The sequence below is a fragment of the Xanthomonas boreopolis genome (assembly GCF_046529185.1).
Lineage (GTDB): Bacteria > Pseudomonadota > Gammaproteobacteria > Xanthomonadales > Xanthomonadaceae > Pseudomonas_S > Pseudomonas_S boreopolis.
Window position 1 is genome coordinate 676,288 of sequence record NZ_CP097162.1, and the last position, 56,776, is coordinate 733,063.

Genomic DNA, 56,776 nt, shown 5'->3' on the forward strand with positions numbered 1-56,776 from the left:
AGGACGGGGCCGGCATCGACTATGCCGTCATGCCGCTGGAGGGCTTGTGGTGGTCCGACGACATGTCGGCTTTTGCCGCCGACGACCGCGCCCAGTGGAAGTGGACGATGATGATCATGCAGCCGTCCTTCGTAACGGCGGCCGTGATCGAGAAGGCCATCGCCGGGGTGAAGCGGAAGAAGGCGCTCGCCGCGATCGATGCGCTCAGGCTGGAGGATTTCTCCGAGGGCCTGTGCGCGCAGACGCTGCACGTCGGGCCTTTCAGCGAGGAGGGCCCGACCATCCGGCGGGTCCACGATTTCATCCAGGCGCGCGCGGCGCTCGCCGGCAAGCACCACGAAATCTACCTGAGCGATATCCGCCGCGCCGACCCGCGCCGGTGGAAGACCATCGTTCGCCAGCCCATGCAGTGAAGCGCATGACGCGCGCGGCATGGCACGTGCGGGAGCGCAATCGCTCGCAATGAAGATGCGGCGTGCCGTGTATTTCAGGCCTGAATATTCCAGAAGCATCGGCGATTATCGATTTCGCGCGACCTCCACGTCCTGCTGCTAATTTGGAAGCCGTCGTGCCGGCGGCGGTTGGCCCGGCAAGGGCACGCGGGGATTTCGCCGGGATAATCGTACGTACATCGCGCCGTAGTGCTTGGGGCGGCTACGGGGAACCTGCATGGAATAGGGAGCCATTCGTATGCGAGTGCGCATCATGCTGGTAGGGGGCCCCTTCGATGGCCAGGATGTCATGGCGGACCTGCCGGAGATCGGCCGGGGTACGTACTGTCATTCCGGCACGGTCTACCGGGCGTTGGACAAGACCACGAGCGATGGCTTGCGCTTGTTCCAGGCCGTGGAGCGCGAGGACGACGGCACGCCGGCGGCTGCACCGACGCAGGTACCGGTGCCTGCGCGTCCCGAAACGTAACGGGCGAATCCGGGCAAGCGACCGGCGCGGAAAACCTTCGCGCCGATCAGGGAGTCACTTGCCGGTCTTTCCAGCGCGCTGCCGATGTTGCGCCTTTCCGTACGGCGCTCTCGAGGTGGCCTGGTCGCCCAGCGCCGCATGGGTTTCGGCGAGGCGATCCCCGGTGTTCGCCGAATACGGGAAGGGCGCGGATCGCATGCGATGCTGGATTCGCGCGCGCCTTCCGGCGTCGCCCCCGCCATCCCGCTAGCGTTGCGGCGCGGGCAGCGGCGCGTCCGGCGCCAGCACCAGCGGGATGTCGAGCGCGCCCGCGGGATTGTGGCTGCGCAGGTGCAGCGTCGCGGCGTCGAGTTCGACGATCTCGGTGTCGTAGGGCACGCCTTCCTCGACCATCGTCAGCCTGCCGTCCTCCAGGCGCCACTGGCCGGTCATCGGCGTGCCGTGCGGGGACTCGATCACCAAGGTGCCGTCGCCGAGGAACGCGTAGGTGGTGCCCGGTTCGACCGTGGAGGCGTCGTCCTTGGCGCGCCATACGCGGTCGACGAGGCGCGGGCGGATCGCATCGGCCGAGGCGGGAGGCGGCGCGGATTCCGGCTTCGCGGCCGGCGCCGGGGCGCTGTTTGCCGGGCGGGTCGCGGCCTGGTCGCCGGGCGGCGAGGGTGCCTGGCACGCGGCCAGCGCCAGGGCGGCCAGGATCGGGGCTGCTGCACGGGGCATGAGGGTCATCTCGGGTGATCCGCGTTGGGACGTGGAGAGAGGTTATCGCCATCGGGCGGGCGCCGTGCAACGGTTTCGCGCGGGGACGGGCACGCGATGCGGGCGCGAAAGCGTTTTCGTAGTTCTTGTATGGGATGGGTTCCGGGGCGGACGCACCATGCGCGGCGTCGGCGATGTCGACGGTCCTGCCGGCGCAATGCGGCAGGAGGAATCTCCGCCCGATGGCGGATCCGTTTCAGAACCCAAGGAAACCTTTCAATGAAGAACTTCAAACTCGCTTCCGCCATCGCGCTGGTCATGAGCGCCGCCGCGATCGGCAACGCCAGCGCCGTGGACAGCGGCACCATCACCTTCACCGGTTCGGTCTCCGATGCCACCTGCACCATCAGCGGCGGCGCCGGCACCGACGGCGGCACCGGCAACTTCACCGTGGCGCTGGACCAGGCCGCGCTGGGCGACCTGGCCAACGCCGGCGACATCGCCAAGACCAAGCCGTTCCAGGTGGTCATCGGCCTGCCGGGCGAGGCCAGCTGCGCCGCGGGCACCGTCGCCCACATGCGCTTCGTGCCGTCGAGCCCGCAGGTGGACGCCGACACCGGCGCGCTGCGCAACGCGATCCTGCCGGTCGCCGGCGGCGCCGGCAACACCCAGGTCCAGGTGACGGACAACGCCGGTGCGGCGATCAACCTGGCCGACGCGGCCAACAACACCGACGTCACGATCGGCGACAACAACACCGCGACGCTGAACTACCGCGCCCAGTACCTGGCCGTCGGTGGCGCCGCGACCTCCGGTCGCGTCAGCACCAGCGTGGTCTACGAGGTCAGCTACAACTAAGTAGCGCCGCTTGGTCCAGCGAGCCGGCGGCTATCCGGTAGCCGCCGGCTCGTTCCGTGCACGCTTGCATCGGTGCACGCCCGCATTCGAGGTGACGCATGAACAAGGTCATACGCCATGTCATGGCGGGCCTGCTCCTGGGAGCGAGCCTGCTCGTCGGCCGCAGCGAAGCCAGCGTGATCATCAACGGTACGCGCGTGGTGTATCCGGCCAGCAACAAGGAAGTGACGGTCAAGCTGACCAACAAGGGCGACAAGCCGGTGTTGGTGCAGGTCTGGCTCGACGATGGCGACAACAAGTCGACGCCGGAGAACGCCAAGGCGCCGTTCACGGTATTCCCGCCCGTGTTCCGCATGGAGCCGGGCAAGGGGCAGGCCGTGCGCCTGCTGTACACGCGCGAACCGCTGCCGCAGGACAAGGAAAGCGTGTTCTGGCTGAACATGCTGGAGGTGCCGCCCAGGCTGGAAGGGGCGGAGGACCGCAACCTGATGCAGTTCGCGTTCCGCACCCGGATCAAGGTGTTCTTCCGCCCGGACGGGCTGCGCGGGGACCCGGTCAAGGCCGGCGAGAAGCTGGCCTGGAAACTGGTCGCCGGCGAAGGCGGCAAGGGGCTGGCGCTGCAAGCGACCAATCCCACGCCGTACCACGTGAACTTCTCCCGCATCGGGCTGAAGGCCGGCGACCGCATCGTCGCCGAACGGAGCGGCGGCATGGTGGCGCCTGGCGCGACCGCGACGTTCCCGCTGCAAGGCCTGCAGGGCCGCCCTGCCGGCGAGACGAAGGTGGACTTCACGACGATTTCCGACTTCGGCGGCAGGACGCAGGTGCTCATCCCGCTCTCGCCATAACCCCACGACTTTCCCGCCGGCCAGGCCCGCGCTCCGGAGGCGAACGCCTCCGGGGACGGGCGACGGCCGGCCGCATTCCACCGCACGCAGATACGCAGACCTATGCGCCGAGAAATGGACAAACCGAACAAGCAGCCGCGCACCGCCCGCGCGTGTCGCGCAATGCTGCCGGCCATGATCGCCAGCGTGCTTTCGGCCGCGGCGCATGCCGCGCCGTCGCCGGGCGGCATGTTCGACGCCGACTTCTTCCTGGGCGGCGTCGCGCCGAAGGTCGACCTGTCGCGGTTCGACCGGGCCAACGCCGTGTTGCCGGGCACCTATCGCGGCGACATCCTGTTCAACGAGCGCTGGCGCACGCGCGGCGAGATCGTGTTCGTGGACGACCCCGCGACCGGCGAGGTGGTCCCGTGCTTCGACGCGGCGTCGCTGTCCAACTACGGCGTGGACCTGCAGAAGGTGGCCGCCGGCGACGCGCACCCCGGACGCAAGGCGATCCCCGCCGAGGGCGCGTTCTGCGGCGCGCTCGACGATTACATCCCGGGCGCCACGGTCGACTTCGACGGCGGCGAGCAGGCGCTGTCGATCTCCGTGCCGCAGGTCTATACCCGGCGCGACGCGCGCGGCTACGTCGATCCCGCGCTCTGGGACAGCGGCATCGATGCCGCCGTGTTCGGCTACAACGGCAACGTCTACCGGTCCACCGGACGCGGCGGCGGGCGCCTGCACGGCTATCTCGGCATCAACGCGTCGCTGAGCCTGGGAGGATGGCACGCGTTCCACCTCGGTTCGATGAGCTGGACGCAGCACCAGGGCCGGCGCTACGAGAACAACGCCACCTACCTGCAGCGCGACCTGCCCGGCGCGAAGGCGCAGCTGCTGGTGGGCGATCTCTATACCAGCGGCCAGTTGCTCGACAGCGTGCGCCTGCGCGGCCTGCGCCTGTACTCGGACGAGCGCATGCTGCCGGAGTCGCAGCGCGGCTACGCGCCGGTGGTGCGCGGCATCGCGGAAACCAATGCGCGCGTGCGCATCAAGCAGCGCGGCTACACCATCTACGAATCCACGGTGGCGCCGGGCCCGTTCGTGATCGACGACCTGTACCCGACCGGGTACGGCGGCGACCTGGACGTGGAAGTGCTGGAGGCCGACGGCCGCGTCAGGCAGTTCGCGGTGCCGTTCTCGGCCATTCCGCAGCTGCTGCGCGCCGGCCAGAACCGCTGGGAGGTGGCGATCGGCAAGGTCGCCTCGCCCCGGCTGATCAAGCAGCCGATGGCGCTGCAGGCCACCTTGCAGCGCGGCCTGAGCAACCGCGTCACCGCCTACCAGGGCGTGACCCTGGCCGAAGGCTATCGTTCGCTGCTCCTCGGCGGCGCGCTCAACACCGATCTCGGCGCGCTCTCGCTGGATTTCAGCAACGCGCGCGCCTACCTGCCGGGGCGGGCCGACTCGCAGGGCAACAGCTTCCGCGTCGCCTACAACAAGAACGTCGTCCGAACGGGCACCAACTTCGCGGTGGCCGCGTACCGGTATTCCACCCGCGGCTACCTGGGCCTCAACGAGGCGGTGCACCTGCGCGACGCGTTGCTGCACGGGCAGGCCGACTACGTACCGCAACGCATCCGCAACCGGATGGACGCCAGCATCTACCAGCAGCTGGGCGAACGGGGCGGGCAGGTCTACCTGACCGGTTCCCGCAGCAACTTCTGGGACAAGCGCGGCAGGCAGGTCGATTTCACCGCCGGCTACAGCAACAGCTGGAGGTCGGCCACCTTCAGCCTGTCGGTGCAGCGCACGCGCGAGCGCTTCGACGATGCGTGGCGGCCGGGTACCGGCCCGGTCGACGGCGCTCCCGGATTCCCTGAGCCGCCGTACTTCCCGGCCGAGGGGCGCCGCGACACGCTGGTGCAACTCAATGTCAGCGTGCCGCTCGGCACCGCGCCGCGTCCGCCGATGCTGGGCGGGCGCTTGGGCCGCTCCGACCGCGACGGCACCAGCACGCAGCTCAGCCTCAACGGCACCGCCGGCGAGGAAGGCCGGTTCACCTACGACGGCACCCTCGGCCGCGACGGAGGCAGCACCACGCTCGGCCTGTTCGGGCACTACAACGGCAGCCGGGCCAACCTGCAGGGCGGCTACAGCCGCGGCAACGGCTACCACCAGTTCAGCGCCGGCATGTCCGGCAGCGTGGTGGCCCATGGCGGCGGCCTGACGCTGTCGCTCCCGACCGGCGACACGGTCGGCCTGGTGCATGCGCCGGATGCCGCCGGTGCCCGCGTCGAAGGCGGCCAGGGCGCGGTGGTCGATGCGCGCGGCTATGCGGTCGTGCCGTACCTGACGCCTTACGTGCTCAACACGGTGGGCCTGGATCCCAAGGGCACCGCGCTCAACGTGGAGCTGAAGGAAACCGCGCAGAACGTGGCGCCGCGCGCCGGCTCGGTGGTGCTGCTCAAGTACGAGACCCAGGGCGGCGGCCGCGCGTTGCTGATCGACGCCCGGCTGCCGGACGGACGCCCGATGCCGTTCGGCGCGGAGGTGTTCGACGCGCGGGGCGACCGGGTCGGCATCGTCGGCCAGGCCAGCCAGGTCTTCGTCAACGGCATGCACGAGTCCGGCGTGCTCACCGTGCGCTGGGGCCAAGGCGAGGGCGACCGCTGCGACATGCAAGTGGCGCTGCCACCGCTGGCGGAAGACGCCCCGCCGACAGGCCAGGAACGCATGGAAGCCACCTGCGTGCTCGGCACCGAAGCGCCAGGCACCGGCGCTGCCGCCGGGCCCGCACCGGAAACCGTCCCTGGCCTGCGTGCCGCCGGCGGCAACGACACCGATAACGCCGCTGCGCGGCACCCGACCGTCTCGATAGGAGCAACCCCATGAAGCGCTCGATCCGCATCGCGTGGATGTCCCTGATGATCTGGAGCCTGGTCCAGGCGCATGCCTGGGCGGGAGTGGTCGTCAATCGCACCCGGGTGATCTACCAGGCCGACGAGCCCGAGGTCACCATCAAGCTGTCCAACCAGGACCCGTCGCCCGCCCTGGTGCAGGTATGGCTGGACGACGGCGACCCGAATGCCGCCCCGGAACAGGCCAAGGTGCCGTTCGTGCTGACCCCGCCGGTGGCGCGGATCGAGCCGGGCAAGGCGCAAACCCTGCGCGTGATCGGCACGCCCGCGGGCCTACCCCAGGACCGCGAGTCGATGTACTGGCTCAACGTGCTGGAGCTGCCGAAGAACACCGGCGAGGCCGGCGCCGGGAACGCGCTGAAGCTGGCGTTCCGCACCCGCATCAAGCTGTTCTACCGCCCGGGCCGGCTGGCCGGGGTGGCCGACGAGAGCGCCAAGCAACTGGCCTGGTCCCTGGCCGTGTCCGGTAATGGCGGCAAGGCGCTGCAGGTGCGCAACCCGACGCCTTACCACGTCAGCTTCAACAAGGTCTCGCTGGCCGGCGGCGGCCGTAGCTACGAGGTCGAGGCCGACATGGTCGCGCCGATGGCCTCGGCGAGTTTCCCGATCGCCGGCATGGCCGGGGTGCCGGACGGCCCGCTGCGGGTGGACTACGCCACGATCAACGACTACGGCGCGAGCGCCGAAGGGCAAGCGCCCCTGGTCGTGGCCGCCGGTGGAGAACCCTGACATGAGGCACGTCATTGCTGCCGTCGCGTTGGGTAGCGCAACGATTTTTTCGCACTTTGGCTTGGCGGTGGCCCCGCCCCCTCACGCTGCGACGGTCGCGAGGCCTTGGCGCTTGTTCAATTCCTCCATGCACAGATAGCGCTTGACGCCCCAGTGCGTGCCGGCCAGATAGCGCAGGCGGGCCGCGGCCAGCATCAGGGCGGCATGTCCGTCCGGGAACGCACCGACCACGCGGGTGCGTCGCCGGATCTCGCGCATCATCCGCTCCAGTGGATTGTTGGTCCGGATCCGTCGCCAGTGCGTCTCCGGGAAGGCGTAGTAGGCGAACGTCTCGGCGATGTGGGCCTCGACCTTGTCCGCCGCCGCCCCCAGCTTCATCTGCCGCAACTTGGCCACGACCTGATCGGCCTTGAGCTGCGCCGCCTCGATATCCTCGGCCGCGTGGATCGCCTTGAGCATGGCTGCCACCTCGCGCACCTTGCCGCTGGGCACCACGCTGAACACGTTGCGGTAGAAGTGCACCACGCAGCGCTGCCAGCGGGCCTCGGGGTAGTGTTCGCCCAGGCTCTCCACCAGTCCGGCACAGGCGTCGGAGACGAACAGCGCCGGCGTGGCCAGCCCGCGGCCCTTCAGATAGGCCAGGAAGCCGCTCCAGCCCGACTTGTCCTCCTTGGCTCCCTCGGCCACGCCCAGCACCTTGCGGTAGCCCTCGGCATCCACCCCGATCGCCACCAGCACCGAGACGTTGCGCACCTCGCCCGCCCACGTGCGCTTGAGCACGATCCCATCCAGGTACACGTATGGGTAGTGGCCGCTGATCGGCTCGTTGCGCCAAGCTTCGATCCGTGCGTAGACCTTCTGGTTCAGTCGGCTCACCGCCCCGGCGCTGACCTTCGTGCCCCACAGTGCCTCGGTGATGTCCTCCACCCGCCGCACCGACACCCCGGCCAGATACATCTCCATCAGCGACTCCTCCACCGACGCCTCCCGCCGCCGGTAGCGTTCGATGATCGCCGTCTCCAGCGGCAGCTTGCGCAGCTTCGGCACCTTCAACCGCACTTCCCCGGCCCGGGTGTGCAGCGTCCGCTCGTAGTGACCGGCCCGGGTGTCCCGCCGCTCCTGGCTGCGCTCGTATCGCCCGGCGCCGCACACCCGGTCGGCCTCCGCATCCAGCAGCCCGTTCAACGTCTCCTCGATCGTACTGCGCACGACCTGTCCGAGGTGGTCCTGGATCCGGGCCTCGTCGATCTTGATCACCTTGCCCAGTCCGGGCGTAGACTCGTTCATGGTGGTGGTCCTCGTTGGTGGTTGGAACGTCGCAGTCCCAAACGTCATCGTGGGCCACCGCCTTCGTCAAATGTGCGCAAGAAACGTTACGTCATCGTCGCGTTGTTGCTGGCCTGCGGCGGGGTCACGGTGCCCGCATGGGCGCAGGAGGCGACGGACATCACCATCCGCGGCCGGGTGACGCCGGGCACCTGCTCGCTGTCGGCCGACAGCGTCGACCAGACCGTCGCGCTGGACAATGTCAACGCCGGCGACCTGGCCGCGGCGAACGGGCCGGTCGCCGGGTCGAGGAAACCATTCCGGGTGCTGGCGGAGAACTGCGCGGCCAGCCTGTCGACCGTGTCGTTCTCGTTCCAGGGTGCGACGGTGGGCACGCCGGGCCACGTGTTGGTCAACACCGGCGCGGCCACCAGCGTGGGCATCGAGATGCGCCTGGACGACGGCAGCGACGCCGTGATCGCCCCCAATACCGGCCAGTACGACGTGGCCATCGACTCGCGCCGGGCCGAGTTGCGCGCGACGGCGACCTATTACCGCCTGCCCGGGGAACCTATCCGCGGCGGCAGCGTGCAAGCGCGCGCCACCGTGGTGGCGACGTTCCGCTAGCGCCGCTCGACCACATCTCCCAGGAATCGGACATCATGAAACGCATCAACCCTTTCCCTCGCTGGCTGGCCGCAATCGGCCTGGCGCTGGCCGCGCCGGTGGCCTCGGCTTCGTGCGTACTGGACATCACCGACGGCAATACCCTTCCGCGGTCGATCTACGTCAACTTCGGCAATGTCGTGACCACGTCCGGCACCGGCCGGTTGGCGACCGTGCAGCTGTCGCTGCCCGCCCGAACCTACCTTTGCCAGTCCAACCCCAGTCGCCCGACGTATAACTACGCGGCGGACGTACTGTTCGGCTTGTCGGACCTGATCGGCTCCGGGCAATGGTCGCCCAAGGACTTTCCGACGCTGATCCCCGGCCTGGTGGTGCGGCTGTTCGGCCCCGACGGGCGCCAGCTCAATTATCTGGGACACCGCGTCACCTGCTCGCGCGGCCAACTCTGCACGCTGCCGGCGATGACGGCGCGCGCCGAGCTGTGGAAGGTCACTGCCGGCAACATCGCGGGCGGGCCGATCTTCCCGTCCAACAACACCGTCGCGAATCGGATGGCGGTGATCTATTTCGGCACCTCGGTCGGCGAGAACTTCGGCTCCGGGTCGCAGCTGTTCAATATCATCGGTTCGGGCGGCAACATCGTCCCGGGCACCTGCTCGACGCAGACGACCTCGATCACCCAGACGCTGGCCGACGTGTCGATGAACCTGATGACCGGCGTGGGCTGGGCCCCGGCCCGGTTCGAAGCGATGCCGCAGATCACCTTGAACTGCCCCTACAGCGGCATCGCGGTCCGGGCCTCGCTGACCGACCAGACCACGCCGAGCAACAACGGCAACGTGTTGACGGTGCGTAGCGGGGCCGGCGCGGCGACCGGCGTGGGCCTGCAGATCGCGCGCAGCGCCACCGGGCCCGCGATCGCGATGCAGCAGCCTTGGAGCTTCACCGGCAGTGCGCCGACCACCACCGTGCAGCTGTTCACCCGCTACTACCAGACCGCGGACCGGCCGACCGCCGGCTCGGTGACCGGGCGGGCGACGCTCACCTTGACCTACAACTGAACCCGGCGCTTGGCGGCGCCGGCGCTGCCTGCCGGTGCGCGCCACCCGAACACCAGGAAGACAACCCATGGACATCGTGAAGTACGCGCTCCCCGTGCTGCTGGCGTGCGGTTTGGGCGCCGGCGAGGCCCGCGCGCAGAACGTGGACATCACCATCAATGGCCGGGTCACGCCCGGCTCCTGTTCGGTGCAGACCGGCTCGATCACCAAGACGCTGGCCGACGTGTCGATCAACGACATGACCGGGGTGGGCTGGGCGCCGCCCCGGTACGAGGACATGCCGCCGATCGTGCTGAACTGCCCGATCGACGGCATCCGGGTCACCGCCAGCCTCGCCGACCAGACCACGCCCGGCAATACCAGCGACGTGCTCTCGGTGCAGGGCGGGGCCGACGCGGCCACCGGGGTCGGGCTGCAGGTCGCGCGCGCCGCGGCGGGCCCGGCGCTCGTGCTGCGGCAGCCCTGGACGTTCGACAGCGTCTCGCCGACCACGACCGTGCAGCTGTTCGCCCGCTATTACCAGACGGCCGAGCGGCCGACCGAAGGCTCGGTGACCGGAAGGGCGACGCTGACGCTGACCTACAACTGAGCCGTCGCGCGCGGCACCGCTGCGGAGCCTAGTTGGAAAAGCCGTTCGTGCGCAGGTAGTGGAACAGCTCGGCGTCGTTCTTCAGCCCGAGCTTGCGCATGGCATCGCCCTTCTGCCGGCTGATCGTGGTGATGCTGCGATGCAGCTGGTCGGCGATCTCCCGCACGGTCAGGCCCGAGGCGAGCAGGCGCAGCACTTCCGTCTCGCGCGGGGAAAGCGGGCGAGCCGGCGAGCCGTTCACGTCCTCGGCGCCGATCTCGGCCACGCGTTCCTTCAGGCCGCGGCTGATGTAGGGCGCGCCGCGGTGCACGGTCTGGATGGCGACCGGCAGCTCGTCCATCGACGAGCCCTTGTCCACCAGGCCGAGCACGCCGGCCGAGGCGACCATCCTCAGCAGGCCCAGGTTGTTGGCCATGCTGAGCATCAGCACCGGCAGCCGCGGATGGCGGCGCCGGATCAGTTCCATCAGCGCGATGCCGTCGGCCTGTCGGCCGCCGGGCATGGCGAAATCGGTGACCAGCACGTCGCAGGGATGCGAGGCCAGGCACTCCATCAGTTCGTCGGTGCTGCTGGCCTCGGCCACCACGTCGCCGACGCCGCTGTTCTCGATGACGGCGCGCGCGCCGATGCGCACGACGGGATGGTCGTCGGCGATGATGATGCGCAGCCGCATGGCCTAGTATGGCCTGCCGCCAGGGACGCCGGTCGTTCCCGCGTCCTGCCGCCGTCGCAACTCCGTGAGGTCGTACGACATGACGTCGTTCCTTATCGTCCGTTGGCTCGTGCTGGGTTTGGTGCTGCTGTCGTGGCCTGCGGCGCAGGCCCGGGCGGGCGAGGGTCAGCCCCTGTTGTCGCCGGAACAGCAAGCGTGGGTGGCTGCCCATCCGACGATCGTGCTGGGAGTATACGACAGCGGTTGGCCGCCCTATGAGCGCGTCCGCGGGGGGGCGCCCCGAAGGGCTCGGCCCCGACTACCTGCACGCGCTCGCGCAGCGCCTGGGCCTGCGCTTGCGCGTGCGCACGTACCCCGGCTGGTCGCAGTTGCTGGACGCGGCGTGCCGCGGCGAGATCGACGTGGTGATGAACGTGTCGCTGACCGCCGAGCGCACCCGCTGCATGGTCTTCACCGACGAGTACGCGAAGGCGCCGATCGCGGTGGTCGGGCGGCGGGGCAGCGCCGGCGACGGGCGCGAGACGGGCCTGGCCAACCTGCGCATCGCGACCGAGGCGGGCTTCCTCAGCGGCGAGATGGCGCGCGCGTACTATCCGGGCGCGCGCCACCTGCAGGCGCGCGATACGCTCGATGCGCTGGCGATGGTGGCCGACGGCCGCGCCGACGTGTTCCTGGGCAACGCCTACGTGGCCCAGCAACTGATCGCCGAGCACGGCCTGGAGCGGTTGTCGCTGCTGCGCCCCAGCGCGCTCGCGCCGGAATCGCTGCACTTCGGCGTGCCCAACGCCAAGCAGCCGCTGGCCGAGGCGCTGGATGCGGCGCTCGCCGAGCTGGATGCGGAACAGCGCCGGCGGATCGAGGCGCGCTGGCTCGAGCCGCTGCGCTGGACCGACCGCCGCCAGCTGGCGCTGGCGCCGGCCGAGGCGGCGGTACTGGCCAAGCACCTGCGGCTGGGCTTCGCCACGCAGTGGGCGCCGATCTCCTTCCTGGACGAGGACGGCAAGGCCAGCGGCCTGGCCGCCGAGTACCTGGAACGGCTGCGCGGCATCGGCGCGCGCCTGGAGCGCACCCATGCCGGCAGCTGGCAGGACATCCGCCGGCAGATGCTCGACGGCAAGGTGGACGCGGTGATGGGCGTGCCCACCGACAGCCGGTTCCCGGAGGGCACGTGGGTCTACAGCAAGCCCTTCCTGAGCGTGCCCAACGTCATCGTCACCCGCATGGACGGGCGCGCGGTGCTCAGCCTGGCCGACCTGCAGGGCCGCACGCTGGTGCTGTCGGACCCGGAGCGGATCGGCCGCTACGTGCGCGACAGGGCGCCGGAAGCTCACATCGTGCCCGCGCCCGACGCCCGTACCGCGCTGGAGCTGCTGGCCGAAGGCAAGGCCGACGCCTACGTGGGCAACCTGGCGGCGGCCGACCAGTTGGTGCGACGGCACTACCCCGGCCGCCTGAACATCGCCGCGCCGGCCGGCTTCGACGACCACCTGGCGCTGGCGGTGCGCCGCGAGTACGCGCCGCTGGCCAGCGCGTTCGACCGGTTGCTGGCCTCGATGAGCCCGCGCGAGCGCGAGGCGATCCGCAGCGACTGGCTGGCGGTGGAGTACCGCAACGGCGTGGATTGGCGCCGCATCGCCCGCTGGGCGATCCCGCTGGCGCTGGTGCTGCTCACGGCCGGGGTGGTGCACGGCCTGGGCCACGTCCGGCTGCGCCGCGAAGTGGCGGTCCGGCGCGCGGTCGAACGGCGCCTGGCGGAAGTCACCGACAACCTGCCCGCGGTGGTCTACCAGGCCCGCCGCGAGCCGGACGGCCGCATCTCGTTCCCCTTCATCACCGGCGACATGCGCTCGCTGTTCGGGCTGGCGGCGGAGGAAGCGCTGCAGGAGGAACGGCGCCTGTTCGCCCGGGTCCATCCGGACGACCAGCCGCGCCTGGCCGAGGCCATGGCGCGGGTGGCCGAAACGCTGCGGCCGCTGGACATCGAGTTCCGCGCGCGCTCGCCCGACGGTTGGCGCTGGGTGCGCTCCAGCGCGCAGGCGCATGCCGCCAGCGACGGCGCCCTGCTGCTCAGCGGCTACTGGGTGGACGTCACCGAAGCGCATGCCCAGGCCGAGGCGCTGGCCGCGGCCAAGCAGGAGGCCGAGCGCGCCGCCGCCGCCAAGGCCGACTTCCTGGCCACGATGAGCCACGAGATCCGCACGCCGATGAGCGGCGTGCTGGGCATGCTCGAGGTGCTGGAGCACACCCGCCTGGACGGGGAACAACGCACGATCCTCGGCACGATGCACGACTCGGCGCAGATGCTCCGGCAGATCCTCGACGACATCCTGGATTTCTCGAAGATCGAAGCCGGCGCGCTGGCGCTCGCCGCCGAACCGGTGGACCTGCGGCGCGTGGTCGGCAACGTGCAGCAGATGCTGATGCCGCTCGCGACCGAGAAAGGCCTGCTCCTGCACCATCGCGTGGATGCCGCGGTGGCCGGGCGGCATCTCGCCGACGGCGTGCGCCTGCGCCAGATCCTGTTCAACTTGGTCAGCAACGCGATCAAGTTCACCGACCGGGGCGAGGTGGCGATCGCGCTGGAGGCGCTCGACCCGCAGCCGGGCGCGCAGCGGCTGCGGCTGTCGGTGAGCGACACCGGGATCGGCATCCCGGCCGAGCAGAAGGCGCGGCTGTTCCAGCCGTTCTCGCAGGCGCACATCGCCGCATCGCGGCGCCACGGCGGCAGCGGCCTGGGCCTGAGCATCTGCCGGCGGCTGGTGGACCTGATGGGCGGGGCGCTCCGCCTGGAAAGCGAGCCGGGGCGCGGCACCCGGGTGGAAGTGGAGCTCGCGCTGCCGTACGCGGCGGCCCCGGCCCCGGACGGCGAGGCGCAGGCCGCGGTCCCCGGCAGCAGCGGCGCCGGGTTCGCCGGGCGGCGGGTGCTGGTGGTGGAGGACCATCCCACCAACCGCACCCTGATGCAGTGGCGCATGCGCCAGCTCGGGCTGCACGGATGCGTGGTCGAGGACGCACAGGCGGCGCTGGAACGGCTGGCGACGGAGCGGTTCGACGCGATGATCACCGACTGCCGGATGCCCGGCATGGACGGCTATGCGCTGGCGCGCGAGATCCGCGAGCGCGAACGCCGGGCCGGCGCGGCGCGCCTGCCGATCATCGCGCTGACCGCCAGCGCGCTGGAGGGGGAGGCCGAGCGCTGCCGCGATGCCGGCATGGACGATTTCCTCGCAAAGCCGGTGGCGCTGGAGGCGCTCAGGGCATGCCTGGCGCGCTGGCTCGCTGCCGGCGCCGACGCGCCGGCAGCGCAGGCCGCGGCCTTGCCGGAGCAGCCGGCCGGCGCGCCCGCGCCGGATCGCGCCGGGCTGGTGCGCCGCTACGGCTCGGAGGCGGTGGTGCGGCAGATGATCGACAGCCTCGTCCCGGCCACCCGCGAGGACATCGCGGCGCTCGACGCAGCGCTGGCCGGTGCGGACGCGCAGGCGGTCTGCGACCGCCTGCACCGGATCGCCGGCGGCATCGCACTGGTCGACGGGGAGGAACTGGCCGCCTCCGCCCGGGTGCTGATGAGCTACATCGCCCGCGAAGGCCTCGTCGGCCACGCCCCGGCGGTGCGGCGCTTCCGCAGCGCGCTCGCCGCCTACCTCGACGCCCTGGCAGGCTGAGCGGGATTTTCGGAGTTGTTGCATGGTCCCGGCCGCGCCGGCGGGACACAGTGGCGGCATGAACGCGCTCCACGCCCCGTCCCGCCGCCCCGCCTGCCCCGGCCATGCCGGGGACGGGGGCGATCGTGCGCGCGCGCTGGCCGGCCTGCTGCGGGAAGCGGCGCGGAGCGAGGCGGAGCTGCTGTATCCGCTGTTCGCGGCGCTGCTGGATGCCCACATGGGCGCCGGCCACGCCGATGCCGCCGCCAACGCGCGCATCCGCGACCGGCTGGACGAGATCGAACTGCTGCTGGCGCTGGAGATCGAGCGCGCCGGCCTTTCCCGCGCACTGGCCGGCGGCGCGCGCCGGCGCGATTCGTAGTTGTTGCATTCAACGGCCGGCGCGCCGGCACGAGAATCGGACCCTCGCCGGCGTCGATTCGCCGACCCGCACGTTTCGCCCCTCGAGCGACCCCAGGAGGCCGGACATGAAAACCATGGACCCATTGACCGGATTGCCTAACCGCCTGGCGCTGGAACGCCGCCTGCAATACCCGGATCCGGGCGCGGCGCGGATGGCGCTGCTGGTGGTGGACATGGACGATTTCCATGCGATCAACGGCCGCCATGGCCGCGACGGCGGCGACGCGCTGTTGCGCGAGGCCGCGCGGCGCCTGCAGGCGGCGACGCGGACCGGCGACCTGGTGGTGCGCATGGAGGGCGACGACTTCGCCGTGCTGGCCGAGGTCGCCGAACCGGACCAGGTCAAGGTGATCGCGCGCCGCGTGCTCCGCTGCCTGCAGGCGCCGTTCGAGCTGGGCGGGCGTTCGGTCGACCTGCTGCCCAGCATCGGCATCGCCCTGGACACCGCGGCCGGGTCCCGGCACGCGCGCCTGATCGAGCAGGCCGGCATCGCGTTGCGGCTGGCGAAGGAGCGCGGGCGCAACCGCCACGAACTCTACGATGCGGCGATGAGCCGCAGCGCGACCGAGATCGAGCTGCTGCTGGAAGACATCCGGCAGGCGCTGGAGCGGCGCGAGTTCTTCCTGCTGTACCAGCCCAAGCTGGACATCCAGCGCGGGCGCATCGTCGGCGTGGAAGCGCTGCTGCGCTGGAAGCACCCCAGGCACGGGGTCATCACGCCCGACAACTTCATCCCGCTGGCCGAACAGACCGGCGCGATCGTGGACATCGGCCGCTGGGTGCTGGACGAGGCCTGCCGCCAGATGCGCGCCTGGCGCGACCAGGGCGTGGCCGACTGGAGCGTGGCGATCAACACGTCGGTGTTCGAGATCGGCTCGCCGGCCTTCTTCCGCGACATCTGCGGGACCCTGGAGCGCTACGGGCTGGACCCGCGCGACCTGACCATCGAGGTGACCGAGTCCGGCGCCATGCGCAACCCGGAACTCAGCCTGGCGGTGCTGCGCAGGCTGGCCTCGCTCGGCGTGCGCGTGTCGCTGGACGATTTCGGCGTGGGCTACTCCAGCCTGGCGCACCTCCGGCGGCTGCCCGTCGACGAAGTGAAGCTCGACCGCAGCTTCATCGCGGGACTGACCGAGAACGCCGAGGATCCGGCCATCGTCAGCGCGATCATCACCCTGGCCAAGGCCGTGAGCCTGCGGGTGGTGGCCGAAGGCGTCGAGACGCTCGAACAGCAGGCGACCCTGGCGGAAATGGAGTGCGACGCCATCCAGGGCTACCTGGTGAGCCCGCCGGCCGGGCCGGACGGCATCGCGGCGATCGCCTCCCGCTACCGGGAAGCGCACCGGCATTTCGACGAGGAACTCGCCGCGACCGCTCCGGCGGCGTCCGCCTGCCGCGGCCGCGTGAACGGATCCTGAGCGGTTCCGCGCCGCGGCCGCCGCGCCGCGCACCTTTTCGCCTCGTTCCCTCCTCTTTCCTTGTGTCGAATTTCTGGAGTGACGCTCGTGGGCCGCATGGCGATCGATGAAGCAGACCTGGCCGATGCCCATGCCGGCGACGCCGCCGCGCTGGAGCGGGTGCTGCGTTGCTCGCGCCAGGACCTGCGCCGCTACGCCGAGTTCCATTGCGCGATCAACGACGTGGAGGACGCGGTGCAGGAGAGCCTGATCACCGTGTCGAGGAAGCTGGGCAGCCTGCGCAGCCTGGACGCCTTCGTGTCGTGGCTGTTCCGCATCGTCAAGCGCGAGTGCAACCGCATGAAGCGCCTCCGCCGGATGCTGGCCGGCGATGCGATCACCGAGGAGATCCTGCCGGCGGTGGAAGCCGAACCGGTGGAGTGGCGCCAGGACATCGCCGCGGCGCTGGAATCCTTGCCCGGGCACTACCGCACGATCCTGCTGATGCGCGACCTGGAAGGCCTGTCCATCGCCGACATCGCCGAGCGGCTGCAGATCGGCCGGGAAGCGGCCAAGGCGCGCCTGCACCGCGCGCGCGTGCTGGCCCGGGAGTACCTGAGCCGATAGCGGACATCGAACACGCAGGCGCGGCGGGAGCCGCGTCGCCTTGCGGCCGGAGGGCGGCCGCAAGGCGCCATCGCAGGGGACCGTCCTCGCGATGCCTGCCAAGAACCGGATCCGCGGCGCCCGTCGCGGATCCAGGCCCGCCTGGAACCAGGCTTTTCCAACCAACAGGAGTCAAGCATGTCCCACAACAAGCACAACGGCCCGGTCAAGGGCACCCTGGCGGCCGTCGCCCTCACCGGGGCGCTGGCGCTGTCCGCCAATGCGTTCGCGATGACCGAGCTCGCCGCCGGCTACATGCAGGCCGCGCCCGCGGCGGCGAAGGCGGCCGAGGGCAAGTGCGGCGAGGGCAAGTGCGGTGCCGACAAGAAGCACGCCGAAGGCAAGTGCGGCGGGGAGAAGAAGGCCGGTGCCGAGGGCAAGTGCGGCGAAGGCAAGTGCGGTGCCGGCAAGAAGCACGCCGAAGGCAAGTGCGGCAGCGACAAGAAGGCGGGTGCCGAGGGCAAGTGCGGCAGCGGGAAGAAGACCGGCGCCGAGGGCAGCTGCGGTGGCGCGGCCTGATACCGCCGCTCCGGCGCGCCGGCATGGCACCGCCATCGACGCGATGGCGGTGGGCATCGGCCTGCGGCGTGCCCTGATGGGCACGCTGCTGGAGGCGGACGCGCGCGACTTCGACTTCGTCGAGTGCGCGCCGGAGAACTGGATCGGGGTGGGCGGCCGGTTCGGGGAGATGCTGGACGAACTGGCCGCGCGCAAGCCGCTGGCGTGCCACGGGCTGTCCCTTTCCTTGGGCGGCACCGAGCCGCTCGACCTGCCGTTCCTGAAGAAGGTCGCCGGCTTCATGGACAGGCACCGCGTGGACCTGTACAGCGAGCACCTGAGCTATTGCGGCGACGACGGCCACCTGTACGACCTGCTCCCGTTGCCGTTCACCGAGGAAGCGGTGCGGCACGTGGCCGGGCGCATCCGGCGGGTGCAGGACGCGGTGGGGCGCAGGCTGGCGGTGGAGAACATCTCCTACTACGCGCCGGCCACCGGCGAGATGGACGAGGCGACCTTCGTCAAGGCGATCCTTTCAGAAGCCGATTGCGACCTGCTGCTCGACGTCAACAACGTCTACGTCAACGCCGCCAACCACGGCTACGACGCGGCCGCTTTCCTGGCGGCGATGCCGGCCGGGCGCGTCCGCTACTACCACGTGGCCGGGCACTACGACGAACCGGACGGGCTGAAGATCGATACCCATGGCGCGCCGGTCAAGGACCCGGTCTGGGCGCTGCTGGCCCAGGCCTACCGGAGCATCGGGCCCCGGCCCACGCTGCTGGAGCGCGACGCCAACTTTCCCGACTACGAGGACCTGAGGAACGAGCTGCAGCTCATCCGCCGGCTGGCGGCAGGAACGGGAGCGCCCGCATGAGCCGCATCCAGGCGCCCGCCGCGTTGCGGGACCACCAGTTGCGCATGGGCCGATGCCTGCGCGATCCCGAAGCGGCCGCGATGGCGGGCGTGCCCCCGCGCCGGCTGGCGGTGTACCGGGAGCTGTTGTTCAACAACATGGCCGAGCTGCTGCAAGCCAACTTCCCGGTGATCCGGCAGATCATGGCCGGGCGCTGGGAAGCGCTGGTGCGCGATTTCTTCCGCGACCACCGCTGCACGACGCCGCTGTTCACCGAGATCGGCCAGGAGTTCCATCGCTACCTGTGCCGGCGGGCGGAACGAGCCACGCAGGATCCCTTGCCGGCGTTCCTTCCCGAACTGGCCCACTACGAGTGGGTCGAACTGGCGCTGTCGATCAGCGAGGACGCCTACCCGGGCGCGACCGCGCGGCCTACCGGCGGCATCGACGACCGGCCGCTCGTGCCGAACCCGCTGGCCTGGGCGCTGGCCTACCGCTGGCCGGTCCACCGGATCGGCGGCGGCGAGCTGCCCGGGGCGCCGCCTGCCGAGCCCACGCTGCTGCTCGCGCGAAGGACGCGCGACCACCAGGTCCGTTTCACCGAACTGGGCATCGTCGCCTTCGAACTGCTGCGATCCGTCTCGCAGGCGCGCCAGCGCACCGCGCGGCAGCACCTGGCACGGGTGGCGCGCCGGCTCGGCGTGGCGGGGCCGGCGCTCGCCACGTTCATGGCGCAGGGGCGTTCGACGCTCGAGCGGATGCTGGAACAGGACATCGTGTTCGCCGCGGCATGACGCGATCCACCCCCTTGAACCCAACGAAGGAGAGACGATGACATCGAAACCCGCGCGCATCCTCGCGTGGTGCGCCAGCCTGGAGCGCGGCGGCGATGTGGTGGGCCTGCTGCCCATCCGCGCGCTGCTGTGCTGGGAATACCTCGAAGCGGGCCTGGAGAAATACCGGGGCGAGAACTGGTTCGGCTCGATCGCGTTGCCGGCGCCGTTCTCGCTGTTCCCGGCCGATTTCAACTGGACCTTGTCCATGGCCCTGGAGATCGCCGGCGCGCTCTGCCTGCTGCTCGGCCTGGCGACGCGCTTCTTCGCCGCGGTCCTGCTGTTGCTGACCGTCGTGGCGACCGCGGCGGTGCACTGGCCCGAAGCCTGGAGTTCGTTCGCCGAACTGTGGATGGGCTATGCGATCACCGACCAGGGCTACGGCAACTTCAATCTGCCGTTGCTGTTCGCCGCGATGCTGTGGCCGCTGGTGGTGTTCGGCCCCGGCCGGTTGAGCCTGGACGCGCTGTTCCGCCGCGGGTTCGCACCGGCCGCCGCACGGGGCGCGGTGGACCCGGCGCAGGTCCTGCGCGTCTGGTCGGTGGTGCTGCTGATGGCGGGCATCGCGGTGGCGTGGCTCGTACCGGCCGCCGGCCTGGCGCTCGCGTTGGCGGGCATCGTCCTGCTCGCCCGGCAGGGGAAGGTCCTCGATGCGTAGCCCGCGGCGTACCGGCGCGCTGGGCCATGCCATGGCCCTCGCCGCGTTGCTTTGCCTCCCGGCGCTCGCCTGGGCCGGCGCGAAGCCCGGCCTGGAACTGGTCGTGCTCGGTTCCGGCGGGCCCGAGCTGGCGCATGGGCGCGCATCCACCTCCTACCTGGTCCGCGAGGACGGCAAGGCGAAACTGATGATCGACGCGGGCGCGGGCGCGATGGCGAACTTCGCCAGGAGCGGAGCGCGCATCGAGGACCTGCAGGCGGTGCTGCTGAGCCACCTGCACGTGGACCATTCGGTCGACCTGGCATCGTTGGTGAAGGCCTCGTACTTCGGCGACCGCACCAGGGACCTGCCCATCCTCGGACCCGGCGGCAACGGGCGCGTCCCCTCGACCCGCGAGTTCGTCGATGCGCTCTTCGCATCGCCCGGCGGTGCCTACCGGTATCTCTCGGACTACGTCGATGCGCGCGCGCCGGACCGGTACGCACTGCGCCCGGTCGACATCCGCGCGGACTGGGAACGACCCGGGATCTACCGCACCGAGATCGACGGATTCGCGATCAGCGCCATGCCGGTGTCGCACGGGCCGATCCCGGCACTGGCCTGGCGGATCGAGAAGCACGGGCGCGCCATCGTGTTCGCCGGCGACACCAGCGACCAGGCCGGCCGGCTCGCGGGGTTTGCGAAGGGCGCCGATGTCCTGGTCGTCCACCTGGCGGTGGCGGACGACGGCGACCCCGTCGCCAATGCGCTGCACATGCCGCCCGCGCGGCTGCTGCAGCGGGTGGACGAGGCGAAGCCGGGAAGACTCGTGCTCTCCCACATCATGGGCCGGACCGAATCGTTCGCGCCGGCGTTCGCCGGCCGCCTCGCCGCGCGTCGCGACCCGGTCGACGTGGTGGTCGCGCGCGACCTGGACGTGATCGCGCTGGAATGCGGCGAGGCATCCCGGCACGCCGGCCGCTGAAGGACGACGCCGTCCCCCCGGCCGCGGCGGCGGCTCGTGTGCCCGCCGCGGCGCTCGGGTAGAATCGCGCCATCCGACGACACGCCAGCTCCCCGCCCGCCAGATCGTCGTCACCTGCGCATGCCGATGGCTGCGTTCCAAACCTTTCCTGGGGAGCTGCGTTCCATGTTCCATTCCCGTTGCGGCGCGTTGCGCCTGGGCCTGCTGGCGGCCGGTCTTTCCGTTGCGCTGTCGGCGATGGCGCAGTCGCGATCGGAGGCGCCCGACAATGCCACCACGCTCGATGCGGTCAATGTCCGCGGCACGCTTCCGCGCGCGTATACGGTCGAGCAGAGCACGGCCGCGACGCGCTTGACGCTGACGCCGCAGCAGACCCCGCAGTCGCTGACCGTGGTGACCGAGCAGCGCATCGAGGACCAGGCCATGACCTCGGTGCGCGACGTGCTCGACAACGTCACCGGCGTTTCGTCCAACGCCTACGACACCGAGCGCGTGCTGTTCTACTCGCGCGGCTTCCTGGTCCAGAACATGGCCTACGACGGCGTGCCGGTCGCGCCGGGCCTCAATGCCGAATCCGCCGACGGCAGCCTGGACACCGCGATCTACGAGCGCATCGAGGTGCTGCGCGGGGCCAGCGGCCTGATGACCGGCGCGGGCAACCCCTCGGCGATGATCAACTTCGTGCGCAAGCGCGCCGACAGCCGCGAGTTCCAGGGCGAGGCCTCGCTCAGCGCGGGCTCGTGGGACACGTGGCGCGGCACGGTCGACGTGGCCTCGCCGCTGAGCGGGGATGGCCGCGTGCGTGGCCGCGTGGTGGGGGCCTACGAGCAGGGCGACTCGTACCTGGACCGCTACCACGGCAAGAAGACGGTGCTGTACGGCGTGGTCGATGCCGACCTCGCGCCGGACACCACGCTGAGCGTGGGCTACGACTACCAGAGGACCCGGCCGGAGCGCATCACCTGGGGGTTCTATCCGGTGTTCTACGCCGATGGCGGTTTCCTGGAATGGCCGCGCGGCTTCAACAGCGCGGCCGACTGGACGCACTGGTACAACACCACGCAGACCGCGTTCGCCGACCTGCGGCACCGCTTCGGCAACGGCTGGCAGCTGCGCGCGATGGCCAGCCATCGCGCCACCGAGGGCGACATGGCGCTGTTCTACGTCGAGGGATTCCCGGACCGGCTGACCGGCGAGGGCATGACGCCCTACGCCTACCGGGCGCGCCAGGAAGGGCGCCAGAACATGCTCGATCTATACGCCTCCGGCCCGTTCCGGGCCTGGGGCCGCGAGCACGAACTGGTGGTCGGGCTGAGCGGCTCGCGCTACGACACGGAGACGTTCGAGGCCAGCCATGGCGAGCTGGCCGCGGTCGGCGACTTCCTGGCGTGGGACGGGGACTACCCCTATCCGGACTTCAGCGCCGACAAGCGCAAGTCCGCCGACAACCGCACCGACCAGCAGGGCGCCTATGCCGCCGCCCGGCTGTCGCTGGCCGAGCCGCTCACGCTGATCGCCGGCGCGCGCTACAGCCGCTGGAAGAACGATACCCGCGACAGCAGCGTGTTCCACCACGAGCACAACAAGACCGTGCCGTACGCCGGGCTGGTGTACGCGATCACGCCGGTGTACTCGGCGTTCGTCAGCTACACCCAGGTATTCAACCCGCAGCCGTTCCGCCGGGCCGACGGCAGCTTCCTCGATCCGGTGCTGGGCAGCAGCCGCGAGGCCGGCATCAAGGGCCGCCATCTCGACGGGCGCCTGAACACCTCGCTGGTACTGTTCGACACGCGCCAGGACAACGTGGCGGTGGCCGATCCCGGGCAGTACCTGCCGGACGGCATCACCCAGGCCTACTCCGCGGTGGACGGCACGCGCTCGCGCGGTTTCGAGCTGGAAGCGTCGGGCGAGCTGGCCGAGGGCTGGAACGCGTCGTTCGGCTGGTCGCACTTCACGCTGGAAGGGCCGGGCGGCGAGCAACTGCGCCCGGACCTGCCGCGCACGCTGGTGCGGCTGTTCAGCACCTGGCGCCTGCCCGGCGAGTGGAGCAGGCTGACCGTGGGCGGCGGCGTCAACTGGCAGGCGGCCAGCCATGCCATGGTGAGCGCGCCCGTGCCGGAAGGCCTGCGCCGGGTGGACCAGTCGGCGGTGACGCTGCTGAGCGCGATGGCGCGCTACGCCTTCGGGCCGCGCGCCTCGGTGCAGTTGAACGTCGAGAACCTGACCGCGCGCAAGTACTTCGTCCTGGACCAGTACAGCAACCTGCACTACGCGCCCGGCCGGCGCGCCACGCTGGGCTTCACCTATCGTTTCTGAGCCCGGCCGGCCGGGCACGGCGCGGGCGGGCCGGCGGTAGCCCCGCCCGCGGGCGCGGCGATCGAGGCTGGCGCGGGCGGTGGGCTTCTCCTAAGTTGGCCGCTTGCCTTCGCCACCGCCGTCCGCCCCCATGTCCGATCCGTCCGTCCCCGACCACCTCCAGCGTTCCCTCTCCAACCGCCACCTCCAGCTGATCGCCATCGGCGGGGCGATCGGCACCGGCCTGTTCATGGGCTCGGGCAAGACCATCAGCCTGGCCGGCCCTTCGATCCTGTTCGTGTACATGATCATCGGCGCGATGCTGTTCTTCGTGATGCGCGCGATGGGCGAGCTGCTGCTGTCGAACCTGGAGTACAAGTCGTTCATCGACTTCTCCACCGACCTGCTCGGGCCGTGGGCCGGCTTCTTCTGCGGCTGGACGTACTGGTTCTGCTGGATCATCACCGCCATCGCCGACGTGATCGCGATCGCCAACTACGCGCAGTTCTGGTTCCCGGGGCTGGCGCCGTGGATACCGGCGGCGATGTGCGTGCTGTTGCTGCTCGTGCTCAACCTGGTGACGGTGAAGCTTTTCGGCGAGATGGAGTTCTGGTTCGCGCTGATCAAGATCGTGGCGATCGCCGCGCTGATCGTCACCGGCGCCGGCATGGTCGCCTGGGGCTTCCGCTCCCCGGACGGGCACGTGGCCTCGCTGGCCAACCTGTGGAACGACGGCGGCATGTTCCCGATGGGGGCGACCGGGTTCTTCGCCGGCTTCCAGATCGCGGTGTTCGCCTTCGTCGGCATCGAGCTGGTCGGCACCACCGCGGCCGAGACCGCCAATCCGATGCGCAACCTGCCCAAGGCGATCAACTCGATCCCGGTGCGCATCATCGTGTTCTACGTGCTGGCGCTGGCGGCGATCATGTGCGTGACGCCGTGGCGCGAGGTGGTGCCGGGCAAGAGCCCGTTCGTGGAGCTGTTCGTGCTGGCGGGCGTGCCGGCCGCGGCCAGCCTGGTCAACTTCGTGGTGTCGACCTCGGCCACGTCCTCGGCCAACAGCGGCATCTTCTCCACCAGCCGCATGCTCTACGGCCTGGCCGAGGAAAAGCATGCACCCAAAGGTTTCGCCAGGCTTTCGCGCGCGGCGGTGCCGGCGCGCGGATTGCTGTTCTCCTGCGCCTGCCTGATGGCCGGGGCGCTGCTGATCTACATGGTGCCGAACCTGGTGACCGCGTTCACCCTGGTCACTACGCTGTCGGCGGTGCTGTTCATGTTCGTCTGGTCGCTGATCCTGTGCGCCTACATCGCCTATCGGCGCAAGCGCCCGCAGCTGCATGCCGCGTCCACCTTCAAGATGCCCGGCGGCGTGGCGATGTGCTGCGTGGTGCTGGCGTTCTTCGCGTTCGTGCTGGTGCTGCTGACGCTGCAGCCCGATACGCTGCAGGCGCTGCTGGTGAGCCCGGCGTGGTTCCTGATCCTGGCGGTGGGGTATTGGCTGAAGCGGCGTGCCGCGCGCGGTTGAGCGCGCGGCACGCGGATGAACGCCGTCTGCACCGGCGACGGCGGCACCCCTTTGCCTGGGCCGTGGCATGCCCATGCTGTGCCTGCCGGCACTCGGCCGGCCCTCTCTCCCAGGTAACGGCATGACCCCGCAAGAACAGCAACTACTCGACGACTTCCTCGCCCGCCTGCGCGCCGGCGGCGGCGTGGCCAAGGACCCGCAGGCCGACGCGCTGATCCGCGACCGCCTGGCCGGGCAGCCGGACGCGGCCTACCTGCTGGTGCAGCGCGCACTGCTGCTGGAGCAGGCGCTCGAGCAGGCCAGGGCGCAGATCGCGCATCTGCAGCAGGCCGGCGCGGTCCCGGCCGCCACCAGCTTCCTCGGACAGGGATGGGGCGCCAGCCCGCCGCCGTTGCCGCCGGCCGCGCCCGCCGCCGCGCCGGGCTGGCGCGAACGCCTGCTCGGCGGCGCCACGCCGGAGCCGGCGCCGCAGGCGGCTCCGGCCGCGCGCGGGCCGGGCTTCCTGGGTACCGCGGCCAGCACCGCCGCGGGCGTGGCCGGCGGCATGTTCCTGTTCCAGGGATTGGAAAACCTGTTCGGCGGCCATCACGGCGGCGGCGGTTTCCTCGGCGGCAACGCGGGGCAGGACGTGGTGGTGGAGAACGTCACCACCAACAACTACTACGACGATGCGCGACCGGCGGACGCCGGCGGCGATGGCCTGGCCGACGACGCCGGCTTCGCGGACGATTCCGGCTTCGACGACAGCGACTGGACCTGAGCCCCGCCCGGCCCGGCACGCCATCGGGCAGGCCGGGCCGCATACTGTCGGTCCCGGGCGCGCGTGCGCCCGCCGCACCGGAATCTCGGATGGTCAAGGGCATCCTGCTGGGCTTCGCAAGCTATGCGGCGTACTCGATCAGCGACGCGTTCGTGAAGTTGCTGGAGGGCGGCCTGCCGGCCTACGAGGTGCTGTGCCTGGGCGCGGCGCTGATGCTGGTCGCGGTGCCGTTCCTGAAGGCGCCGGAAGACCGCTGGCGCGAACTGGTGGTGGCGAAGAAGCCGGCATTGTGGCTGCTGCGCGCGCTGGCCGCGGCGATCGGCAACCTGACCTCGGTGATCGCCTTCACCACGCTGCCGATGGCCGAGGCGTTCGCGCTGATCTTCCTGATGCCGATCTTCGTCACGGTGCTGTCGGTGCTGTTCCTGCGCGAGCAGGTGCGCTGGCGGCGCTGGTCGGCGGTGATCGTGGGGTTCGTCGGCGTGCTGGTGGTGCTGCGGCCGGGGTTCCGCCATCTCAGCCATGGCCATGTCGCGGCGATCGTGTGCGGGCTGGTGGGCGCGGTGTCGGTGATCGCGCTGCGCATGGCCGGCACGTCGGAGAAGCGCATCACCCTGTACGGCGCCGGCGTGCTCGGCCCGCTGGTGATGGGGGCGATCCTGATGCTGCCGGCGTTCGTATGGCCCACGCCGGCGCAGTGGGGGCTGCTGGCCGGCTACGGCCTGCTCGCCGGGCTGGCGGCGATCTTCCTGATGTATGCCACGCGCATGGCGCCGGTCAGCGCGGTGGCGCCGACCCAGTACAGCCAGATGCTGTGGGCGATCGGGTTCGGCTACCTGCTGTTCCACGACCACCTCGATTGGCCGATGGCGGTGGGCATCGCGCTGATCCTGGGGGCGGGACTGTTCACGCTGGTGCGCGAGGAAAAGGTCACCCGGTGGTGGAAGCGCACCCGCATCGTCTGATCCGCCCGCGGGCCCGGAAGGCCCTTCGCGCCGGCTTGGCGCAAGGCCCGCAAAGATGCCTCCAACTTCGAGTACGGGACAGGACATGATCTCCATCCATCCGATCACCGGCAGCCGGGCCGCGCCAGGCGTCTGGGTGGACCTATGCCGGCCGGAACCGGAGGAACTGGCGGAAGCGTCCAGGCAGGTGGGCTTCGAGATCCCCGGGCGCGCGGGGATCAGCGAGATCGAGTTCACCAGCCGCGTGCGCAGCATCGGCGATGCGTGGATCCTCAACCTGCCGCGCTTCCAGTCCGAGGACGGCACCGTCTCGCCGCTGGGCTTCGTGCTGTCCCCGGATGCGCTGGTGACCCAGCGCGAGGTGGCGCTGGACTATCTCAAGGACGTGGAGGAGGACATCGCCCAGCGGCCCTGCGCGGGCTCGCTCGATCTGTTCCTGCGCATCCTCGAGCACATCGTCGACAAGCTCGCCGACCGGCTGGAGACGCTGGAGGCGCACGTGACCGAGGCGACCCGCCTGGCGTTCGCGCCGAAGCGGCGCAATCGCGGCCTGGAGCGGATGCTGCGCGAGGTGGGGGCGATGGGGCAGCGCATCGGGGCGATGCACAACACGGTGCACGGGCTGTTGCGGCTGGCGACCTACCTGGACGAGGTGCCGCCGCAGTGGTTCGACGAGGCGGCGCGCCAGCGGGTCAAGTTGATCCGCAAGGACGTGGCGTCGCTGGGCGAGTTCGAGCAGCAGATGAGCGATCGCATCGAGTTCCTGCTGGACAGCGTGCTCGGGTTGATCAACATGGACCAGAACGAGGTGATGAAGGTGATGGCGGTGGCGTCGGTGGTGGGGATCCCGCCGACGGTATTGGTGGGGATCTGGGGGATGAATTTCGCGGTCATGCCGGAGTTGAAGTGGCACGACGCGTATTTCTGGGCGTTGGGGGTGATCGGGTTGAGCATCGTGGCGCCGTTGGTTTGGTTTCGGAGGAGGGGGTGGATTTAGCGTTTCCCCCGTAGGCGTTTTTTCCCTTCTCCCTTCGGGGTGAAGGCGTGTTGCTTGCGAACCATGAGTTCGCACACGCCTGAACGCCTGGCGCGCTGCGCCAGGCCGGGGCGCGAAGCGGGGTGCCCGTTTTTCCCTTCTCCCTGCGGGAGAAGGTGCCCCGAAGGGGCGGATGAGGGTACGGACGAAGTCTCGCGATCTTTATTGCCGTCATTCCCGAAGGCGGGAAGCGCTTTTCAGCAGCCGAACGGCTGATCACTCTGGGATTTTTGCTTTGGTTTCCATCTTCATTGCTTGAAGCAAAAGCTTTCGCCTTCGGCGAGTCACTTTTCTTTGCTTGTGCACGCGCGCTGCAGGAGCAGCGCCGCACGGCGAAGCCGCCCGAAGGGTGCGGCACAGGGATGTGCCGCGTAAAGAAAAGTAACCAAAAGAAAGCACACCCCGCCTGCGCGCCCGCAGCTGCGCTGCGGGTTCGCGGAGCCGGCGGGATTTTTCGACGCGACATCCTGTCGCGGCGAAAAACGACGTGCTCGTCCGCTACGCGGCCGAGTCCGGGGCATTCGCCGCACGGCAAATGCCCGCCCGCCGGGGCGAAGCAGTGCTTCGCCTTTTTCCGGCGAGCCCATGCACGTCGCCCTTCGGGTTTTTCCCGCCGTCTCCGCCGCTTCGGAGGGGCCCCGGCAAGTCAAAGTCAAAGGCGAGAAGCCGGAGCAAAATCACGAGCAACAGCAACAGCAACAGCAACAGCAACAGCAGCAATTGCAGTCGTAACTGCGGACACGACCACTACGCCTGCTGCCATTCTGCCGCGACGTTTCGCGAGGCTTCACCGAGCCGCCGCGTCAGCACCTTCGCCATACAACGCAAGCAGTTTGAGGGTGACGCCATTGGTCCAGCCAAAGCCGTCCTGCAGGGGATATTCGCCACCGCCGCCCTGGCCGGCTTCGGCGTTGTATTTCTCCACCAGCTTGTGGTCGCTCGCGTACACGGCTTGCACGCGGGCGAGGAAGTTGCGGGCGAGCTGGCGGGCGAGATCGTTTTCGTCGTAACGGCGCAGGCCGGCGACTGCGACCCATTGCAAGGGAGCCCAGACGTTGGGTGCGTCCCATTGCTGGCCGGTGTCGAGGGCGGTGGTGACCAGACCGCCGGGGCGCAGCAGTTGCGAGCGCAGGGCGGCGGCGGTGGCGTGCGCGCGCTCGGGGGAGGCGATGCCGACGAACAGGGGGAAGGCGGCCGCCGCGGTCAGTTGCTCGCTCACGCTGCCGCGTTGCCAGTCGTAGTCGGCGTAGTAGCCGGCCGGGTTCCAGAGGTGGCGTTCGATGGCCTGCCTGCGGGTTTCGGCGCGTTGCGCGAACTCGCTGGCGCAGGCCTCGTCCGCGGCTTGCTTGCAGGCCTGGGCGATGGTGCGCTCCAGGTGTTGCATCAGGCTGTTGAGGTCCACCGGCACGATCGCGGTGGTGCGGATGGTGTGCAGCTGGCGGCGGTCGCCCAGCCAGCGCGACGAATAGTCCCAGCCGCTCTCGGCGCCCGCGCGCAGCTCGCGATACACCTCGTCGGCGGGGCGTCCGCTGGCCTGCGCGGCGGTTTGGCGGTCCTGCAGGTAGGATTCCGGGCGCGGGGTATCGGAGGCGTCCCAGTAGCGGTTGAGCACGCTGCCGTCGCGCAGGCGCACGACGTGGCGGGCGGCGCTGCCGGGGGCCAGGCCGTCGGCGCCGTCCATCCAGTAGCGGTACTCGGCGCGCAACTGCGGCAGGTAACGCACGTAGAGCGAGCCGTCGCCGCCGGCGGTGGCTTCCAGTTCCACCATGTGCGAGAAGAACGGCGGCTGCGAGCGGCTCAGGTAGTAGCTGCGCGTGCCGTTGGGGATGTGCCCGTAGCGGTCGACCAGGTAGGCGAAGTCGTCGAGCATGTCGCGCGAGCGCTGCGCCTGCCCGCTCTCGTGCAGGCCGAGCATCGTGAAGTACGAATCCCAGTAGTACAGCTCGCGGAAGCGCCCGCCCGGCACGACGTAGGGCTTGGGCAGCGCCAGCTCGCTGCCATGCGCGGGCACCTGGCGGCTGTCGCGGACCAGCAGCGGCCAGAGCGCGTCGATGTGGGCGCGCAGCGAGGCGCGCGTGGGCAGCGCGGGCGACACGTGCGAGGCCGGCGCATCGAAACGGGCGGAGACGAAGGCGCGCAGGTCGAAGCCCGGTTGCCCGCGGCGGGCGAGGTAGTCGGCCTCGATGCGGGCCGGTTCGCTGCGCGGGACCATGTCGACGAACTGCTTCTGGTCCTCGAACAGCTCGGCCTGTTGCACGGCCTCGAACAGCGCCGGATAGGCCTGCTGCGGCGGCAGCGGCGCAGGTGGCGCGCTGCCGCGCTGCAACGGCGCGCAGGCGGTGGCGACCAGTAGGACGACGACGAGCAGGCGCAGATGCGCGACGCGTGGAATGGACATGGCAATCCTCGTGACGGCGGACCGGCAGGATAGGCCACGCCGGCGCAAGTGGCATCGGCATCGTCTTCACGCCGCCTCGTCGCGGGCAGGACGCGCCAACGTGAACGCCGGCTGTTGGCGGCATGCCGATGCAACGGAATTCATACGCGCCGGGCGGGGCCGGCCGCTAGATTGGCGGGCCGCGACGCCAGCGTGCAACGCCGGACACGCGCCGGCACCCGGCATGTACCCGGGCGCGGCACAATCCCTCATCCGCATCCCGCACTCTCCGTTATCCGTGAAGCAGCCCAGCCGCAGGGAAGACATGCTCACCCACCTGGGAGCCATGGCCGGCACGCTGCTGATCCTGCTGCTGTTCGCGCGCGTGCTGCTGCACGTGCCGGCGCCGGCCTCGCCGCAGGTGGCGCGCCAGGCCTCGGCGATGCGGGTGACCTTCCTGCCGCGCGAGCCGGCATTGCCGCCGACCCAAGAGGCGCCGCCGCCACGCGTACCGGCGGACGCCCGGCCGCCTGCGCCGGCCCGTCCTGCGCAGGCGACGCCCGCCATCGCGCCATCCGCCCCGCCGCCGGTACCGGCCCGTTCCAATGGCACGCAGGCGCAGCTGTACACGCGCGAAGGCAAGGTGCGGATGGGCGAGGTGGTCGATCCGCTCGACCCCGGCTACGCTGCGGTGCCGCCGGGCATGACCGACGAGAGGGCGTTGGACAAGGCGCGCAAGGTGCTGGAGCGGCCCAACCCGGTCGACTACCGCGAGACCCGCTTCGAGAAGGACTGGAAGAGCGACGGCACGCTCGGCGACGTAGCGATGCAGGGCCTCAACCGCGGTATGAAACGCATCAACGGCTTGATCTGGGGCAAGGACGTGCAGACGGTGAAGGCGCGGCCTCCGCCGGACGTGCGGTTCAACCCCGCGCTGGCCGGCAACAAGGCCGACCTGGGCAGCGAAGCCACCGGCGATGCCTACAAGGCCGCGCCGATCGCGCACGAGGACGTGCCGGACCTGAAGGGCGGTGCCAGCCGCCGCATCCGCGAGGAGCTGGCGTCGCTGGAGGCGTTGCCGACCGCCTGCAATGCCGCGCGGCGCACGCAGTTGCTCGCGCCGGCGCGCACGCACCTGGCCGACCTGGAGCGCGTGGAGCACGCCCTGGCGCACGGTGCCGACCCGGTGATGGCCGAGCAGTTGCTGCCGCGCCAGGCCGACAGCGCCTACGACCTGGCGCGACGCGCGCTGTGGTACGCGCGCAAGCAGTGGACGACGTGCGGGTAAGTAGGTTCCGTAGGAGCGGCCTCAGCCGCGATGGGACTCTACCGAGAAAGCAGCGGCCCTGTGGGAGCGGCTTCAGCCGCGACGAGGCCTTCATGCAGATCCCTCTGCAACAGCCTGCACGTCCCTGTGCAGGGGTTCAAATGAGAAAGCCCCTTCGCGGCTGAAGCCGCTCCCACAGGAGCCGCTCCTACGACGGTGAGGCAGACGCGGCGCCATCGCTACGGCGCCGCGTCATCCGGGCCTCACTTCACCGGCTTGCCGTCGGCATCGATCACCTGCACCTCGCCGAGGTTGAGCGCGCGGATCGGCGCCTCGATCTTCCCGAGGTCGCCGACGATCACCCAGGTCATCGACGACGGCGCGACGATCTGCTTGATCGCCGCCTGCGCCTGCGGCTGGCCGATGGCTTCCAGCCGCGCCTTGAGCGTGCGCACGTAGTCGTCGGGGCGGTCGAACTGGACGATGCCCTCGATCGCGCCGAGCACGGCGTGGGTGGTCTCGTAGCTGCCGGGCAGCGCGCGGATGCTCTGGTTCTTGATCTTGTCGACTTCCTCGCCGGTGAGCGGCCTGGCGCCGACCACTTCGCTGGCTTCCTTCAGCACCTCGGCGGCCGACTCGGCGGTCTTGTCGGTCTGCACCGGCGCGTAGAACAGGAACGGCCGCTGGCCCTGCGCGTCCATCAGGAAACTGAAGGCGCCGTAGGCCCAGCGCTTGTCCTCGCGCAGGTTCATGTTGAGGCGCGAGGTGAAGGTGCCGCCGAAGGCGTCGTTGGCGACGCCGATCGCGAGGTCGGCCGGGTCCTTGGTCGAAGGCGCCAGCAGGCCGGCCAGGATCAGCGATTGCGGCGCGTCGTTGCGGTTGATCAGGAACACGCGCGGCTTCGGCTGGGCCGCGACCCGGGCGACGTTCTTCCTGGGTACCGGGGACGCCGGCGCCTTCCAGTCGCCGAACACGGCGTCCAGCTGCGGGATGATCCGCTCCAGCGTGGTGTCGCCGGCGACGAGGATGCGCACGTTGTCCGGGCGCAGCCAGGTATCGTGGAAGCGCTGCAGGTCGGCGGCGGTGAGGCTCCGGATGGCCGCCTCGGTGCCGGTGCCGGTGAACGGGATGCCGTAGGCATGATCGCTGCCGTACAGCAGCGGCGGCAGCGTGCGCAGGGCCAGGCCTTGCGGCTGGGTCTTCTCCTGCGCGATGCCGGCCAGCCACTGGCCGCGCACGCGCTCGATGTCGCCGGCATCGAACGCGGGGTTGCGCACCACGTCGGCGAACAGCTCGAGCGAGGGCCGCAGCTGGTCGTTGAGCGCGTCCAGCGAAGCGCTGCACGCATCGAGGTCGCAGCCGGTGGCGATGCCGGCGCCCAGGCGCTGGCGGCGCTTGGCCACTTCCACCGAGTCCAGCGACTTGGTGCTCTCGCTCATCAGCTGCGCGGTGAAGCTGGCCGTGCCGAGCTTGTGGCCCTGGTCGGCGGCGTAGCCGGCGTCGAACAGCAGTTCGACCTGGGTGACCGGGATGGCATGGCGTTCGGCCAGGACCACCTCGATGCCGTTCTTCAGCCTGCCGCGCTGCAGCTCGGGGAAGCTCAGGCTCGGGAACCGCGTGGTCTGCGGCACGCCCTGGCTGCGGTCGACCTGGCTCCCGGCGACGCGGTAGGCCGCCGGGGCCGGCAGCTTCGGCGACGGCTTGCCGGGCTCGGCGCCGCGCGCGACCACGGCCTTGTCCTCGGCCGCCGGGTCGAAGTCCTCGCCGGCCGGCAGCACGGTCAGCAGGTAGTCGCCCTTGCCGAACCAGGTCCCGGCAGCCTGGCGGACGCTGGCCGGGGTGGCCGCGGCGGCGCGCTCCAGGTCCTTGCGGTAGGCGCCCGGGTCGCCGCGGTAGACCTGTCCCTCGGCCAGGATCACCGCCTTGCCGCTGAAGCCGCCGACCTTCTCCAGCCCGCGCACGAAGCCGGCGCGGTAGCCGACCTGCGCGCGCTGCAATTCGTCGGCGGTCGGGCCCTCGGCGAGGAACTTCTTCAGCTCGTCGTCGATGGCGGCCTCGACCTTGGCCGGGTCCACGCCGTCCTTCACGTCGGCCTGGATCTGCAGCTGGCTGGCCAGCGCGAACGGCTGCAGGCTGGCGGACACGTCGTCCACCAGTTTGTCCCGGTAGACCAGGCGCTGGTACAGGCGCGAGGTCTTGCCGCCGCCGAGCACGGTGGCGGCGAGGTCGAGCCGGATCGCGTCGTCGCTGCCCAGCTGCGGCGCCACCCAGGTGCGGTAGATGCGCGGCTGCGCGACGTGGTCGTGCTGCACGCCGCGGGCCTGGCGGGCCAGCGGCGTGATCCACGGCTGCTGGCGCGGCACCGGCTTGCCGGCCGGGATGTCGCCGAAATACTTCTCCGCCTTGGCCTTCGCTTCGGCCACGGTGATGTCGCCGGCCAGCACCAGGGTGGTGTTGGCGGCGCCGTAGTAGTCGCGGAACCAGTTCTTGACGTCGTCCAGCGAGGCCGCGTCGAGGTCTTCCATCGAGCCGATGGTGTCGTGCTGGTACGGGTGGTTGGCCGGGAACAGGTGGGAGAGGATGTTCTGGTCGACGCGCCCGTAGGGGCGGTTCTCGCCCTGGCGCTTCTCGTTCTGCACGACGCCGCGCTGGGTATCCAGCTCCTTCTGGCCGATCGCGCCGAGCAGGTGGCCCATGCGGTCGGACTCCATCCACAGCGCCATGTCCACCGCCGTGCTCGGCACGGTCTCGAAGTAGTTGGTGCGGTCGAACCAGGTGGTGCCGTTCTGGTCGGTGGCGCCGGCCTGCTCGAACGGGGCGAAGTAGGTGCCCTTGTGGTTCTCCGAGCCGGAGAACATCAGGTGCTCGAACAAGTGCGCGAAGCCGGTCTTGCCGGCCGGTTCGTCCGCGGAGCCGACGTGGTACCAGATGCTGACCGCCACCACCGGCGCCTTGTGGTCTTCGTGCACCACGACGGTCAGGCCGTTGGGCAGGGTGAAGCGCTCGTAGGCGATGTCGGGGATGGCGGCGTCGGCAGTGGTCCGGGCCAAGGAGGCGGGGGCGGCGTCCGCTGGTGGCAGGAAGGCGGGGCCGGCGGCGAGGAGGCCGGCGATCAGCAGAGACAGCGGGCGGGGCATGCGTCGCTCCATGTACGGGTTCGAGCCGTGGAGGCTATGCCTGCGTGGGGGCGGCATGCAAATGTTTTCGGAGGGTATGGAGTGGGGTGTTGGTGGTTGGTTCAAGTGGGGTGGTTGGGGTGGAGCTGGATGTTGTGCGGGTGTCTCTGCGTTATTCGATTTGGTGTCTGGTTCTTCTGCTGTTGTCTTTGTATCAGCGCGCCTGTTGGCTCTCCATCAAGCGGCTTTTTATCGGCTCGCGTGATCTTTCTATCAACCCGGACGATCCTTCTGCCGTCGTTCTCGCGAAGGCGGGAAGCGCTTTTCAGCAGCCGAACGGCTGATCATCCAGTGACTTTCCCCGTCACCTATCCGATCCACGCTATCTCTCTATCGTCATTCCCGCGAAGGCGGGAATCCAGGGACTTTGCTTTGGCTGTTGTGGCCTTTGGCGAGTACAGCCCAAAAGCTTTCGCCTTGCGGCGAGTTACCTTTCTTTGCTTGTGCAAAGAAAGGTAACCCAAAGAAAGCACACCCCGCCTTCGCGCCCGCAGCTGCGCTGCGGGTCCGCGGAGCCGGCGGGATTTTTCGACGGGGCATCCTGCCCCGGCGAAAAACGACGTGCTCGTCCGCTACGCGGCCGAGTCCGGGGCATTCGCCGCGCGGCGAATGCCCGCCCGCCGGGGCGAAGCAGTGCTTCGCCTTTTCCGGCGAGCCCATGCACGTCGCCCTTCGGGTTTTACCCGCCGTCTCCGCCGCTTCGGAGGGGCCCCGGTAAGTCAAAAGCGAAAGCTCAAAGCAAGATCACGAGCAACAGCAACAGCAACAGCAACAGCAGGTCGCTCGCGTTCCACTCAAGCCGCCGACGCGTAGTGCACATCCGGTGTTTGTCGGGCGTGCGATTCGTCGTCCAGCTGGAATACGGCTATCGCCTGGGTGAGCTGGCTGGCCTGGTCTTCCAGGCTGCGGGCGGCGGCGGTGGCTTCTTCGACCAGGGCGGCGTTCTGCTGGGTCATTTCGTCCAGTTGCATCACGGTCTGGCTGACCAGTTCGATGCCGGCCGACTGCTCCTGGGAGGCGGCGGTGATCTCGGCCATGATGCCGGTGACGCGCTCCACCGCTTCCACCACCTGGGACATCGTGCTGCCGGCGCTGGTGACCAGCGCCGAGCCCTGGGCCACGCGCTCCACCGAGTCGTCGATCAACGCCTTGATCTCCTTGGCCGCCTGCGCCGAGCGCTGCGCGAGCGCGCGCACTTCGCTGGCGACCACGGCGAAGCCGCGGCCCTGTTCGCCGGCGCGTGCCGCTTCCACCGCGGCGTTGAGCGCCAGGATGTTGGTCTGGAACGCGATACCGTCGATCACGCCGATGATGTCGGCAATGCGCGCCGAGGCCTCCTGGATCGACGCCATCGTGGCCACCACCTGCTCGACCACGCGGCCGCCTTCGCCGGCGACCTGGCCGGCGTTCTGCGCCAGCTTGTCCGCCTCGCGGGCGTGGTCGGCGTTCTGGCGTACCGTCGAGGTCAGCTCCTCCATCGACGCCGCGGTTTCCTCCAGGTTGGCGGCCTGGCTCTCGGTGCGCTTGGAAAGGTCGGCGTTGCCGGTGGCGATCTCCGCCGCGGCGGTGTCGATCGAACGGGCCGAATGCTGGATCCCGCGCACGATCGCGGCCAACTGCCCGGCGGTGCGGTTGGCGGCGTCGGCCAGGTGGCCGAACGCGCCTTCGTAGCGCGCGTCCACGCGCTGGCTCAGGTCGCCGTCGGCGATCGCGGCCATGATCCGGCCCACGTCGCCCAGGCCGGCGTCCGCCTGCTGCATCAGGCGGTTCAGTGCCCGCACCATCTCGGCGAAGGCGAACTGGTAGCGGGATTCGTCGCCGCGCGCGGAGAAATCGCCATGCGCGGCGGCTTCGGCCAGGCGGGCGATGTCGCCGTTGATCGACGACAGGTTGGCCTTCACCGCATCCAGCGCCTCGTGCAGGCGCGCGCGCTGGCCGGGCAGGCGGCGCATGTCGCGGCGCAGGTCGCCGCGGCCGTACTCGTCCATCACCGCCATCGCGTCGTTGATCGCGTCCAGGTGCTCGAACAGCACGGTGTTGACGCCGCGCGCGAGCGTGCCGTAGTCGCCCGGGAAATCCTCCGGGATGCGATGGCCGATGTCCTCGCCCTGCTGCAGGCGGATCATGGTCTGCATCTCGCCGTTGAAGCGCTGCAGCTGGTGCTGCATCTGGTCCATGCTGGCCAGCAGCTGGCCGGTCTCGTCCTTGGACGTGGCGGCGATCGCGTTGTCGAACCGGCCGCCGGCGATCGCCTCGGCAGTGCGCGTGGCCGCGCGCAGCGGCACGACGATCGACCCGGCGATCAGCCACGACAGGACCGTGATCACCACCACCACGCCGGCGCCGATCAGCGTCACCCAGCCGGTGAATCCCCACGCCTCGCGCTGGATGTCGTCGGCGTAGACGCCCATCGCCAGGATCCAGTTCCACTCGGGGAAGGCGCGTGCGTAGCTGATCTTCGGCAGTTGGGTCTTCTGGCCCGGCTTGGGCGCGGAGTAGTAGCTGAAGCCGTCGCCCTCGGCCACGGCCTTCTGGATGTCGCGGTAGACGTACTCGCCGGCATCGCTGCGGTAGCCGCTCATGTCGGTGCCGGCCTTGCGCGTGGGATGCATCACGATGCGCATCTGCGGGTCGGCGATGAAGAAGTAGTCCACGCCGTTGTTGGTGCGGACCGAGGCCAGCGCCGACCGGGCCAGCGCCTTGGCCTGGGCGGTGCTGATCTCGCCGCGCGCGGCCATGCCGGCGTAGTGGCCGATCATGTCCATGCCCATGTCGACCTGGGTCTTCACGCTCTGCTTGCGCGCCTCGACCAGGTCCAGGTACTGCAGGCGCGCGGCGCCGATGGCCAGCAGGACCACGCCCAGCGCCAGCAGCGCGCAGAGCAGGACGAACTTGCGGGTGACGGGGAGGTCGGCGACGCGGCGGCGCAACGAGGCGAGCGGGTTCATGGAGTGTCTTCGTATTCGAACATCGCCCGCGATATCGGCCCCGGTGGCGGAAAATTGACCGGGCGGCCGGCGGCCGGGCATGACCCCGTTCATGTGGAGCCACCCAGGCCATCCGGCACATCCCGGGGCCCCGGGGTCTTGGCCTAAACTCGACCGCTGTTTCGATAGAGCGGGGGTTCGCGGTGAAAAGACATCTGGTGGGAGTGCTGGCGCTCTCGGCGGCGCCGATGCTGGCGATGGCGGCCACGCCGGCTTTCGACGGCAAGCGCATTTCGCAGGACGTCAAGGTGCTGGCGTCGGACGAGTTCGAGGGGCGCGCCCCGGCCACGGCCGGCGAGGAGAAGACCATCGCCTACCTGGTCGAGCGGTTCCGCGAGGCGGGCCTGCAGCCGGGCGGCGACCTGCAGGCCGGCGGCACCCGCGCATGGACCCAGGCGGTGCCGTTGCAGCGCGCCGACATCGTCGGCACGCCGAAGCTGGCGCTGGGCGTCGCGGGCAAGACGCAGGCGCTGACCCAGGGCAAGGAGATCGCGGTCCGCGCCGCGATGGACGGCTCCACGTCGGTGGACATCGCCAACGCGCCGCTGGTGTTCGTCGGCTACGGCGTCAAGGCGCCGGAGCGCAACTGGGACGACTTCAAGGGCGTGGACCTGAAGGGCAAGATCGCCGTCGTGCTGATCAACGACCCGGACTTCGAGACCGGCCAGGGCGATTTCGACGGCAAGGGCATGACCTACTACGGCCGCTGGACCTACAAGTACGAGGAAGGCGCGCGCCAGGGCGCGCTCGGCGTGCTGATCGTGCACGAGACCGCGCCGGCGTCGTACGGCTGGGCCACGGTCGCCAGTTCCAACACCAACACCATGTTCGACGTGGTGCGAGACGACCCGGCGGCGGCGCACCCGAAGGTCGAGGGCTGGATCCAGCGCGACCTGGCGGTGCAGCTGTTCAAGGACGCCGGCCTGGATTTCGACGCGCTGAAGAAGCAGGCCGCCACGCGCGGCTTCAAGCCGGTGGCGCTCAAGGGCGAGGGCCTGAGCGCGAGCTACCAGGTCAAGCGCGACGTGATCACTTCGCACAACGTGGTCGCGCGGCTGGAAGGCAGCAAGTACCCGGACGAGACGCTGGTCTACAGCGCGCACTGGGACCACATCGGCGTCGGCAAGCCGGATGCGCGGGGTGACACCATCTTCAACGGCGCGCTCGACAACGCCAGCGGCACCGCGGCGCTGCTGGAACTGGCGCGCGGCTTCGCCAACGGGCCCAGGCCGGAGCGTTCGGTGGTGTTCCTGGCGGTGACCGCCGAGGAGAAGGGCCTGCTCGGCTCCGAGTTCTACGCTTCCAAGCCGCTGTACCCGCTGGCCAGGACCGTGGCGGTGATCAACATGGACGGCATGAGCCCGTTCGTGCCCTCGCGCGACTTCGGCATCTACGGCACCGCCAAGCTGGAACTGCTCGACGACCTGAAGACCGTCGCCAAGCAGGGCTGGAACCTGCGCTACACGCCCGATCCGAAGCCGGAAGCCGGCTATTTCTTCCGCTCCGACCACTTCTCCTTCGCCAAGCGCGGCGTGCCGGCGATCTCGTACTCGGCCGGCCAGGACTGGGAGAGCGGCGGCATCGCCGCCGGCAAGGCCGCGGCCGACGACTACACCGCCAAGCGCTACCACCAGCAAGGCGACGAATGGCAGCGCGACTGGACCTTCGCCGGCGCCGCGCGCGACCTGGCGGTGCTGTACAGGCTCGGGATGCAGCTGGCCGACTCGCGCCAGTGGCCGAACTGGAGCCAGGACTCGGAGTTCCGCGCCACCCGCGACGCGAGCGCCGCCGAGCGCAAGTGAGTCCCAACGTCCCTTCCCCCGCTTGCGGGGGAAGGTGCTCCCATGGTGTGTTCTGGACCGGCGCCGACTTCCCTTCCCCCGCCTGCGGGGGAAGGTGCCCGAAGGGCGGATGGGGGATGCGGTAGATCGCTTCACTTGAAGCGCCCTCATCCGGCGCTGCGCGCCACCTTCTCTCCCGTGAACGGGAGAAGGGACCTACCCGAACAACTTCGCCAGCTGCGCCACGGCCGCTTCCGAGGCGGCGCGGTCCGGCGTGGCGTCGGCGTTGCCGAAGTCGCGCGGGCCCTGGGCCTGGACCAGGATGCCGTCGCGGCGCGGCACCACGCTCAGGTTGTGGCCGCGCCAGTACAGGCCATAGTCCACTTCCGGCTGCGGGACCAGCCGTGCGGTCTGGCCGCGCACGGGGACGATGCTCTCGTCGCCTAGCAATGCGCGCGCGCCGTAGCCGGTGGCGTTGACGATCACCTTCTCGCGCAGGTCGGCGAACTGGCGCGGGCTCTCGAACTCGCGCGTGCGCAGTTCGCCGCCGGCCTGCAGGAAGTCGTCCAGCAGCATGCGCGAGTAGGCGCTGATGTTGAAGGTCATCTGCGTGTAGCGGGCGGCGAACGGTACCGGGAAGGGATGTTCGCCGGCGGCGAGGGGCGTCGTCCCGGGGCCCAGGTCGGCGAGCAGCTCGCGTTCCAGGTGCGGATACTCCGGCTCGTGGTCCTCGGCGCCGGGCACGGGCTGGTCGAACGGGACGTCGGAGAGCACGAAGCCGTCGCGCCATTCGATCGGCTCGCCGGGCAGGCCGAGCAGGGTCTGGTAGCGGCGGAACGAGATCCGCGCCATCTCTTCCCAGCGCCTGCGGAATTCGGGCGTGGCGTGCTCGGCCGTGCATACGCGCGAGCCGGGCGACCACACGCCGGTGGCGAAGAACGAGCGCACTTCCGGCGGGCGTTCCTTGGCGTAGATGCGCACGCGCAGGCCGGCGCGCTGCGCCACCAGCGCGGTGGTCAGCCCGATCGCGCCGCAGCCGATCACCGCCAGCCCGTCGCGGGCGCCGGCGGCTTGCGCGAGCCGCACCGCCAGCTCGGCGCTGCCCCACGACAGCGACCAGCCGCTGCCGCCATGGCCGTAGTTGTGGACGACCTGCCTGCGGCCGATGCGTTCGACCTCGATGCGCGGTCCCTGCGCGCGGAACGGCCGCGTGCAGACGCTCAGCGCGACGATGCGGTCGGGCGTGGCGCGGATCGGCGCCAGCGCCCGCGGCCCGGCGAAGCGCGACGCCAGCGGCGGCGGGAGGGGCGCGGCGGCCGGCGCGGCCTTGGCCGGCCCGGAGGCCAGCGCGCCGGTGGAGGCGGCGGCGAGGGCGGCGCCCGCGCCGCGCAGGAAGTGGCGGCGATGCATGGAGATCCTTCGTCCGGGGGAGCGCCGAGCATAGCGCCGCGCCACCGGGCCGGGGGCCGCGCCGGCCGGTTTCCTGCCGGGGAGCGGGATTTCGCGCCCTGGCGGCCGGCTTCCGTCGCCGATTCGGCGGTTCCATCGCATCGCCCGCCACGGCGCCGGCGCACGCGGCTATGCTCGCCCGGCACTCAACCCCGGAAGCCGCCGTGTCCGCCAGCCTCTTCCTGTTCGCGCGCATCCTGTTCGCCTGGATGATCGTGCTGATCGTCGCCAGCAATCTGTGGGACGAGCTGTTCGGCTCGACGGGCTCGGTGTTCACCCTGCTGGTGCTGGTCACCCTCGCCATCGTGCTGACCAACCTGGCCACCCACCTGCGGCGGGTGAAGCTGGCCGCCGGCCGCCTCGGCCACGACACCCTGACCAGCCGCCAGCGCCGCCAGATCGAGGTGCCCCTGGATGCGCCGGAGGCCTTCGCGGTGGTCGAGTCGGCGATCCGCCAGCTGCCGCGCGTGGAGGACGTGCAAAGCTCTCCGGGCAGCCTGCTGATCCGTGCCCGGGTGCGGCGCGACGACCTGCGCGACAACCACAACCCCTCCAGCTGGAACGTGTTCGCGCGCATGAGCATCAGCCACAACAAGGTCCTCGCCACGCTGGCGCCGGGCAACGGCACCAGCAGCGTCACCCTGCTGTGCGAGCCGGACGCCGGCGCCTGGGTGGACCTGTTCCTGGTCGACGAGGGCAGCAACTACGACAATGCCGAGACGCTCTCGCGCGCGATCACCGCGCAGGTCGCGCGCCAGCGCCGCAGCGAGCAGGCCGCCGCCGAGCAGTCGGCCACCGAGAAGGAACTGGCGGTGGCGCGCCTGAACCTGCTGCACGCGCAGGTCGAGCCGCACTTCCTCTACAACACCCTGGCCAGCGCGCAGGTGCTGACCCGCACCGATCCGTCGCGTGCCGACGCGATGATCGGGCACCTGATCCAGTACCTGCGCCACTCGCTGCCGAATGCCGGCGATGCGCCCTCCACGCTCGGCGACGAGCTGGAACGGGCCCAGGCCTACCTGGAGATCCTGCGCATCCGCATGGGCACGCGGCTGGCGCTGCAGATCGAAGTGCCCTACGAGCTGCGGAGCGTGCCGATGCCGTCGATGATGCTGCAGACGCTGGTGGAGAACGCGATCAAGCACGGGCTGGAGCCCAAGCCGGGCGGCGGCACGGTCTGGATCCTGGCGCGGCGCACCGACCAGCACGTCACGGTGACCGTGGCCGACGACGGGCAGGGCTTCAACAGCCAGAACAGCGGCACCGGCATCGGCCTGAAGAACCTGCGCGAGCGCCTGCGCCTGATCTACGGCGACCGGGCGGCGTTCGCGCTGGTGTCCAACTTCCCGGCCGGCATGGCGGCGACGATCAGCCTGCCGTTGCCAGCGGACATGCCGCCCCCGGTGCCGCGGCAGGAGGGGCTGGCATGAGCGCGCTGCGTGCGGTCGTGGCCGAGGACGAGGCGCTGCTGCGGCAATCGCTGCTGCAACTGCTCGGCGAGGCATGGCCCGAGCTGCAGGTGGTGGCCGAATGCGAGGACGGCGCCAGCGCGCTGGAGAGCATCGCCGAGCATCGCCCGGACGTCGTGTTCCTCGACATCCGCATGCCGGGCCTGACCGGCATCGAGGTCGCGCGCGGCGCCGCGGAAGCCAGTCCCGCATCGCAGGTGGTGTTCGTCACCGCCTACGACCAGTACGCGATCGACGCGTTCGAGCAGGGCGCGGTCGACTACCTGCTCAAGCCGGTATCGCGCGAACGCCTGCAGGCCACCGTGCAGCGCGTGCGCGCGCGCGCCGCCAGCGGCGGCCCCGACCACGCGATGCTGGAAACCTTGCTGCAACGGCTGGCGCAGCGCCCCGCGCCGCCCGCTCCGGAGAAGCCTCCCATGGCCTGGATCACTGCCAGTGCCGGCCGCGAGACGCGGCTGGTGATGCTCGACGAGGTGGCCTACTTCCAGGCCGACAACAAGTACACGGTGGTGATGACCGCCGAGGGCGAATCGCTGCTGCGCACGCCGCTGCGCGAGCTGCTGGAGGTGCTCGATCCGCGCATCTTCAAGCAGGTCCACCGCTCCACCATCGTCAACATGAGGGCGGTGTCCTCGGTGTCGCGCGACGACACCGGCAAGGGCTGCCTGAAACTGAAGAACCGGCCGGAGACGCTCGTGGTCAGCCAGCCGTTCATGAGCCTGTTCCGCGGCATGTGACGCCGCCGTCCCATCGCAGAAGGAAGGATTCGCCATGCGCCTGCTCGCTTCGATGCTGTATTGCCTGATGGGGCTGTTCGGCTGCCACCAGGAAAGCGGCACCACCTCGATCACCCGCTCCACCGTCGATGGCCGCGACCTGCTCTTCAGCAAGGTCGAATCGCATGCCGGCAACGCGGTCTTCCATTGCCTGGCCAGCAGCAGCGGCCATTGCCATTACCTCGTCTACGAGGCCGCCTGCAGCGCGACCGCCACGGCCGCGGCCGATTGCCCGCGCCGCGAACTGGACCGCTTCGAACTGGCGGTGGGGCAGGTGCGCGAACTGCGCGGCCTGGCCGAGGACTTCCGTCAGTGCGCGTCGGCCACGGCGATCATGGGCGGATGTTGAGGCGCGCCCGAGGGAGCTCGGGAAACCGCAGCCGGAAAAGCGAAAGGCCTGCTTCGGACCGAGTGCTGGTGTGGGAGAAAAAAACCGCAAGGTAGCACCGGGCCGCTTGACGACCAGGCCAGGTGCATTTCCCGAGTCCCGGCCTTTGCCTGAATGCGCCATGACGTCCGGCGCCCGCTTCTGCGATCATTGCCGGCTTGTTGCCGTGCCCGCGGCGTTCAACGTCAGGTAGCCCATGTCCGATAGCCCCCTGCGCCGCGAAGTCGGCCCCTTTGCGCTCATGCTCACCGGCCTGGGCTCGATCATCGGTTCCGGCTGGCTGTTCGGTGCATGGCGCGCGGCGGGGCTGGCCGGTCCGGGCGCGATCTGGGCGTGGGTGCTGGGCGCGGCGATCATCACCACCATCGCGCTGTCCTATGCCGAGCTCGGCGCGATGTTCCCCGAGTCCGGCGGCATGGTGCGCTACAGCCACTATTCGCATGGCTCGCTGGTCGGTTTCATCGCCGGCTGGGCCAACTGGATCGCGATCGTCTCGGTGATCCCGGTCGAGGCCGAGGCGTCGGTGCAGTACATGGCGTCGTGGCCGTGGCAGTGGGCGCAGGACCTGTACGCGCAGGCGCCGGGCGGCGCGGGCGAGCTGTCCACCGCCGGCCTGCTGATCGCCGCGGCGCTGGTGCTGGTGTACTTTTTCCTGAACTTCTGGAGCGTGAAGCTGTTCGCCCGCTCCAACACCGCGATCACGGTGTTCAAGCTGATCGTGCCGGCGCTGACCGGCATCGCGCTGATCGCCAGCGGTTTCCATGGCGAGAACTTCAGCGTCGGCCTGCACGGCGATGCGCACGTGATCGACTTCGCCGCGGTGCTCACCGCCGTGGCGACCGCCGGCATCGTGTTCAGCTTCAACGGTTTCCAGAGCCCCGTGAACCTGGCCGGCGAGGCCAAGAATCCCGGGCGCAGCCTGCCGTTCGCGGTGCTCGGCTCGATCGCGCTGGCCACCGTGGTCTACCTGATCCTGCAGGTGGCCTACATCGGCGCGGTGCCGCCGGAACTGCTGGCCAAGGCCGGCTGGCACGGCATCGATTTCCGCTCGCCATTCGCCGAGCTGGCGATCATCGTCAACCTGCACTGGCTGGCGATGCTGCTGTACATCGATGCCTTCGTCAGCCCCAGCGGCACCGGCATCACCTACACCGCGACCACCGCGCGGATGATCTACGGCATGGAGAAGAATGGCACGATGCCGGCGGTGCTCGGCAAGGTGCACGCGAAGTGGGGCGTGCCGCGCCCGGCGATGTTCTTCAACCTGGCGGTGTCCTACCTGTTCCTGTTCTTCTTCCGCGGCTGGGGCACGCTGGCGGCGGTGATCTCGGTGGCGACGATCATCTCCTACCTGACCGGGCCGATCAGCGCGATGACGCTGCGCCGCACCGCGCCGGACGTGCATCGCCCGCTGCGGGTGTTCGCGATGCCGGTGCTGGCGGGCATCGCCTTCGTGATGGCGACCGAGCTGCTGTACTGGGCGCGCTGGCCGCTCACCGGCGAGATCATCCTGCTGATGGTCGTGGCGTTGCCGGTGTACTTCTATTACCAGGCCAGGCAGGGCTTCAAGGATTTCCGCCGCAACCTCAAGGGCGCGGCCTGGATGATCGCGTACCTGCCGGCGATCGCCCTGCTGTCGTGGGCCGGCAGCACCACCTTCGGCGGGCACGGCTACCTGGCCTACGGCACCGACCTGGCGGTGGTCGCGCTGGTCGGCCTGGCGTTCTACGCATGGGGCGTGCGCAGCGGTTGGCGCACCCCGGCGATCGAGAAGGCGGTCGCGGCGGCGTAGTTTCGAGGCCCCTCTCCCGCCGGGGGGGCGACAAGGCACAGCTTGCGCACCGCGGGTGCGCGTGCCTGAAGCGCCCACGCCGCTGGCGTGGGCTCGGGAGGGTACGGGGCGAAGCGCCGCCTCTTCGCCCCGGAGGGGGGCGTCAGGCGGTCGCCGCCAGCCGCGGCCCGCCGTCGTAGTGGTCGAGTTCGCGCACGATCTCGGTGTACTGCCGCATGCGCCCCATCTCGCGCATGTTGACGATGTCCTCGTGGCGCAGGTCGCGCTTGGCCATCACCTGCTGCTTATAGCGCAGCACTTCCGGATAGCGGCGCGCCATCTCCAGCGCCTCGTTGACGCACTCGACCGAATCGGCGTCCGGGGCCAGCCGCGCGCGGCTGTTGAAGGCACGCAGCCAGCGCTCGAAGCCGGCGCTGTGGTCGAACAGGTCGGCGATGTACCAGAGCACGAACAGGATGGCCAGCCACGAGGCGAACACGATCACCACCCGGCTGAAGGTCACGTGGAAGTCGTGCTGCCACAATTGGTGGGTGATCACGCCGAGCAGGACCAGCGAGATCACCTGCCAGCCGATGATCGAAGCGACGACCCACTGCTGCTTGGCGACGGTGAGCAGTTCGACCTCCGCGTCGATCTCCGCGTCGGTCTTGTCGCGCCAGTGCGCGACCTGTTCCTCGAACGGCTGGCGGTGCAGTGCGTTGTCCTGCAGAAGCAGTCCCAAACCCCTGAACAAAGCAATCATGACGAGCTCCTTCCGGCGGGTACGAGCATGTGGCATGCGACAAACGGTCGCAGGTCCTTTCTAGCACTTCCGCACCGGTTCGCAATCAAGAGCGCGTGAGCGGGGCGTCACGGAGACGCCGGCTCCGGCGCGATCGGCATTTTTCCCCGGGGAAAACGCGGTTTCCCAGGTCCGGGGGCGGCGCCGCCTTGCTGCACTGCATCGCGAATTCGCGATGGCGGGCCAGCGCGGCCGGCCGCCGGGGCGGCGGTACGATAGGCGCATGTCCGCCGTGTTCCGCACGCTCGCCGCCCCCGCCACCGCCCAGATCCGCCGCTGGGTGCTCGGCGCCTTCCCGCGCGGGCAGAGCGGCATCGAGTACGACCGTCCGGCCGGCGACCCGGGCTGGTTCGGGCCGGACAGCGTCACCTGGCGCGTGCATTCGGAGTTCCCCGGCATGCTCGCCGGCGGGCTGTGCGCATTGATGCTGCAGACCCTGCATCCGCTGGCGCTGGCCGGCGTCTACGACCACTCCAACTTCCGCGAGGACCTGGTGGGGCGTTTGCGGCGCACCACCAACTTCGTCGCCGGCACCACCTATGCGCCGCGCGCCGAGGCGGAGCGCCTAGTCGCCCGGGTCCGCGCCATCCACGCGCGGGTGCGCGGCACGCTGCCGGACGGCCGCGGCTACGCCGCCGACGATCCGCGGCTGCTGACCTGGGTGCACGCCACCGAGGCCTACGGGTTCCTGCAAGGCTGCAGACGCCATTGCCGCGAGGTGCCGGCGGCGATCGCCGACCGCTACTACGCCGAGTACCGGCGCGTGGCCGAAGCGCTGGGCGCGCGCGACGTGCCCGCTTCCGAGCGCGACATCGAGGCCTATTTCGAGTCGATGCGGCCGCAGCTGGCGGTGGATGCGCGCTCGCGCGAGGTGCTGGACATCCTGGCCTCGATCCGGCTGCCGGTGCCGGTAGCGGGACTGTCGCGCGACGTGTTCCTGGGGGCGGGCGCCGCGTTGCTGCCCGGCTGGGCGCTGGACATGCTCGGGCGCAGCCCGCTGCAACGTGCGCGCGACCGCGCCTCGGCACGGTTGATGCGGGCCTCGGCGCCGTTGTTCCGCGCGGCATTGAACGACGGCCTAGCCGTGCGCGCCTGCCGTCGGGTCGGGGTCGCGCCGGAGGTGCTCGCGCGCTGGCCGTAGCCGGCATGGCCGGGAAGGGCCTTGTCGGGGTTGAAACCCCTCCCACAAACGACGGAGGACAACTCCCGAAGTCCTGTGGGAGGGGGTTCAACCCCGACAGGCCTTGCCAGGAAGGCCTGCCGGGGCCGGATTCCCGCCGGGCGCCGCTACCGCCGCGGGGCTACCAGATCTTCACGCGCTGGTCCGGCGCCAAGTACAGCTTCTGGCCTTCCTCCCACAAACGACGGAGGACAACTCCCGAAGTCCTGTGGGAGGGGTTTCAACCCCGACAGGCCTTGCCAGGAAGGCTTGCCGGGGCCGGATTCCCGCCGGGCGTCGCTACCGTCGCGGGGCTACCAGATCTTCACGCGCTGGTCCGGCGCCAGGTACAGCTTCTGGCCTTCCTTGACCTCGAACGCCGGATACCAGGCGTCGAGGTTGCGCACGGTCTGCGCGCGGAACCGGCCCGGCGCATGCACGTCGGTGAGGACCGCGTTGCGCAGCGCGGCATCGCGGTACTTGCCGCGCCAGGCCTGGGCGAAGCCGAGGAAGAAGCGCTGGTCCGGCGTGAAGCCGTCCAGCGTGGGCGCCGGCTTGCCCTGCAGCGACAGGTGGTAGGCGTCGTAGGCGGTGGCCAGGCCGGCCACGTCGGCGATGTTCTCGCCGAGGGTGAGCTTGCCGTTCACCGCCAGGTCGTCGAACGGCTTGTAGCCGTCGAACTGCGCGGCCAGGGCGGCGCCGGCGGCCTCGAACTTCTTCAGGTCCTCCGGCGTCCACCAGTTGTGCAGCGCGCCGCGCTCGTCGAACAGCGCGCCGGTGTTGTCGAAGCTGTGGCTGATCTCGTGGCCGATCACCGCGCCGATCGCGCCGTAGTTCACGGCATCGTCGGCGGCCGGGTCGAAGAACGGCGGCTGCAGGATCGCGGCCGGGAAGATCAGGCGGTTCTCCAGCGGCACGTTCAGCGCGTTGACCTCCTGCGGCAGCATGTACCACTCGCTGTGCTCGACCGGCTTGCCCAGCTTGGCGAGGTTGCGCCCGTACTCGAACAGCCCGGCGCGTTCGGCGTTGCCCAGCGCGTCGTCGCGGCGCACGTCCAGGGCCGAGTAGTCGCGCCAGCGCTCCGGCCAGCCGACCGCCACGGTCAGGCCGGCGATCTTGGCCTTGGCGTGCTGCTTGGTCTGCGGGCTCATCCAGTCCAGCGCGTCGATGCGCTTGCCGAACGCGGCGACGATGTTGGCGACCATCGCCTCGGCGCGCTCCTTGGTGTCGTGGCTGACGTAGCGGTCGACGTAGCGCTTGCCGACGGCCTCGCCGAGCGCGGCGTTGGTGGCGTCGATGCCGCGCTTCCAGCGCTCGCGCTGCCGCGGGGTGCCGTTGAGCGTGGCGCCGTAGAAGGCGAAGCGCTCGTCGGCGAACGCCTTGGACAAGTACGGCGAGGCGCGGTCGACGGCATGGAAGGCCAGGTAGTCCTTCCAGAGGTCGAGCGGCTGCGCGGCGACCAGCGCGGAGATCCCGGCCACGGCCTCCGGCTGCCAGACGATGAAGTCCTGCTGCGCATCCAGGCCGGCCGCCTTCAGGAACGCGTTCCAGTCCAGGCCCGGCGCCTTGGCCGCGAAATCGGCCCGTTTCCAGGCGTTCGCGCCGGCCTGCACGTCGTTGGTCCGCTCCTGGGTGGCGTGGACGCGCGCGATCTCCGTCTCCAGCTTCACGATCCGCTCGGCCTTGGCCTCGGCATCGGCGATGCCGGCCAGCGCGAGCACCTTGGCGACGTGCGCCTGGTAGGCCTTGCGCAACTCCGCCATGCGGCCGCCTTCGAGGTAGAAGCTGCGGTCGGGCATGCCCAGGCCGCCCTGCACCAGGTACGGCACGTAGCGCTCGGGGTGGTGGATGTCCTGCGACACCCACAGGCCGAACAGGCGGTCGGTGTAGTAGTCGGTGGCGTTGAGCAGGTCCACGTCGGCGCGCAGCTGCGCGCCCAGCGCGGCGGCCAGCGCCTGCTTGTCGGCGATCTGCGCGATCGCGTCCAGCTGCGGCTGCACCGGCGAGGCGCCCTTGGCCTCGATGCCGGCCTCGTCCATGAAGGCGGCGTAGTAGTCGCCGATCTTCTTCTCGTCGCCGGTGGCGCGGTCGTTGGCGGCGGCGCCCTCGACGATGTCGCGCACGTGCTTCTCGGTATCCACCACGATGCGCGTGAAGCTGTTGTAGCTGGCGCGGTCGGCCGGAATCTCGGTAGTCTTGACCCACTGGCCATTGGCATAGCCGAAGAAGTCGTCGCCCGGTGCGACCGAGCGATCCATGCCAGCGGCATCGAAGCCGAAGTCCCCCAGTACCGGTTTGGCGGGTGGAGCGGAGGCCGCATCAAGGGAGGCCTGCGACGCATCGTGGCGGCCACAGGCGGTCAGCGGCAGGGCGAGGATGGCGGTGATGGCAACCATCAAGGCGGAACGATGCAGCTGGAGCATGGGTGCAACTCGGCAACGGGAAAACCGGCAGTGTAGGCCGCATGGACGGCGTGCGACAGTCGCCGGCCTGAACTCCGGCGCACCGGCCGCGGGGCGGCGTGGCCGCGCCCCTGGCGTGCCCGCGGATGCGCGCGGAGTGCCGTGATGCGCCAGCTCCGGTCGCGGCGGTGGCAATGGCGCGGCGTGCTCGGCTTCGGCGTGCTGGCCGCGCTGCTGCTGGCGTTCGCCGCGACCGGCCATGGCGAGGCGCTGCGGCCGAGGTGGATGTTCATGGCCCTGGCGATCGCATTGCTCGTGGTCTATGGCCTGAGCCTGGCCTACCTGCTGCGCAGCCTCTGGCACGCCGAGCGACGGCAGGCGCAGCTGCTGTCGGACCTGCGCACCGGCAACGAGGACCTGCGGCGCGCGCACCTGGCCGGGGGCGTGGGCACCTGGTGGATCGGGCCGGACGGGGAATGGCTGCACCTGGCGCCGCAGACGATGCAGATGTTCGGGCTGGGCAGGCGCGACGTGGCGGTGGCCGCGTTCGTCGAGCGCGTGCACCCGGACGACCGGCACAAGGTGAAGCGCATCCTGGCGCAGGCCCGCGAAGGCCGCCAGGGATTCGACGTCACCTGCCGGCTGCTGCTGGCGCAGGCCGAGCACTGGATCGCGGTGCGCGGCGCGATGGTGGAGGACGACGGCGAGCGCCGGATGACCGGGACCGTGGTCGACATCAGCGAACGGATGGAGATCGAGGCGCTGGCCACGGACGCGCAGTACCGGTTCCAGCGGATCTTCGAGATCAGCCCGTTGCCGTGCTGGCTGTTCGACCTGGAGACGCTGCGCTTCCTGGAGGTGAACCCCGCGGCGATCCGGCAGTACGGCTACAGCCGGGAGGAGTTCCTGTCGATGCGGATCCTCGACATCGGCCTGCCCGAACAGGCCGAGCGGCTGGCCCAGCAGTTGCGCCAGCCCGATCCGCCCGGGCGCGGCACCTTGCTCACCGTCGTGCACCGGCACCGGGATGGCACGCGCATGGACGTGCGCGTGCACACCACGATGCTGGAGATCGGCGGGCTGCAGGCGCGGCTGGTGCTGGCCGAGAACGTCAGCGAGTACATGGCCTACCAGCGCGAACTCGCGCACCGCGCCAGCCACGACGCGGCCACCGGCCTGCTCAACGTGCCCGCCTTGGCCGAGCAGCTGCAGGAGGCCGCGCTGCCGCGCTATGCGGTCGCGCACGTGCAGCTGCGCGGCCTGCAGCTGATCGGCGACACGCTGGGGCGGCGGGTGGGCGAGGACGTGCTGCACCACCTGTGCGTGCGCCTGCAGTCGCTGGCCGAGGAGTACGGCTGGCTGGCGTTCCAGCCGTCGGAGGATTTCGTGCTCGCGATCGGCGAGGAACACGATCCCGACCGCGCGCTGCAGGCGTTGGAGGCGATGCTGTCCGAGCCGGTGCGCGGGCGCGATTCGCTGCATTCGCTGGACGTGCGCATCGGCGTGGCGCGCTTCCCGGAGGACGGCCTGCGCGCGGACGAGGTGATCGCGCAGGCCGCGCAGGCGGCGCATGCCGCGCGCGAGGCGGATGTCACGGTGATGCACTTCGAGAAGGCCATCGCCACGCGCCTGAGCGAACGCCTGCACCTGATCGGGCGGTTGCACGAGGCGATCGACCGGGGCGAGTTCGAGCTGCACTACCAGCCGATACTGGACGCGCGCAGCGGTGCGCCGGCGGCGCTGGAGGCGCTGGTGCGCTGGCTCAGCCCCGAGCACCGGCAGGTGTCCACCGGCGAGTTCGTCAAGCTATGCGAGGACACCGGCCTGATCCTGCCGCTGGGGCGATGGGCGATCCACCAGGGCGCGCGCGACCGGCGCCGGCTGGCCGACGCGGGATGGGAGGCGTTGCCGATCGCGATCAACGTGTCGGCGCTGCAGTTCCTCAACTCGGACGTCGCCGGCGACGTGGCCGCCGCCTGCCGCGAGTTCGGCCTGGGCCATGGCGCGCTGCACGTGGAGCTGACCGAGACCAGCCTGGTGCGCGATCCCGACCAGGCGCTGCAGACGATGAACGCCATGCATGCGCAGGGCGTGCGCATTTCCCTGGACGATTTCGGGACCGGCTTCTCCAGCATGTCCTACCTGCAGCACATGCCGCTGGACTCGCTGAAGATCGATCGCAGTTTCGTCGCCGACGTGGACGGCAACCCGCGCAACGCCGCGATCTGCCGCACGCTGATCACGCTCGGCCACAGCCTCGGCCTGCGCGTCATCGCCGAGGGCGTGGAGCGCCCCGAGCAGCAGGCCTGGCTGGTCGCGAACGGCTGCGACCAGCTGCAGGGCTACCTGCTCGGGACCCCGGCGCCGTTGGACGGGATCATCGCGTACCTGCGCGGCCGCGCCTGAGGCGGCCGCCGGCACGCTGCCCGCGCGCGCCGGTCAGCGGTGCAGCGCGCCGATGGTCGCCGCGGGATAGCGCGCGCCCGCGGCGGCGCCCGGCGGGAACACCGAGCCGATGCGGTCCAGTTCGTCCGGCAGCAGGGTGACGTCCAGCGCCCCGAGGTTCTCCTCGAGGTACTTGATGCGCTTGGTCCCCGGGATGGGCACCAGGTCGTCGCCCTGCGCGAGCACCCAGGCCAGGGCGAGCTGGCTGGCGGTGATGCCCTTGTCGGCGGCGATCGCCTCCACCTGCGCGACCAGTTCGATGTTGCGCGCGAAGTTCTCGCCCTGGAAGCGCGGGGAGTGGCGGCGGTAGTCGTCGGCGTCGAAGTCGTCCGGGCTCTTGAACGCACCGCTGAGGAAGCCGCGCCCGAGCGGCGAGTAGGGCACGAAGCCGATGCCGAGTTCGCGCACGGTGGCGAGCACGCCGTTCTCCTCGGGGTCGCGCGTCCACAGCGAGTATTCGGTCTGCAGCGCGGCGATCGGGTGCACGGCATGCGCGCGGCGGATGGTGGCGGGGGCGGCCTCGGACAGGCCGAGGAAGCGCACCTTGCCCTGTTCGACCAGGCGCGACATCGCGCCGACGGTGTCCTCGATCGGCACGCCGGGATCGACGCGGTGCTGGTAGTACAGGTCGATGTGGTCCACGCCGAGCCGCTTGAGGCTGGCCTCGCACGCGGCCTGCACGTACTCGGGGCGGCCATCGATGCCGCGCACCTGCGGATCGTTGGGGTCGAGCTTGATGCCGAACTTGGTCGCCAGGAACACCTGGTGGCGGCGGCCGGCGATCGCCTTGCCGACCAGCACCTCGTTGGTGTGGGGGCCGTACATGTCGGCGGTGTCGATGAGGCTGACGCCGCGCTCGAGGGCGCGATGGATGACCGCGATGGAGCCGGCCTCGTCGCTGCGGTCGCCGTAGAACGCGCTCATGCCCATGCAGCCGAGGCCGAGTGCGGAAACCACGGGGCCGTTGCGGCCGAGGGTGCGGGTCTTCATTGGGATCTCCTGTGAGGGGATGGGGCGGGGGCCATGATGACGAGGGGGATGTTGCGGTGGGATGGTGGGAGGTGGGCCGGGATGGGATGCAGTGTTGCGGAGGTTCGTGTTTTTGGTCATCGCCTCTGGCGCGGTGCTGAGCGCCATTGGGCTATGCCAATGGCTGGGATCGAAGGTCCAGGGACTTTGTTCCTCACGCTGTCTGTCCGCTCGCGCCATCCTTCTATCGTCATTCCCGCGAAGGTGGGACGAAGGGCCGCCGCTTGCGAGCCACTGGTCCGCGCGGCATCGAGCGCCATCGGGCTATGCCCGATGGCCGGGGATCGAAGATCCAGTGTCTTCCTCGCAATTTGTCCGGCTCCTGTTATCCCACTACCGTCATTCCCGCGAAGGCGGGAGGTGCCTTTCAGCAGCCGAACGGCTGATCATCCAGGGACTTTGCTTTTGGGCTCTTTGGGCCTTTGGCGATAAAGGCCAAAGCTTTCGCCTTGCGGCGAGTTACCTTTCTTTGCTTGTGCACGCGCGCCGCAGGAGCGGCGCCGCACGGCGAAGCCGGCCCGAAGGGCGCGGCACAAGGATGTGCCGCGTAAAGAAAAGTAACCCAAAGAAGCGCTTCACAACAGCCGAAGCGCTTCACAACAGCCGAATGGCTGGTCATGGCTGATCAAGCACACCCCGCCTGCGCGCCCGCAGCTTTGCTGCGGGTCCGCGGAGCCAACGGGATTTTTCGACGCGACTCGTCCGCTATGCGGCCGAGCCCTGGGCATTCGCCGCGCGGCGAATGCCCGCCCGCCGGGGCGAAGCGGTGCTTCGCCTTTTCCGGCGAGCCCATGTGCGCCGCCCTTCAGGTTTTTCCCATTGTCTCCGCCGCTTCGGAGGGGCCGCGCCGCAGTGATATTCGTAGGCCATGGAGGTTGGCGCGCCGCCGCGCGAGGAAGCGTTACCCAGCCCGAAGCAAAATCACGAGCAACAGCAACAGCAACAGCAACAGGACAGCGAACGTACGGCTGTTCTGGATGCCGGTCAGGCCCGGGGCTGCACGTGTGTGCCGCCGAATACCAGCTGATGCGGGATCGGGCTGCGGATGAAGTCGTGCGGGAAGCCGAGGGGGATGGCGCTGGCGGCGTCCAGGCGGCGGACGTGCTCGGCGTCCAGCGTCACCGCGAGCGCGCCCAGGTTGTCCTGCAGTTGTTCCGGCGTGCGCGCGCCGACGATCGGGATCGGTGCGCCCGGGCGCTGCAGCAGCCAGGCCAGGGCGATCTGCGCGGGGGAGTGGCCGGATTCGGCGGCGATCGCCTTGACCACCTCGCCGATGTCGATGCTGCGCTCGTCGAGCATGTCGTGCGAGTACGCCACCGCGCCGCGGCTGCCGTTTCCGGCGTCGGGCGAGTTGGCTGCGCCCTGCGCGCGCAGGCGCTCCAGGTCGGCGCGGCTGTACTTGCCGGTCAGGATGCCCATCGCCAGCGGCGACCAGGCCAGGACCGACAGGCCCAACTCGTTGGCCATGGGCAGCAGGTCGCGCTCGACGGTGCGCTGCGCCAGCGAGTACTCGATCTGCAGCGCCACCAGCGGCGACCAGCCGCGCAGTTCGGCCAGCGTCTGCATCCGCGCGACCTGCCAGGCCGGCGTGTCGGAGATGCCGGCGTAGACGATCTTGCCGGCGCGCACCAGGTCGTCGAAGCCGCGCATGATCTCCTCGACCGGGGTGGTGCCGTCCCAGATGTGCAGGTAGAGCAGGTCGAGGTAGTCGGTGCCGAGCCGCTTCAGGCTGGCTTCCACCGACTGGATCATGTTCTTGCGGTGGTTGCCGCCGCCATTGGGATCGCCGGGGAACGGGTTGAGCGTGTACTTACTGGCGATCACCAGCCGGTCGCGGCGGCCGGCGGCGAAGCGGCCGAGCAGGGCCTCGGAGCTGCCGTTGGTGTAGATGTTGGCGGTGTCGACGAAGTTGCCGCCGGCATCCACGTAGAGATCGAACAGGCGGCGGGACCCGGCCTCGTCGGCGCCCCAGCCCCAGTCCTGGCCGAAGGTCATCGCACCCAGCGAGATCGGGCTGACGCGCAGGCCGGAGCGGCCGAGCAGGCGGTAATGGTCGAGTTGCATGGCGAACCTCGTTGCGGGGAAGTGCGGCCACTCTAGGAGTGGCGGCGATGCCGATAAATCCGCAAAATCCGAACCTTCCTTGAAGTAGAACTAAATAATCCGGCATTGCGCCGGTAGGGCCAGGACTGCGGAGGCGGCATGACGCGACCCAATCCACTCCCGGCGGTCGATGCGTTCGTGCGCGTCGCGCGCCACGGCAGCTTCACCCGGGCCGCGGCCGAGCTGGACGTCTCCACCTCGGCGCTGTCGCAGATCGTGCGCGGGCTGGAAGCGCGGCTCGGCGTGCGCCTGCTCAACCGCACCACGCGCCGGGTCGGGCTGACCGAGCACGGCGAGCGCTTCCTGCAGCGGGTGGCGCCGGGGTTGCAGCAGATCGATGCCGCCTTCGCCGACCTGGACTTCCTGCGCGACCGGCCCTCCGGCCTGCTGCGGATCAACCTGGCGGGGGCCGCCGCCGAGCAGCTGATCTGCCCGCATCTGCCCGGATTCCTGGCGCGCTATCCGGACGTGGCCGTGGAGCTGTATGCCGACCGCACGCTGGCCGACATCGTCGCCGGCGGCTTCGATGCCGGCATCCGCCTGGGCGAATCGCTGGCGCGCGACATGGTCGCGGTGCCGATCGGGCCGCGGCTGCGGCAGGCGATCGTCGCCACGCCGGGGTATTTCGAGCGGCACGGCGTGCCGGCCGCGCCCGCCGAGCTGGTCGGCCACGATTGCATCCGCTGGCGGCGCAGCGACGGCCGCATCCAGCCCTGGGAGTTCACCCGCGACGGGCGCGATTTCCAGGTCGAGGTGGAGGGCAGGCTGATCGTCAACGATATGGCGGTCGGGATGGCGGCCCTGCGGCGCGGCGTCGGGCTCGGCCAGGTGTTCGAATGGGAGATCGCGGACGAGGTGGCCGCCGGCGGCCTGCTGCGCGTGCTCGACGACTGGCAGGCGCCGTTCGCGGGCTGGCACCTGTACTACCCGGCGCGCGAGCACATGGCGCCGAAGCTGCGGGTGTTCATCGACTACCTGCGCCGGTGCCTGGGCAACGACCGGGCGGCGTACGGCATCGACGGGGCCGGTCGCGGCTGAAGTCCTCCGCGGCGCGCCCGCGGGGACGGACGCCGATGCGCGCTACGGGTCCCCGCCCAGCGTTTCCACCAGGTAGTCGATGAAGCTGCGCACCTTCGGCGCGAGGTGGCTGCGGCTGGTGTAGACGGCGAACACGCCCAGCGTCGGCGCCTCGTATTCCGGCAGCACCTGCACCAGCCGGCCGGCGGCGAGGTCGTCGGCCACCAGGAAATCCGGCTGCACGATGATGCCCATCCCGGCCAGCGCCGCCTCGCGCAGCACGTCGCCGTTGTTGGCGCGCATTCCGCCGCCGATGCGTATTTGTTCCTCGCCGCCGTCGGCCCGCCGCAGTCGCCATTCCTGGCCGCCGGACCAGTAGCTGTAGGCCAGGCATTCGTGGCCGGCCAGGTCGGCGGGCAGCCGCGGCGTGCCCGCCCGCGCCAGATAGCCGGGCGAGGCGCAGACGAGCACCCGCACCGAGGCCAGCCTGCGCGCGATCAGCATGGGCGAGGGCTCGCGGGTGATGCGGATCGCCACGTCGTAGCCTTCCTCGACCATGTCCACGAACCGGTCCGAGAGCGCCAGGTCGAGCGTGACCTGGGGATGGCGGGCGCGGAAGCCGGCCAGCAACGGGCCCAGCCGGGCGATGCCGAAGCTCACTGGCGCGTTGATCCGCAGCAGGCCCGACGGTTG

47 protein-coding genes (2 of these 47 running past the window's edge) are annotated in these 56,776 nt (G+C 70.2%); 33 read left to right on the plus strand and 14 right to left on the minus strand.

Annotation, left to right across the window (positions count from 1 at the left end; translation table 11 throughout):
- Both M3M27_RS03075 and M3M27_RS03080 read left to right on the plus strand, forming a co-directional pair.
- Nucleotides 1-413: the 3' portion of a GyrI-like domain-containing protein gene (locus tag M3M27_RS03075; protein ID WP_434027119.1), read on the plus strand. It extends 217 nt beyond the left edge of the window; 413 of the gene's 630 nt are visible here — the last part of the coding sequence; its start codon lies off the left edge, out of view; it ends in the stop codon at nucleotides 411-413.
- A gap of 292 nt (nucleotides 414-705) precedes the next feature.
- Nucleotides 706-921 carry a hypothetical protein gene (locus tag M3M27_RS03080; protein WP_434027120.1) on the plus strand — a complete coding sequence of 72 codons (216 nt, stop codon included), beginning with the start codon at nucleotides 706-708 and terminating at the stop codon, nucleotides 919-921.
- A gap of 246 nt (nucleotides 922-1,167) precedes the next feature.
- On the opposite strand, the gene M3M27_RS03085 is transcribed toward M3M27_RS03080, so the two are convergent.
- Nucleotides 1,168-1,647 carry a hypothetical protein gene (locus M3M27_RS03085; protein ID WP_434027121.1) on the minus strand — a complete coding sequence of 160 codons (480 nt, stop codon included), beginning with the start codon at nucleotides 1,645-1,647 and terminating at the stop codon, nucleotides 1,168-1,170.
- A gap of 249 nt (nucleotides 1,648-1,896) precedes the next feature.
- On the opposite strand from M3M27_RS03085, the gene M3M27_RS03090 reads away from it, so the two are divergent.
- The 4 genes from M3M27_RS03090 (at nucleotide 1,897) to M3M27_RS03105 (ending at nucleotide 6,952) form a co-directional block, all read left to right on the plus strand.
- The gene (locus tag M3M27_RS03090; protein WP_140726087.1) at nucleotides 1,897-2,475 is read left to right on the plus strand and encodes a fimbrial protein; all 579 of its coding nucleotides are present in this window, start codon (nucleotides 1,897-1,899) and stop codon (nucleotides 2,473-2,475) included.
- A 98-nt stretch (nucleotides 2,476-2,573) separates the two neighbouring features.
- Nucleotides 2,574-3,323 carry a fimbrial biogenesis chaperone gene (locus M3M27_RS03095; protein WP_140726090.1) on the plus strand — a complete coding sequence of 250 codons (750 nt, stop codon included), beginning with the start codon at nucleotides 2,574-2,576 and terminating at the stop codon, nucleotides 3,321-3,323.
- A gap of 162 nt (nucleotides 3,324-3,485) precedes the next feature.
- Nucleotides 3,486-6,197: a fimbria/pilus outer membrane usher protein gene (locus M3M27_RS03100; RefSeq protein ID WP_434027122.1), complete on the plus strand. Its 2,712-nt coding sequence runs from the start codon at nucleotides 3,486-3,488 to the stop codon at nucleotides 6,195-6,197.
- Nucleotides 6,194-6,952 (plus strand): fimbrial biogenesis chaperone, encoded by a 759-nt coding sequence (locus M3M27_RS03105; protein WP_434027123.1) that lies wholly within the window; start codon nucleotides 6,194-6,196, stop codon nucleotides 6,950-6,952. The genes M3M27_RS03100 and M3M27_RS03105 overlap by 4 nt, the downstream gene beginning before the upstream one ends.
- Nucleotides 6,953-7,033: 81 nt before the next feature.
- Here M3M27_RS03105 and M3M27_RS03110 read toward each other — a convergent pair whose 3' ends face one another.
- Nucleotides 7,034-8,239 carry an IS256 family transposase gene (locus tag M3M27_RS03110; RefSeq protein WP_434026462.1) on the minus strand — a complete coding sequence of 402 codons (1,206 nt, stop codon included), beginning with the start codon at nucleotides 8,237-8,239 and terminating at the stop codon, nucleotides 7,034-7,036.
- A gap of 72 nt (nucleotides 8,240-8,311) precedes the next feature.
- On the opposite strand from M3M27_RS03110, the gene M3M27_RS03115 reads away from it, so the two are divergent.
- From M3M27_RS03115 to M3M27_RS03125, 3 genes are all read left to right on the plus strand, one after another.
- Entirely contained in the window at nucleotides 8,312-8,845 is a 534-nt protein-coding gene (locus M3M27_RS03115) for a fimbrial protein (RefSeq protein ID WP_434027124.1), read from the plus strand.
- Between the two features lie 35 nt (nucleotides 8,846-8,880).
- Nucleotides 8,881-9,906, plus strand: coding sequence for a fimbrial protein (locus tag M3M27_RS03120; protein WP_140726103.1), 1,026 nt, complete (start codon nucleotides 8,881-8,883; stop codon nucleotides 9,904-9,906).
- Nucleotides 9,907-9,973: 67 nt separating this feature from the next.
- Nucleotides 9,974-10,495, plus strand: a complete 522-nt coding sequence (locus M3M27_RS03125) for a fimbrial protein (RefSeq protein WP_140726106.1) — start codon at nucleotides 9,974-9,976, stop codon at nucleotides 10,493-10,495.
- A 28-nt stretch (nucleotides 10,496-10,523) separates the two neighbouring features.
- Here M3M27_RS03125 and M3M27_RS03130 read toward each other — a convergent pair whose 3' ends face one another.
- Nucleotides 10,524-11,168 carry a response regulator transcription factor gene (locus M3M27_RS03130; protein ID WP_140726109.1) on the minus strand — a complete coding sequence of 215 codons (645 nt, stop codon included), beginning with the start codon at nucleotides 11,166-11,168 and terminating at the stop codon, nucleotides 10,524-10,526.
- 254 nt (nucleotides 11,169-11,422) lie between these two features.
- Here M3M27_RS03130 and M3M27_RS03135 point away from each other — a divergent pair, with 254 nt between their 5' ends.
- The 14 genes from M3M27_RS03135 to M3M27_RS03200 all read left to right on the plus strand — a co-directional run bounded on the left by M3M27_RS03135 (nucleotide 11,423) and on the right by M3M27_RS03200 (nucleotide 27,646).
- A complete protein-coding gene (locus M3M27_RS03135) occupies nucleotides 11,423-14,830 on the plus strand; it encodes an ATP-binding protein (protein WP_434027125.1) in 3,408 nt (1,135 codons plus the stop codon).
- Nucleotides 14,831-14,888: 58 nt separating this feature from the next.
- Nucleotides 14,889-15,191 carry a hypothetical protein gene (locus M3M27_RS03140; protein WP_434027127.1) on the plus strand — a complete coding sequence of 101 codons (303 nt, stop codon included), beginning with the start codon at nucleotides 14,889-14,891 and terminating at the stop codon, nucleotides 15,189-15,191.
- A gap of 106 nt (nucleotides 15,192-15,297) precedes the next feature.
- The gene (locus M3M27_RS03145) at nucleotides 15,298-16,650 is read left to right on the plus strand and encodes a putative bifunctional diguanylate cyclase/phosphodiesterase (RefSeq protein WP_434027128.1); all 1,353 of its coding nucleotides are present in this window, start codon (nucleotides 15,298-15,300) and stop codon (nucleotides 16,648-16,650) included.
- 96 nt (nucleotides 16,651-16,746) lie between these two features.
- Nucleotides 16,747-17,256 (plus strand): RNA polymerase sigma factor, encoded by a 510-nt coding sequence (locus M3M27_RS03150; protein ID WP_434027129.1) that lies wholly within the window; start codon nucleotides 16,747-16,749, stop codon nucleotides 17,254-17,256.
- 177 nt (nucleotides 17,257-17,433) lie between these two features.
- A complete protein-coding gene (locus tag M3M27_RS03155; RefSeq protein ID WP_140726125.1) occupies nucleotides 17,434-17,814 on the plus strand; it encodes an HvfA family oxazolone/thioamide-modified RiPP metallophore in 381 nt (126 codons plus the stop codon).
- The gene (locus M3M27_RS03160) at nucleotides 17,801-18,670 is read left to right on the plus strand and encodes an HvfB family MNIO-type RiPP peptide maturase (RefSeq protein WP_434027130.1); all 870 of its coding nucleotides are present in this window, start codon (nucleotides 17,801-17,803) and stop codon (nucleotides 18,668-18,670) included. Before M3M27_RS03155 ends, M3M27_RS03160 begins: the two co-directional genes overlap by 14 nt.
- The gene (locus M3M27_RS03165) at nucleotides 18,667-19,443 is read left to right on the plus strand and encodes an HvfC family RiPP maturation protein (protein ID WP_434027131.1); all 777 of its coding nucleotides are present in this window, start codon (nucleotides 18,667-18,669) and stop codon (nucleotides 19,441-19,443) included. Before M3M27_RS03160 ends, M3M27_RS03165 begins: the two co-directional genes overlap by 4 nt.
- A 37-nt stretch (nucleotides 19,444-19,480) precedes the next feature.
- Complete coding sequence (locus M3M27_RS03170; RefSeq protein ID WP_434027132.1) at nucleotides 19,481-20,140, plus strand: HvfX family Cu-binding RiPP maturation protein; 660 nt, start codon at nucleotides 19,481-19,483, stop codon at nucleotides 20,138-20,140.
- The gene (locus tag M3M27_RS03175; RefSeq protein ID WP_434027133.1) at nucleotides 20,133-21,104 is read left to right on the plus strand and encodes an MBL fold metallo-hydrolase; all 972 of its coding nucleotides are present in this window, start codon (nucleotides 20,133-20,135) and stop codon (nucleotides 21,102-21,104) included. Before M3M27_RS03170 ends, M3M27_RS03175 begins: the two co-directional genes overlap by 8 nt.
- 165 nt (nucleotides 21,105-21,269) lie before the next feature.
- The gene (locus tag M3M27_RS03180; protein WP_434027134.1) at nucleotides 21,270-23,420 is read left to right on the plus strand and encodes a TonB-dependent siderophore receptor; all 2,151 of its coding nucleotides are present in this window, start codon (nucleotides 21,270-21,272) and stop codon (nucleotides 23,418-23,420) included.
- Nucleotides 23,421-23,550: 130 nt separating this feature from the next.
- Entirely contained in the window at nucleotides 23,551-24,924 is a 1,374-nt protein-coding gene (gene cycA, locus M3M27_RS03185) for a D-serine/D-alanine/glycine transporter (protein WP_434027135.1), read from the plus strand.
- Nucleotides 24,925-25,045: 121 nt separating this feature from the next.
- Nucleotides 25,046-25,684, plus strand: coding sequence for a DUF2076 domain-containing protein (locus M3M27_RS03190; RefSeq protein ID WP_434027136.1), 639 nt, complete (start codon nucleotides 25,046-25,048; stop codon nucleotides 25,682-25,684).
- Nucleotides 25,685-25,773: 89 nt separating this feature from the next.
- Complete coding sequence (locus M3M27_RS03195) at nucleotides 25,774-26,649, plus strand: DMT family transporter (RefSeq protein WP_140727395.1); 876 nt, start codon at nucleotides 25,774-25,776, stop codon at nucleotides 26,647-26,649.
- 85 nt (nucleotides 26,650-26,734) lie between these two features.
- Nucleotides 26,735-27,646 carry a CorA family divalent cation transporter gene (locus M3M27_RS03200; protein ID WP_434027137.1) on the plus strand — a complete coding sequence of 304 codons (912 nt, stop codon included), beginning with the start codon at nucleotides 26,735-26,737 and terminating at the stop codon, nucleotides 27,644-27,646.
- A gap of 537 nt (nucleotides 27,647-28,183) precedes the next feature.
- On the opposite strand, the gene M3M27_RS03205 is transcribed toward M3M27_RS03200, so the two are convergent.
- Both M3M27_RS03205 and treA read right to left on the minus strand, forming a co-directional pair.
- Nucleotides 28,184-28,405 carry a hypothetical protein gene (locus M3M27_RS03205; protein WP_434027138.1) on the minus strand — a complete coding sequence of 74 codons (222 nt, stop codon included), beginning with the start codon at nucleotides 28,403-28,405 and terminating at the stop codon, nucleotides 28,184-28,186.
- A 67-nt stretch (nucleotides 28,406-28,472) separates the two neighbouring features.
- Complete coding sequence (gene treA, locus M3M27_RS03210; protein WP_434027139.1) at nucleotides 28,473-30,083, minus strand: alpha,alpha-trehalase TreA; 1,611 nt, start codon at nucleotides 30,081-30,083, stop codon at nucleotides 28,473-28,475.
- 367 nt (nucleotides 30,084-30,450) lie between these two features.
- Between treA and M3M27_RS03215 the strand changes: the two genes are divergently transcribed.
- Nucleotides 30,451-31,350: a hypothetical protein gene (locus M3M27_RS03215; RefSeq protein WP_434027946.1), complete on the plus strand. Its 900-nt coding sequence runs from the start codon at nucleotides 30,451-30,453 to the stop codon at nucleotides 31,348-31,350.
- A 242-nt stretch (nucleotides 31,351-31,592) separates the two neighbouring features.
- On the opposite strand, the gene M3M27_RS03220 is transcribed toward M3M27_RS03215, so the two are convergent.
- Nucleotides 31,593-34,466 carry a M16 family metallopeptidase gene (locus M3M27_RS03220; RefSeq protein WP_434027140.1) on the minus strand — a complete coding sequence of 958 codons (2,874 nt, stop codon included), beginning with the start codon at nucleotides 34,464-34,466 and terminating at the stop codon, nucleotides 31,593-31,595.
- Nucleotides 34,467-34,552: 86 nt separating this feature from the next.
- On the opposite strand from M3M27_RS03220, the gene M3M27_RS03225 reads away from it, so the two are divergent.
- The gene (locus tag M3M27_RS03225; RefSeq protein WP_434027141.1) at nucleotides 34,553-34,789 is read left to right on the plus strand and encodes a hypothetical protein; all 237 of its coding nucleotides are present in this window, start codon (nucleotides 34,553-34,555) and stop codon (nucleotides 34,787-34,789) included.
- A gap of 510 nt (nucleotides 34,790-35,299) precedes the next feature.
- Here M3M27_RS03225 and M3M27_RS03230 read toward each other — a convergent pair.
- Nucleotides 35,300-37,435, minus strand: coding sequence for a methyl-accepting chemotaxis protein (locus tag M3M27_RS03230; protein WP_434027947.1), 2,136 nt, complete (start codon nucleotides 37,433-37,435; stop codon nucleotides 35,300-35,302).
- Nucleotides 37,436-37,635: 200 nt separating this feature from the next.
- Here M3M27_RS03230 and M3M27_RS03235 point away from each other — a divergent pair, with 200 nt between their 5' ends.
- Nucleotides 37,636-39,294 (plus strand): M28 family metallopeptidase, encoded by a 1,659-nt coding sequence (locus tag M3M27_RS03235; protein WP_434027142.1) that lies wholly within the window; start codon nucleotides 37,636-37,638, stop codon nucleotides 39,292-39,294.
- Between the two features lie 195 nt (nucleotides 39,295-39,489).
- Here M3M27_RS03235 and M3M27_RS03240 read toward each other — a convergent pair whose 3' ends face one another.
- Entirely contained in the window at nucleotides 39,490-40,683 is a 1,194-nt protein-coding gene (locus M3M27_RS03240) for an FAD-dependent oxidoreductase (RefSeq protein ID WP_434027143.1), read from the minus strand.
- A gap of 203 nt (nucleotides 40,684-40,886) precedes the next feature.
- Here M3M27_RS03240 and M3M27_RS03245 point away from each other — a divergent pair, with 203 nt between their 5' ends.
- From M3M27_RS03245 to M3M27_RS03260, 4 genes are all read left to right on the plus strand, one after another.
- The gene (locus M3M27_RS03245; RefSeq protein WP_434027144.1) at nucleotides 40,887-42,152 is read left to right on the plus strand and encodes a sensor histidine kinase; all 1,266 of its coding nucleotides are present in this window, start codon (nucleotides 40,887-40,889) and stop codon (nucleotides 42,150-42,152) included.
- Entirely contained in the window at nucleotides 42,149-42,928 is a 780-nt protein-coding gene (locus M3M27_RS03250) for a LytR/AlgR family response regulator transcription factor (RefSeq protein ID WP_140727370.1), read from the plus strand. Before M3M27_RS03245 ends, M3M27_RS03250 begins: the two co-directional genes overlap by 4 nt.
- 34 nt (nucleotides 42,929-42,962) lie before the next feature.
- Complete coding sequence (locus M3M27_RS03255) at nucleotides 42,963-43,316, plus strand: hypothetical protein (RefSeq protein WP_434027145.1); 354 nt, start codon at nucleotides 42,963-42,965, stop codon at nucleotides 43,314-43,316.
- Between the two features lie 235 nt (nucleotides 43,317-43,551).
- A complete protein-coding gene (locus tag M3M27_RS03260) occupies nucleotides 43,552-45,147 on the plus strand; it encodes an APC family permease (protein ID WP_434027146.1) in 1,596 nt (531 codons plus the stop codon).
- Between the two features lie 142 nt (nucleotides 45,148-45,289).
- Here M3M27_RS03260 and M3M27_RS03265 read toward each other — a convergent pair whose 3' ends face one another.
- Nucleotides 45,290-45,925, minus strand: a complete 636-nt coding sequence (locus tag M3M27_RS03265) for a hypothetical protein (RefSeq protein WP_140727364.1) — start codon at nucleotides 45,923-45,925, stop codon at nucleotides 45,290-45,292.
- A 226-nt stretch (nucleotides 45,926-46,151) separates the two neighbouring features.
- On the opposite strand from M3M27_RS03265, the gene M3M27_RS03270 reads away from it, so the two are divergent.
- Nucleotides 46,152-47,069, plus strand: a complete 918-nt coding sequence (locus tag M3M27_RS03270; protein WP_140727362.1) for an oxygenase MpaB family protein — start codon at nucleotides 46,152-46,154, stop codon at nucleotides 47,067-47,069.
- 332 nt (nucleotides 47,070-47,401) lie between these two features.
- Here the strand turns inward: M3M27_RS03270 and M3M27_RS03275 are convergent, their stop codons facing one another.
- Complete coding sequence (locus M3M27_RS03275) at nucleotides 47,402-49,510, minus strand: M13 family metallopeptidase (RefSeq protein WP_140727360.1); 2,109 nt, start codon at nucleotides 49,508-49,510, stop codon at nucleotides 47,402-47,404.
- A gap of 144 nt (nucleotides 49,511-49,654) precedes the next feature.
- On the opposite strand from M3M27_RS03275, the gene M3M27_RS03280 reads away from it, so the two are divergent.
- Entirely contained in the window at nucleotides 49,655-51,895 is a 2,241-nt protein-coding gene (locus tag M3M27_RS03280) for a putative bifunctional diguanylate cyclase/phosphodiesterase (protein WP_434027147.1), read from the plus strand.
- A 33-nt stretch (nucleotides 51,896-51,928) separates the two neighbouring features.
- On the opposite strand, the gene M3M27_RS03285 is transcribed toward M3M27_RS03280, so the two are convergent.
- From M3M27_RS03285 to M3M27_RS03295, 3 genes are all read right to left on the minus strand, one after another.
- Complete coding sequence (locus M3M27_RS03285) at nucleotides 51,929-52,924, minus strand: aldo/keto reductase (RefSeq protein ID WP_140727356.1); 996 nt, start codon at nucleotides 52,922-52,924, stop codon at nucleotides 51,929-51,931.
- A 406-nt stretch (nucleotides 52,925-53,330) separates the two neighbouring features.
- Entirely contained in the window at nucleotides 53,331-53,582 is a 252-nt protein-coding gene (locus M3M27_RS03290) for a hypothetical protein (protein WP_434027148.1), read from the minus strand.
- Between the two features lie 365 nt (nucleotides 53,583-53,947).
- A complete protein-coding gene (locus M3M27_RS03295) occupies nucleotides 53,948-55,027 on the minus strand; it encodes an aldo/keto reductase (protein ID WP_140727354.1) in 1,080 nt (359 codons plus the stop codon).
- A 138-nt stretch (nucleotides 55,028-55,165) separates the two neighbouring features.
- Here M3M27_RS03295 and M3M27_RS03300 point away from each other — a divergent pair, with 138 nt between their 5' ends.
- A complete protein-coding gene (locus M3M27_RS03300) occupies nucleotides 55,166-56,104 on the plus strand; it encodes a LysR family transcriptional regulator (protein WP_140727351.1) in 939 nt (312 codons plus the stop codon).
- Between the two features lie 42 nt (nucleotides 56,105-56,146).
- Here M3M27_RS03300 and M3M27_RS03305 read toward each other — a convergent pair whose 3' ends face one another.
- Nucleotides 56,147-56,776, minus strand: the 3' portion of a protein-coding gene (locus M3M27_RS03305) for a LysR family transcriptional regulator (protein ID WP_434027149.1). 264 nt of this gene lie beyond the right edge of the window; only the last 630 of its 894 coding nucleotides appear in the window; its start codon lies beyond the right edge, outside the window; the stop codon is at nucleotides 56,147-56,149.

What these genes read in the sequence shown, in the direction of transcription:
- M3M27_RS03080 (WP_434027120.1), top strand. Translation starts at nt 706, where the DNA reads ATGCTGGTAGGGGGCCCCTTCGATGGCCAGGATGTCATGGCGGACCTG.
- M3M27_RS03085 (WP_434027121.1), bottom strand. Translation starts at nt 1,647, where the DNA reads ATGACCCTCATGCCCCGTGCAGCAGCCCCGATCCTGGCCGCCCTGGCG.
- M3M27_RS03090 (WP_140726087.1), top strand. Translation starts at nt 1,897, where the DNA reads ATGAAGAACTTCAAACTCGCTTCCGCCATCGCGCTGGTCATGAGCGCC.
- M3M27_RS03095 (WP_140726090.1), top strand. Translation starts at nt 2,574, where the DNA reads ATGAACAAGGTCATACGCCATGTCATGGCGGGCCTGCTCCTGGGAGCG.
- M3M27_RS03100 (WP_434027122.1), top strand. Translation starts at nt 3,486, where the DNA reads ATGCTGCCGGCCATGATCGCCAGCGTGCTTTCGGCCGCGGCGCATGCC.
- M3M27_RS03105 (WP_434027123.1), top strand. Translation starts at nt 6,194, where the DNA reads ATGAAGCGCTCGATCCGCATCGCGTGGATGTCCCTGATGATCTGGAGC.
- M3M27_RS03110 (WP_434026462.1), bottom strand. Translation starts at nt 8,239, where the DNA reads ATGAACGAGTCTACGCCCGGACTGGGCAAGGTGATCAAGATCGACGAG.
- M3M27_RS03120 (WP_140726103.1), top strand. Translation starts at nt 8,881, where the DNA reads ATGAAACGCATCAACCCTTTCCCTCGCTGGCTGGCCGCAATCGGCCTG.
- M3M27_RS03125 (WP_140726106.1), top strand. Translation starts at nt 9,974, where the DNA reads ATGGACATCGTGAAGTACGCGCTCCCCGTGCTGCTGGCGTGCGGTTTG.
- M3M27_RS03130 (WP_140726109.1), bottom strand. Translation starts at nt 11,168, where the DNA reads ATGCGGCTGCGCATCATCATCGCCGACGACCATCCCGTCGTGCGCATC.
- M3M27_RS03135 (WP_434027125.1), top strand. Translation starts at nt 11,423, where the DNA reads ATGAGCGCGTCCGCGGGGGGGCGCCCCGAAGGGCTCGGCCCCGACTAC.
- M3M27_RS03140 (WP_434027127.1), top strand. Translation starts at nt 14,889, where the DNA reads ATGAACGCGCTCCACGCCCCGTCCCGCCGCCCCGCCTGCCCCGGCCAT.
- M3M27_RS03145 (WP_434027128.1), top strand. Translation starts at nt 15,298, where the DNA reads ATGAAAACCATGGACCCATTGACCGGATTGCCTAACCGCCTGGCGCTG.
- M3M27_RS03150 (WP_434027129.1), top strand. Translation starts at nt 16,747, where the DNA reads ATGGCGATCGATGAAGCAGACCTGGCCGATGCCCATGCCGGCGACGCC.
- M3M27_RS03155 (WP_140726125.1), top strand. Translation starts at nt 17,434, where the DNA reads ATGTCCCACAACAAGCACAACGGCCCGGTCAAGGGCACCCTGGCGGCC.
- M3M27_RS03165 (WP_434027131.1), top strand. Translation starts at nt 18,667, where the DNA reads ATGAGCCGCATCCAGGCGCCCGCCGCGTTGCGGGACCACCAGTTGCGC.
- M3M27_RS03170 (WP_434027132.1), top strand. Translation starts at nt 19,481, where the DNA reads ATGACATCGAAACCCGCGCGCATCCTCGCGTGGTGCGCCAGCCTGGAG.
- M3M27_RS03175 (WP_434027133.1), top strand. Translation starts at nt 20,133, where the DNA reads ATGCGTAGCCCGCGGCGTACCGGCGCGCTGGGCCATGCCATGGCCCTC.
- M3M27_RS03180 (WP_434027134.1), top strand. Translation starts at nt 21,270, where the DNA reads ATGTTCCATTCCCGTTGCGGCGCGTTGCGCCTGGGCCTGCTGGCGGCC.
- cycA (WP_434027135.1), top strand. Translation starts at nt 23,551, where the DNA reads ATGTCCGATCCGTCCGTCCCCGACCACCTCCAGCGTTCCCTCTCCAAC.
- M3M27_RS03190 (WP_434027136.1), top strand. Translation starts at nt 25,046, where the DNA reads ATGACCCCGCAAGAACAGCAACTACTCGACGACTTCCTCGCCCGCCTG.
- M3M27_RS03195 (WP_140727395.1), top strand. Translation starts at nt 25,774, where the DNA reads ATGGTCAAGGGCATCCTGCTGGGCTTCGCAAGCTATGCGGCGTACTCG.
- M3M27_RS03200 (WP_434027137.1), top strand. Translation starts at nt 26,735, where the DNA reads ATGATCTCCATCCATCCGATCACCGGCAGCCGGGCCGCGCCAGGCGTC.
- treA (WP_434027139.1), bottom strand. Translation starts at nt 30,083, where the DNA reads ATGTCCATTCCACGCGTCGCGCATCTGCGCCTGCTCGTCGTCGTCCTA.
- M3M27_RS03220 (WP_434027140.1), bottom strand. Translation starts at nt 34,466, where the DNA reads ATGCCCCGCCCGCTGTCTCTGCTGATCGCCGGCCTCCTCGCCGCCGGC.
- M3M27_RS03240 (WP_434027143.1), bottom strand. Translation starts at nt 40,683, where the DNA reads ATGCATCGCCGCCACTTCCTGCGCGGCGCGGGCGCCGCCCTCGCCGCC.
- M3M27_RS03250 (WP_140727370.1), top strand. Translation starts at nt 42,149, where the DNA reads ATGAGCGCGCTGCGTGCGGTCGTGGCCGAGGACGAGGCGCTGCTGCGG.
- M3M27_RS03255 (WP_434027145.1), top strand. Translation starts at nt 42,963, where the DNA reads ATGCGCCTGCTCGCTTCGATGCTGTATTGCCTGATGGGGCTGTTCGGC.
- M3M27_RS03260 (WP_434027146.1), top strand. Translation starts at nt 43,552, where the DNA reads ATGTCCGATAGCCCCCTGCGCCGCGAAGTCGGCCCCTTTGCGCTCATG.
- M3M27_RS03265 (WP_140727364.1), bottom strand. Translation starts at nt 45,925, where the DNA reads ATGCCACATGCTCGTACCCGCCGGAAGGAGCTCGTCATGATTGCTTTG.
- M3M27_RS03270 (WP_140727362.1), top strand. Translation starts at nt 46,152, where the DNA reads ATGTCCGCCGTGTTCCGCACGCTCGCCGCCCCCGCCACCGCCCAGATC.
- M3M27_RS03275 (WP_140727360.1), bottom strand. Translation starts at nt 49,510, where the DNA reads ATGCTCCAGCTGCATCGTTCCGCCTTGATGGTTGCCATCACCGCCATC.
- M3M27_RS03280 (WP_434027147.1), top strand. Translation starts at nt 49,655, where the DNA reads ATGCGCCAGCTCCGGTCGCGGCGGTGGCAATGGCGCGGCGTGCTCGGC.
- M3M27_RS03285 (WP_140727356.1), bottom strand. Translation starts at nt 52,924, where the DNA reads ATGAAGACCCGCACCCTCGGCCGCAACGGCCCCGTGGTTTCCGCACTC.
- M3M27_RS03290 (WP_434027148.1), bottom strand. Translation starts at nt 53,582, where the DNA reads ATGACCAGCCATTCGGCTGTTGTGAAGCGCTTCGGCTGTTGTGAAGCG.
- M3M27_RS03295 (WP_140727354.1), bottom strand. Translation starts at nt 55,027, where the DNA reads ATGCAACTCGACCATTACCGCCTGCTCGGCCGCTCCGGCCTGCGCGTC.
- M3M27_RS03300 (WP_140727351.1), top strand. Translation starts at nt 55,166, where the DNA reads ATGACGCGACCCAATCCACTCCCGGCGGTCGATGCGTTCGTGCGCGTC.